Origin of the sequence: Lysinibacillus sp. NPDC093197, from assembly GCF_044754025.1 — a bacterium.
Classification (GTDB): domain Bacteria; phylum Bacillota; class Bacilli; order Bacillales_A; family Planococcaceae; genus Lysinibacillus.
Map to the genome: position 1 here is coordinate 1 of NZ_JBIVOH010000010.1, position 57671 is coordinate 57671.

The 57671-nt window shown below is 37.8% G+C and carries 57 protein-coding genes and 1 riboswitch (1 of these 58 running past the window's edge); of the genes, 17 read left to right on the top strand and 40 right to left on the bottom strand.

The features are described from left to right. Nucleotides 1-375: 375 nt before the first annotated feature. Nucleotides 376-1260: a nucleotidyltransferase-like protein gene (locus ACIP9G_RS20205; RefSeq protein ID WP_340822386.1), complete on the bottom strand. Its 885-nt coding sequence runs from the start codon at nt 1258-1260 to the stop codon at nt 376-378. Nucleotides 1261-1409: 149 nt separating this feature from the next. Here ACIP9G_RS20205 and ACIP9G_RS20210 point away from each other — a divergent pair, with 149 nt between their 5' ends. Then, nucleotides 1410-1763, top strand: a complete 354-nt coding sequence (locus tag ACIP9G_RS20210) for a YgzB family protein (protein WP_340822385.1) — start codon at nt 1410-1412, stop codon at nt 1761-1763. Nucleotides 1764-1828: 65 nt separating this feature from the next. On the opposite strand, the gene ACIP9G_RS20215 is transcribed toward ACIP9G_RS20210, so the two are convergent. The 4 genes from ACIP9G_RS20215 to bcp all read right to left on the bottom strand — a co-directional run bounded on the left by ACIP9G_RS20215 (nt 1829) and on the right by bcp (nt 4389). After that, on the bottom strand, nt 1829-2194 hold the full coding sequence (locus tag ACIP9G_RS20215; RefSeq protein ID WP_401021762.1) for a hypothetical protein: 366 nt from the start codon (nt 2192-2194) through the stop codon (nt 1829-1831). A gap of 217 nt (nt 2195-2411) precedes the next feature. Next, nucleotides 2412-2855 (bottom strand): peroxide-responsive transcriptional repressor PerR, encoded by a 444-nt coding sequence (gene perR / locus ACIP9G_RS20220; protein ID WP_173479551.1) that lies wholly within the window; start codon nt 2853-2855, stop codon nt 2412-2414. 116 nt (nt 2856-2971) lie between these two features. Next, nucleotides 2972-3916, bottom strand: coding sequence for a D-2-hydroxyacid dehydrogenase (locus ACIP9G_RS20225; RefSeq protein WP_401021765.1), 945 nt, complete (start codon nt 3914-3916; stop codon nt 2972-2974). Continuing rightward, entirely contained in the window at nt 3913-4389 is a 477-nt protein-coding gene (bcp, locus tag ACIP9G_RS20230; RefSeq protein ID WP_401021767.1) for a thioredoxin-dependent thiol peroxidase, read from the bottom strand. Before bcp ends, ACIP9G_RS20225 begins: the two co-directional genes overlap by 4 nt. Before the next feature lie 131 nt (nt 4390-4520). Between bcp and ACIP9G_RS20235 the strand changes: the two genes are divergently transcribed. Both ACIP9G_RS20235 and ACIP9G_RS20240 read left to right on the top strand, forming a co-directional pair. Then, entirely contained in the window at nt 4521-5807 is a 1287-nt protein-coding gene (locus ACIP9G_RS20235) for a glutamate-1-semialdehyde 2,1-aminomutase (RefSeq protein WP_401021769.1), read from the top strand. Between the two features lie 277 nt (nt 5808-6084). Beyond that, nucleotides 6085-7173 carry an FUSC family protein gene (locus tag ACIP9G_RS20240; RefSeq protein WP_340822379.1) on the top strand — a complete coding sequence of 363 codons (1089 nt, stop codon included), beginning with the start codon at nt 6085-6087 and terminating at the stop codon, nt 7171-7173. 447 nt (nt 7174-7620) lie between these two features. On the opposite strand, the gene ACIP9G_RS20245 is transcribed toward ACIP9G_RS20240, so the two are convergent. The 21 genes from ACIP9G_RS20245 to mutY all read right to left on the bottom strand — a co-directional run bounded on the left by ACIP9G_RS20245 (nt 7621) and on the right by mutY (nt 30923). Continuing rightward, entirely contained in the window at nt 7621-8601 is a 981-nt protein-coding gene (locus tag ACIP9G_RS20245; RefSeq protein ID WP_401021772.1) for an alpha/beta hydrolase, read from the bottom strand. Between the two features lie 187 nt (nt 8602-8788). Continuing rightward, a complete protein-coding gene (locus ACIP9G_RS20250) occupies nt 8789-10156 on the bottom strand; it encodes a sensor histidine kinase (protein ID WP_401021774.1) in 1368 nt (455 codons plus the stop codon). Continuing rightward, complete coding sequence (locus ACIP9G_RS20255) at nt 10153-10827, bottom strand: response regulator transcription factor (protein ID WP_401021776.1); 675 nt, start codon at nt 10825-10827, stop codon at nt 10153-10155. The genes ACIP9G_RS20250 and ACIP9G_RS20255 overlap by 4 nt, the downstream gene beginning before the upstream one ends. 256 nt (nt 10828-11083) lie before the next feature. Next, complete coding sequence (locus ACIP9G_RS20260) at nt 11084-12124, bottom strand: toxic anion resistance protein (RefSeq protein ID WP_401021778.1); 1041 nt, start codon at nt 12122-12124, stop codon at nt 11084-11086. A 22-nt stretch (nt 12125-12146) separates the two neighbouring features. After that, nucleotides 12147-13778, bottom strand: a complete 1632-nt coding sequence (locus ACIP9G_RS20265) for a YceG family protein (protein WP_401021780.1) — start codon at nt 13776-13778, stop codon at nt 12147-12149. A 20-nt stretch (nt 13779-13798) separates the two neighbouring features. Further along, entirely contained in the window at nt 13799-14617 is an 819-nt protein-coding gene (locus ACIP9G_RS20270) for an HAD family hydrolase (protein WP_401021783.1), read from the bottom strand. A 12-nt stretch (nt 14618-14629) separates the two neighbouring features. Further along, nucleotides 14630-15730 (bottom strand): cysteine protease StiP family protein, encoded by a 1101-nt coding sequence (locus ACIP9G_RS20275; RefSeq protein WP_401021785.1) that lies wholly within the window; start codon nt 15728-15730, stop codon nt 14630-14632. Then, nucleotides 15730-17091: a phosphoribosyltransferase family protein gene (locus ACIP9G_RS20280; RefSeq protein WP_401021787.1), complete on the bottom strand. Its 1362-nt coding sequence runs from the start codon at nt 17089-17091 to the stop codon at nt 15730-15732. Before ACIP9G_RS20280 ends, ACIP9G_RS20275 begins: the two co-directional genes overlap by 1 nt. Next, entirely contained in the window at nt 17048-18262 is a 1215-nt protein-coding gene (locus ACIP9G_RS20285) for an HpcH/HpaI aldolase/citrate lyase family protein (RefSeq protein ID WP_401021790.1), read from the bottom strand. The genes ACIP9G_RS20280 and ACIP9G_RS20285 overlap by 44 nt, the downstream gene beginning before the upstream one ends. 150 nt (nt 18263-18412) lie before the next feature. After that, nucleotides 18413-18988 (bottom strand): TerD family protein, encoded by a 576-nt coding sequence (locus ACIP9G_RS20290; RefSeq protein WP_340822364.1) that lies wholly within the window; start codon nt 18986-18988, stop codon nt 18413-18415. Nucleotides 18989-19025: 37 nt separating this feature from the next. Next, a complete protein-coding gene (locus tag ACIP9G_RS20295; RefSeq protein ID WP_340822363.1) occupies nt 19026-19607 on the bottom strand; it encodes a TerD family protein in 582 nt (193 codons plus the stop codon). Between the two features lie 24 nt (nt 19608-19631). Then, the gene (locus ACIP9G_RS20300) at nt 19632-20246 is read right to left on the bottom strand and encodes a TerD family protein (protein ID WP_340822361.1); all 615 of its coding nucleotides are present in this window, start codon (nt 20244-20246) and stop codon (nt 19632-19634) included. A gap of 292 nt (nt 20247-20538) precedes the next feature. After that, nucleotides 20539-21432 carry a nickel transporter permease gene (gene nikC / locus ACIP9G_RS20305; RefSeq protein ID WP_340822360.1) on the bottom strand — a complete coding sequence of 298 codons (894 nt, stop codon included), beginning with the start codon at nt 21430-21432 and terminating at the stop codon, nt 20539-20541. Nucleotides 21433-21447: 15 nt separating this feature from the next. Then, complete coding sequence (locus tag ACIP9G_RS20310) at nt 21448-22452, bottom strand: ABC transporter permease (protein WP_340822358.1); 1005 nt, start codon at nt 22450-22452, stop codon at nt 21448-21450. 248 nt (nt 22453-22700) lie between these two features. Further along, nucleotides 22701-24317: an ABC transporter substrate-binding protein gene (locus tag ACIP9G_RS20315; protein ID WP_401021793.1), complete on the bottom strand. Its 1617-nt coding sequence runs from the start codon at nt 24315-24317 to the stop codon at nt 22701-22703. A 31-nt stretch (nt 24318-24348) separates the two neighbouring features. Further along, a complete protein-coding gene (locus tag ACIP9G_RS20320; RefSeq protein ID WP_340822355.1) occupies nt 24349-25329 on the bottom strand; it encodes an ABC transporter ATP-binding protein in 981 nt (326 codons plus the stop codon). Continuing rightward, nucleotides 25304-26317, bottom strand: a complete 1014-nt coding sequence (locus ACIP9G_RS20325; protein WP_340822354.1) for an ABC transporter ATP-binding protein — start codon at nt 26315-26317, stop codon at nt 25304-25306. The genes ACIP9G_RS20320 and ACIP9G_RS20325 overlap by 26 nt, the downstream gene beginning before the upstream one ends. A gap of 477 nt (nt 26318-26794) precedes the next feature. Beyond that, on the bottom strand, nt 26795-28540 hold the full coding sequence (locus ACIP9G_RS20330) for an ABC transporter ATP-binding protein (protein WP_401021797.1): 1746 nt from the start codon (nt 28538-28540) through the stop codon (nt 26795-26797). A gap of 226 nt (nt 28541-28766) precedes the next feature. After that, nucleotides 28767-29318 (bottom strand): nucleoside tri-diphosphate phosphatase, encoded by a 552-nt coding sequence (gene ntdP, locus ACIP9G_RS20335; RefSeq protein ID WP_340822352.1) that lies wholly within the window; start codon nt 29316-29318, stop codon nt 28767-28769. A gap of 301 nt (nt 29319-29619) precedes the next feature. Beyond that, complete coding sequence (locus ACIP9G_RS20340) at nt 29620-29796, bottom strand: gamma-type small acid-soluble spore protein (protein ID WP_340822351.1); 177 nt, start codon at nt 29794-29796, stop codon at nt 29620-29622. A 95-nt stretch (nt 29797-29891) separates the two neighbouring features. Beyond that, entirely contained in the window at nt 29892-30923 is a 1032-nt protein-coding gene (mutY, locus tag ACIP9G_RS20345) for an A/G-specific adenine glycosylase (RefSeq protein ID WP_401021799.1), read from the bottom strand. A gap of 325 nt (nt 30924-31248) precedes the next feature. Here mutY and ACIP9G_RS20350 point away from each other — a divergent pair, with 325 nt between their 5' ends. Then, nucleotides 31249-32235, top strand: a complete 987-nt coding sequence (locus tag ACIP9G_RS20350) for a metal-dependent hydrolase (RefSeq protein WP_401021801.1) — start codon at nt 31249-31251, stop codon at nt 32233-32235. A 94-nt stretch (nt 32236-32329) separates the two neighbouring features. Here ACIP9G_RS20350 and ACIP9G_RS20355 read toward each other — a convergent pair whose 3' ends face one another. The 3 genes from ACIP9G_RS20355 to recX are packed head-to-tail and all read right to left on the bottom strand — an operon-like array spanning nt 32330 to nt 33729. Further along, complete coding sequence (locus ACIP9G_RS20355; protein ID WP_340822345.1) at nt 32330-32599, bottom strand: YfhJ family protein; 270 nt, start codon at nt 32597-32599, stop codon at nt 32330-32332. Next, on the bottom strand, nt 32600-32929 hold the full coding sequence (locus tag ACIP9G_RS20360; RefSeq protein WP_340822342.1) for a YfhH family protein: 330 nt from the start codon (nt 32927-32929) through the stop codon (nt 32600-32602). Further along, complete coding sequence (gene recX / locus ACIP9G_RS20365) at nt 32926-33729, bottom strand: recombination regulator RecX (protein WP_401021803.1); 804 nt, start codon at nt 33727-33729, stop codon at nt 32926-32928. Before recX ends, ACIP9G_RS20360 begins: the two co-directional genes overlap by 4 nt. Before the next feature lie 100 nt (nt 33730-33829). Here recX and ACIP9G_RS20370 point away from each other — a divergent pair, with 100 nt between their 5' ends. From ACIP9G_RS20370 to rlmD, 3 genes are all read left to right on the top strand, one after another. After that, on the top strand, nt 33830-34729 hold the full coding sequence (locus tag ACIP9G_RS20370) for a TIGR01777 family oxidoreductase (RefSeq protein WP_401021805.1): 900 nt from the start codon (nt 33830-33832) through the stop codon (nt 34727-34729). An 84-nt stretch (nt 34730-34813) separates the two neighbouring features. Next, the gene (locus tag ACIP9G_RS20375; protein ID WP_340822339.1) at nt 34814-35632 is read left to right on the top strand and encodes a polysaccharide deacetylase family protein; all 819 of its coding nucleotides are present in this window, start codon (nt 34814-34816) and stop codon (nt 35630-35632) included. Nucleotides 35633-35704: 72 nt separating this feature from the next. Further along, nucleotides 35705-37081, top strand: a complete 1377-nt coding sequence (rlmD, locus tag ACIP9G_RS20380; RefSeq protein WP_401021808.1) for a 23S rRNA (uracil(1939)-C(5))-methyltransferase RlmD — start codon at nt 35705-35707, stop codon at nt 37079-37081. 759 nt (nt 37082-37840) lie between these two features. Here rlmD and ACIP9G_RS20385 read toward each other — a convergent pair. Further along, a complete protein-coding gene (locus ACIP9G_RS20385; RefSeq protein WP_401021958.1) occupies nt 37841-39019 on the bottom strand; it encodes an MFS transporter in 1179 nt (392 codons plus the stop codon). A 368-nt stretch (nt 39020-39387) separates the two neighbouring features. On the opposite strand from ACIP9G_RS20385, the gene ACIP9G_RS20390 reads away from it, so the two are divergent. Next, complete coding sequence (locus ACIP9G_RS20390; RefSeq protein WP_173479575.1) at nt 39388-39573, top strand: SE1561 family protein; 186 nt, start codon at nt 39388-39390, stop codon at nt 39571-39573. Nucleotides 39574-39618: 45 nt separating this feature from the next. On the opposite strand, the gene ACIP9G_RS20395 is transcribed toward ACIP9G_RS20390, so the two are convergent. Continuing rightward, entirely contained in the window at nt 39619-40419 is an 801-nt protein-coding gene (locus ACIP9G_RS20395) for a YwqG family protein (protein WP_401021810.1), read from the bottom strand. A 226-nt stretch (nt 40420-40645) separates the two neighbouring features. On the opposite strand from ACIP9G_RS20395, the gene ACIP9G_RS20400 reads away from it, so the two are divergent. Beyond that, entirely contained in the window at nt 40646-42184 is a 1539-nt protein-coding gene (locus ACIP9G_RS20400; RefSeq protein ID WP_401021812.1) for a fumarate hydratase, read from the top strand. A 345-nt stretch (nt 42185-42529) separates the two neighbouring features. Next, on the top strand, nt 42530-44434 hold the full coding sequence (locus tag ACIP9G_RS20405; protein ID WP_401021814.1) for a heavy metal translocating P-type ATPase: 1905 nt from the start codon (nt 42530-42532) through the stop codon (nt 44432-44434). A gap of 484 nt (nt 44435-44918) precedes the next feature. Here ACIP9G_RS20405 and ACIP9G_RS20410 read toward each other — a convergent pair whose 3' ends face one another. After that, nucleotides 44919-45842: a YihY/virulence factor BrkB family protein gene (locus ACIP9G_RS20410; protein ID WP_401021816.1), complete on the bottom strand. Its 924-nt coding sequence runs from the start codon at nt 45840-45842 to the stop codon at nt 44919-44921. 24 nt (nt 45843-45866) lie between these two features. Then, nucleotides 45867-46193, bottom strand: coding sequence for a YtxH domain-containing protein (locus ACIP9G_RS20415; protein WP_340822327.1), 327 nt, complete (start codon nt 46191-46193; stop codon nt 45867-45869). Between the two features lie 182 nt (nt 46194-46375). On the opposite strand from ACIP9G_RS20415, the gene ACIP9G_RS20420 reads away from it, so the two are divergent. Then, nucleotides 46376-46597, top strand: a complete 222-nt coding sequence (locus ACIP9G_RS20420; RefSeq protein WP_340822324.1) for a DUF1128 domain-containing protein — start codon at nt 46376-46378, stop codon at nt 46595-46597. A 66-nt stretch (nt 46598-46663) separates the two neighbouring features. Here the strand turns inward: ACIP9G_RS20420 and motB are convergent, their stop codons facing one another. Together motB and motA are read right to left on the bottom strand one after the other, a co-directional pair. Beyond that, a complete protein-coding gene (motB, locus tag ACIP9G_RS20425) occupies nt 46664-47440 on the bottom strand; it encodes a flagellar motor protein MotB (RefSeq protein ID WP_340822323.1) in 777 nt (258 codons plus the stop codon). Next, nucleotides 47424-48227 carry a flagellar motor stator protein MotA gene (gene motA / locus ACIP9G_RS20430; RefSeq protein WP_340822322.1) on the bottom strand — a complete coding sequence of 268 codons (804 nt, stop codon included), beginning with the start codon at nt 48225-48227 and terminating at the stop codon, nt 47424-47426. The genes motB and motA overlap by 17 nt, the downstream gene beginning before the upstream one ends. A gap of 198 nt (nt 48228-48425) precedes the next feature. Here motA and ACIP9G_RS20435 point away from each other — a divergent pair, with 198 nt between their 5' ends. From ACIP9G_RS20435 to ACIP9G_RS20445, 3 genes are all read left to right on the top strand, one after another. Continuing rightward, a complete protein-coding gene (locus ACIP9G_RS20435; RefSeq protein WP_401021819.1) occupies nt 48426-49661 on the top strand; it encodes an aminopeptidase in 1236 nt (411 codons plus the stop codon). A gap of 142 nt (nt 49662-49803) precedes the next feature. Then, nucleotides 49804-49938, top strand: coding sequence for a hypothetical protein (locus ACIP9G_RS20440; RefSeq protein WP_340822319.1), 135 nt, complete (start codon nt 49804-49806; stop codon nt 49936-49938). Nucleotides 49939-50121: 183 nt separating this feature from the next. Next, nucleotides 50122-50682: a beta-class carbonic anhydrase gene (locus ACIP9G_RS20445; protein ID WP_340822317.1), complete on the top strand. Its 561-nt coding sequence runs from the start codon at nt 50122-50124 to the stop codon at nt 50680-50682. 117 nt (nt 50683-50799) lie between these two features. Here ACIP9G_RS20445 and ACIP9G_RS20450 read toward each other — a convergent pair whose 3' ends face one another. Next, nucleotides 50800-51876 carry a helix-turn-helix domain-containing protein gene (locus ACIP9G_RS20450; RefSeq protein WP_401021823.1) on the bottom strand — a complete coding sequence of 359 codons (1077 nt, stop codon included), beginning with the start codon at nt 51874-51876 and terminating at the stop codon, nt 50800-50802. 142 nt (nt 51877-52018) lie between these two features. Here ACIP9G_RS20450 and ACIP9G_RS20455 point away from each other — a divergent pair, with 142 nt between their 5' ends. Beyond that, nucleotides 52019-52768 carry a class I SAM-dependent methyltransferase gene (locus ACIP9G_RS20455; protein ID WP_401021826.1) on the top strand — a complete coding sequence of 250 codons (750 nt, stop codon included), beginning with the start codon at nt 52019-52021 and terminating at the stop codon, nt 52766-52768. Between the two features lie 303 nt (nt 52769-53071). Here the strand turns inward: ACIP9G_RS20455 and ACIP9G_RS20460 are convergent, their stop codons facing one another. Both ACIP9G_RS20460 and ACIP9G_RS20465 read right to left on the bottom strand, forming a co-directional pair. Then, entirely contained in the window at nt 53072-53659 is a 588-nt protein-coding gene (locus ACIP9G_RS20460) for a GNAT family N-acetyltransferase (RefSeq protein ID WP_340822312.1), read from the bottom strand. Nucleotides 53660-53768: 109 nt separating this feature from the next. Continuing rightward, on the bottom strand, nt 53769-54596 hold the full coding sequence (locus ACIP9G_RS20465) for a polyphosphate kinase 2 family protein (RefSeq protein WP_401021829.1): 828 nt from the start codon (nt 54594-54596) through the stop codon (nt 53769-53771). Nucleotides 54597-54803: 207 nt separating this feature from the next. On the opposite strand from ACIP9G_RS20465, the gene ACIP9G_RS20470 reads away from it, so the two are divergent. Beyond that, nucleotides 54804-55517 (top strand): hypothetical protein, encoded by a 714-nt coding sequence (locus tag ACIP9G_RS20470; RefSeq protein WP_401021832.1) that lies wholly within the window; start codon nt 54804-54806, stop codon nt 55515-55517. A gap of 47 nt (nt 55518-55564) precedes the next feature. Here ACIP9G_RS20470 and map read toward each other — a convergent pair whose 3' ends face one another. Together map and thiT are read right to left on the bottom strand one after the other, a co-directional pair. Then, nucleotides 55565-56320, bottom strand: a complete 756-nt coding sequence (gene map / locus ACIP9G_RS20475) for a type I methionyl aminopeptidase (RefSeq protein ID WP_401021834.1) — start codon at nt 56318-56320, stop codon at nt 55565-55567. Between the two features lie 254 nt (nt 56321-56574). After that, nucleotides 56575-57135: an energy-coupled thiamine transporter ThiT gene (gene thiT / locus ACIP9G_RS20480; RefSeq protein WP_401021836.1), complete on the bottom strand. Its 561-nt coding sequence runs from the start codon at nt 57133-57135 to the stop codon at nt 56575-56577. Between the two features lie 121 nt (nt 57136-57256). Further along, nucleotides 57257-57364: riboswitch (TPP riboswitch) on the bottom strand. A 128-nt stretch (nt 57365-57492) separates the two neighbouring features. Between thiT and ACIP9G_RS20485 the strand changes: the two genes are divergently transcribed. Further along, a protein-coding gene (locus tag ACIP9G_RS20485) for a magnetosome magnetite crystal formation protein family (protein ID WP_340822305.1) crosses the window boundary here: on the top strand, nt 57493-57671 show its 5' portion. 154 nt of this gene lie beyond the right edge of the window; the window shows 179 of its 333 coding nt (coding positions 1-179); the start codon lies at nt 57493-57495; the stop codon falls past the right edge of the window.

Sequence of the window (57671 nt, forward strand, 5' to 3'; positions counted from 1 at the left end):
CTGAGCCAGGATCAAACTCTCCATAAAAGAAATTTGATTAGCTCAAATTGTTTTGCTGGCATCAATTTTGATGTCCAAAATTTTGTTTCGTTCACCAACGAAGTTAGTTAATAGAAACTATATTGATTACGTTTTGCTTGTTCAGTTTTCAAGGTTCATGTGTTTTGTCGTTTTTCAGCGACTTCTTTATCTTAACACCTTATTCAACTTGCGTCAATAACTTTTCAAAAGTTTTTTTCACTCGTTTTTAAGTGTTCTTGGTATGTCTTAGCGACAATTAATATAATACAATATCAATATATTAAACGTCAACACTTTTTTTTGAAAAAATATCGAGGTATTTTCTATACCTCGATAACTAGCATACTATATGGCTTATTCAAATTCTATAGACTCTTTATCCACCTTATAATGCCGGTGGAATATCATTTCACTTTTTGCAACGACAGGTTCAATAAGTATGTAGCCTTTATCCACTAAATACTCTACAAATACTTCTAAGTCTACAGAATAGTTAACAAGCTCATGATGATCATGTAATTCTTGAATAGTCCATGTCTCTTTTGTTTGCATTACTTCTAATATATGTTGAGCTCCATCCTGTGTTCGTGAATGAATTAAAAACTCACTTGCTAAAAATAGAAGCTCTAATCGCTTTTCAATTGGCTCACTGCTCATAACAAGTTCTTCATATAACTTATAGATAGCAGGCTCTATCTTTTTCACTTGCGCCCATACCGTAACTTCTGGATAAAGCCCACTATCTATAATGGACAATCGCCCTAAATGATGCAATGAATCAACAACATGATTATAGGCATCCAGGTAGCTTCCCTTATCAAAATATTCTTTCCCTTCTAAATAACGTCGAATTAATTTTGAAAATTGAATACCTGTTTTAATTTTCCGACCGCTAAACGGGAACTCTTGTAGTTCAATTTTTAATTTATGAAGGAATTCATTACGATCAAACAACACTCTGCCAAAGAAAATCCAATCAACTACTTTTTTGTTAGAGCCGATTAGTAACCACTTGCGTAACAATTTCTCTGTAACAGTATGTAAGGCTACCTTATTCCCCTCATATAAATAATGCTTTGAGAAAACAGGTTGATCCGCTTCCTTCACAATAATTAGTAATATCGTATCGAATGTGTCAGTAACGTTACTTTGTTCTTCACGCTTCTCCATTAAAATGACACCTAATGTATTAGACTGACTCGCACGTTCTTGGTATATCGGGCGCAAAACTTGCTCCATGTTCAGTCCTCCTCTATTTGTTATATGACTTTATTTCGTTAAAATTTCGACATACTCTGAAAGTATTCCTTCTTTGCCTTTTAGTCAAAACTAAAATACTTTGTTCTTATATGTTATAGTAGATTTTAGATTGGGAGGCAAGATATTGTATGAAACCTTACAAAAGTAAAATTAATAAAATCCGTTCATTTGCATTAGCACTTATTTTTATCGGCTTTGTTGTTATGTATGGGGGAATATTCTTCAAAAACCATCCTATCCTTGTCTTAATCTTCATGACGCTTGGTTTACTGTGTATTATTGGTAGTACAGTTGTCTATGCTTGGATTGGCCTTCTCTCAACAAGAGCAGTTCAAGTAGAGTGCCCGAATTGCCATAAGCATACGAAGGTTTTAGGTCGTGTCGATATGTGCATGTACTGTAACGAACCATTAACACTAGATCCAACACTTGAAGGAAAAGAGTTCGATCAATCTTATAATAACAAAGCAAAAAATTCCTAGCCCTCATATAAGAGCTAGGAATTTTCTTATTATTACCGCCACTACTATTATAGAAATAACCGATATTAGATGCTCACTATATATTTAGAAATTTGTTTTTCTTTTAGACCAGCTATACCAGTTTTGAAAAATTTCTGTTGATTCTGCCTGTCATCGAATGATTGCATCATTTGCTCTACTAATTTTTGCGTAATCATATCGTTTACCTCACCAGAAGACTGTTCTTGTTCTTCTTGCTTTGAAATTTTCACTTCTCTTACAATTACTTTTTCGCCATTTTCTTTCGTTACTATATGGCGTATATAGCCATTCTCTTTTTTTATTTCATATGTTGCTTTTCTTTTTTGGTTTGCTAAAAACAAATTATCCGATAAACGTTCTTCTTTTTTTAATGTACTAAAGTAATTACTACTCCCTAATTGTACATTCATTATATCCCTCCTACTAACTGTTCAATTGTCAGAGATACTCATTTGCTATGCTCCAATCTCCAACGCTTTATTCTTAACGTACATTATTTATATCGAGAATGTTCAGTCTATTTAAAGAAAATCTTTTTCGTTCCATTATAAAAAGCAAGCGAGCTAATGCCCACTTGCTTTTTTAAACGTTTTCATTCATACGCTTTCGTAAAAACTCCAAGAAAACTTATTGTACTTTCGCTGCAACATCTTTACATGCTGGACACGTGCCGTAGATTTCTAGACGGTGTGTGTGCACATCAAAGTCTGTTACTTGTGAAGCGAAGTGTTCGATTTCATCTAAACCTGGGTAATGGAAATCGACAATTTTACCGCAGCATTCACAAATCATATGATAATGATCATTTGTAACAAAATCAAAACGGCTAGAGGCATCCCCATAAGTAAGCTCTTTCACTAATCCTACTTCACGGAATACACGTAAATTATTGTAGACAGTTGCCACACTCATATTCGGAAATTTTCCTTCAAGCGCTTTATAAATTTCATCCGCAGTCGGATGTGTCATCGATTGAATTAAATATTCTAAAATAGCATGACGCTGAGGAGTAATGCGTACACCAGTTGTTTTTAACGTGTCAAGTGCATCCTGTAAATGCGGTATAGACATCGTCATGCACCCCTTTTCATAAGTATTATTAATTTATAATTGTTACAATTAGTGTATCGAATTAAGCTAACATCTGTCAACTTCCGTCCTATACATCAGCTAAATTAAATTACTTTTTAATATCCTCTCGACAAATCCACTACATTTTCTAGAGCTGTCTCTCCATTTAACCATTTCATCAAACTAGGTTTAAAAATATCTAAACTGCGTTCCACATAGCGAGAAGAATGACTTGAAACATGTGGTGACACTATGACATTCGGACATGACCATAATGGACTATTTGCACTAAGTGGTTCTTCTTCAAATACATCTAATACTGCGTAGCCAATTTCACCTGTTTCCATAGCATGAATAAGTACCTTTTCATCTACTAAATTACCACGGCCAAAATTCATGAAAATGGCATCGTTTTTCATTGCGCTAAAATGCTCTTCCTTCAATAAATGCGTAGTTTCCGCTGTTTTTGGCAATACAGAAATGACGATATCCGCCTTTGGCAAAGCTTCTGTTAGCATCGCAAAACTAACCATTTCATCCATGTAAGGTGCTGCTTTACCTGAACGGTTACAGCCAATTGTAGTTACACCAAATGCTTGTAATAAGCGACCTACTTCCGAGCCAATCGCGCCAGGCCCTAATATAAGCGCTGTATTATCACGTAATTCAGTTTGTTTCCCTTTTTTCGACCATTCTCTTTTCTTCTGATGCTCGTATAACCACGGCAATGCACGCTTAATTGCTAAAATATGAGCAAGCATTGACTCAGCCATAGGTGATTTATGAATTCCACGCACATTTGATACTAAAATACCTCGATCAATAATTGCTTGAGCTGGCATTTTTTCTACACCTGCCGAAGCAACGAATATCCATTTTAGTTTCGTTGCGTGTTGCATATTGTCATCATTTAAATCTTCGCCATATGTAACTAGTACATCTGCTTTTTGAAGTTCATCCGTAGATAACCCATTTTTAAATACAAAGTCACATTGTGAAAATTCCTCTACTAACGGTTCACGTAAATCGGGTCTTGGCTCAAACGTAAAATAAATTCTCATTTATGTTCCTCCTGATTTGCTAAATATGTGTATACTTCTTCAATATGATTTTTTACGCGTACTTTACGCCAAGCCTTTATAAGATTACCATCTGTATCAATTAAAAAGGTAGAACGTTCAATCCCCATATATTCGCGTCCATACATTTTCTTTAACACCCATACGCCATAAGCCTCCGCTACTGCATGATCCTCGTCCACTAATAGTGTAAAAGGTAGCCCATGCTTATCAATAAATTTTGTATGCTTTTGGACATTATCAGGGCTCACACCTAATATAACAGCGTTTAACTGACTGAAGTCTTCATGCTTATCACGGAAATCACATGCCTCTGTTGTACAACCTGGTGTCATATCTTTCGGATAAAAGTACAAAATTACATTTTTGCCCCTGAAATCTGCTAATTGTACGTACTCCCCTTTGTCATTAACAAGTGAAAAATCGGGTACTTTCTGTCCTTCTACTAATGTCATAACAAACTCCTCCTTTTGCATTTCTTATTTTACTCTAAGTAACAAATCAAGTCATATCCCTTATTTTCTTTGGATTTCTTACACTGATAGGTCTACAATAGATTAAGTATAATTACTTAGGAGGCATATTTATGAATCACTCAAAATCCGAAGCAGTACACGCAGAAGCGCTTTTACATATCGTTGGTGGTGTGAATAGCCCTTCTCGTTCATATAAAGCAGTTGGTGGGGGATCTCCCGTTGCAATGGCTCGAGGAAAAGGAGCTTATTTTTGGGATGTTGACGGCAACCGTTACATCGATTATTTAGCGGCATATGGCCCACTTGTTACAGGTCATGGCCATCCACATATCGCTAAGGCAATTTCAAATGCCGCTGAAAACGGGACTTTATTTGGAACTCCAACTGAATACGAAGTAACTTTTGCAAAAATGCTTAAAGAAGCCATTCCTTCAATGGATAAAGTACGCTTTAACAACTCTGGTACAGAAGCAGTAATGACAACGATCCGTGTTGCTCGTGCCTATACTGGCCGTACAAAAATTATGAAGTTTGCTGGCTGCTACCACGGTCACTTTGACTTAGTATTAGTAGCTGCAGGCTCTGGACCAGCTACATTAGGCACACCAGACTCAGCGGGTGTAACGACTGCTACGGCAGAAGAAGTAATTACGGTACCATTTAACAATCCAGAAGCATTTACTGAAGCGATGAATACATGGGGCGATCAAATTGCTGCTATTTTAATTGAGCCAATTGTAGGCAACTTTGGAATTGTTGAACCAAAACCTGGATTTTTAGAATTAGTGCATGCTACAGCGAAAGAAAAAGGTGCACTTACAATTTACGATGAAGTGATTACGGCATTCCGCTTCCATTACGGTGGCGCACAAACATTACTTGGTTTAACACCTGACCTTACTGCGCTAGGAAAAGTCATTGGTGGTGGTTTACCAATCGGTGCTTACGGTGGTCGCAAAGAAATTATGGATACAGTTGCTCCACTTGGACCAGCATACCAAGCAGGTACAATGGCAGGAAACCCTGCATCAATGCAAGCCGGTATAGCTTGCTTAGAAGTATTAGCTACTCCAGGTATTTACGATGAAATGGATCGACTTGGTGCGATTTTAGAAGACGGTATTTTAGCGGCTGCAACAAAACATGGTGTAACAATTACTTTAAATCGTCTAAAAGGTGCGCTTACAATTTACTTTACAGATGTGAAGGTAGAAAATTATGAGCAAGCAGAGAACACTGACGGAGAAATTTTCGGGCGCTTCTTTAAACTAATGCTTCACCGAGGCATTAACCTCGCTCCATCTAAATATGAAGCATGGTTTTTAACAACTGAGCATACAGAAGCAGATATTCGTGAAACAATCGAAGCTGTCGATTATGCATTTTCTCAACTATAATAGGGCGAAAAAAGGCGACTTTCATATGAGAGTCGCCTTTTTTATATTACGATATACAAATCTATGTATTTTCTAAGAACTTCCTTCTATAATGTAAAGAAGCATTAATTACGACTCGGCGTAATTGTATCCAGATTTTTTTGAGCCTGCTTGAGCTCCTCTTAAAATCTGAGACATCCGCTGAGGCCTTTAACTTGATTCACTCCCACTTATAGCAGTGGAGCACTTCTGCTGAAGCAAGTTAAAAATATTAGACAGAAAGGACATCGATTTTATTATGAAATTAGGTGCCCGTGTATTTAAAACTGGCGTAGCTATTGTCTTTGCTCTATTTGTTGCTGAGCTCCTGCAATTACCATCCCCAGTTTTTGCTGGAATTGCAGCAATCTTTGCGATTCAGCCGTCCATATATCGCTCATATCAAACGATAGTTGAACAAGTACAAGCAAATATAATAGGAGCCTCCATTGCCGTAATCTTTGGCTTACTTTTCGGTCACCACGTCGTGGCTGTTGGTATTGCAGTAATTATCGCAATAGGATTAATGTTAAAATTCAAGCTTGAAAAGTCACTGTCTCTTGCACTTGTTTCCGTTGTAGCCATTATGGAAATACAGGGTGATGACTTTCTTACGTTTGGTTTAATTCGCTTTCTTACAATTTTAGTTGGGGTTTTAGCAGCATTTGTTGTAAATCTTGTGTTTTTACCGCCAAAATACGAAGTAAAGCTTTTCCGTAAAATTTACTTTTTACAGGATGATATTATTCGCTGGACGAGACTAGCTGTTCGTCAAGCTTCTGAGCATACTTCTACTAAAACGGCTTTAAACAAATTTAGAGAACGTATGCTTAGAGTCGACACACTTTATGAGTTTTTCAAGGAAGAACGAAATTACTTTAAAAATAAAAAATACGTCAAAGCACGGAAATTAGTTGTGTACCGTCAAATGATTACTACTTCAAAAAAGAGTCTAGAATTGTTACAACGTCTGCATAATCATGAAAACGAATTAGCACATTTACCGACACAATTCCATTTAATGATTCAAGAGCGTCTAGACTTTCTGCTTACCTACCATGAGCAGCTGTTACTGAAATATACGGGGAAATTAAAGCCTGAGCATTCCGAATGGAGCAACCATATCGACTACATCCAACGCAATCAGTTAATGGAGATTTTTATCCATCAAGTGACCTTTGCGCACGAAGAAGGCGATACAGAATTTTCAAGCTATCACCTTCTGTATATTTTATCGCGTATTTTAGATTACGAAGAAAATTTAGAGCACTTAGATACATTAATTGTGTCCTATCAAAACTATCACGGTGAAGAAATCAACTTGGAAATTGAGGAAGAGTTTATTTAATAGGCCAATTAACAAAGCTATTTGGGCAATCCCTACCACTACTTTTCGTGTTTGGGGCTTGCCTTGTAAACTTCTATGTACATGTTGACGGTACGGATTGCTCGCTTTCCGCGGGTGTTACTTAAGCCTCCTTCTCCGCTTCGCTTCGAAAGCCGTTTTCTCCTACGCTAAGGGAAAACGGCTTCTTTTTATTTTGTTTGTCTTATTCTAAAAGTCGATTCATTTTCGTACAGACCGTCATCCCCCTCCCCTCATCCTGATTAAATGCTTTATTCAACTCATTTTTCTGCATGGATCATTACAACCTTTTGAATGAGACTGAACTGGGCTATTGTATATGTCGACACCAATCAATCCCTGTTTGGATGTAAAAAAGACCATCTAAACGATGGTCTTGCAGACTGTAGACAAATTCATAAATTAACGGATGAACCTTTCTTTGAACACTTACTTTACTTCTTTCATAAATAGTCTAACGTTTTCAGCGATTTCTTTAAATTTGGTATGGTGTAAATAATGTGATCCATCCATGGTTACTAGTTTTCCATGTACCGAGTCTTTGATCTGCTCTTCATGCAGAGGTAACCATCCTGCTACATCTTCGTTATTCGCTTGTACAAAGAGAAGAAGTGGAAGATATTTAGGGAAGGTTAAACCTTGAGCCCCTTTAAAATTAGACGAAATATGGTCCATCTCATTCAAGGTTGTGTCATTATACATGTTTTTATTTGAAATCATTTTCATTTGCTCTACGGTTTTTTCATTAAATGCCAGTCCAGCATAGGGGTCAGCACTGATTTTCATAGCCAATCTTAAGAGACCTGATTTTTTGAGATATGCAAACGTTTTTAATGGGAAATTCATATCCATACCCGGTTGTGTTGCAACACTGCTATCGATTCCGACAAATGCAGTCACCTCGTTTGGATATTTGTTCACATAATCAATTCCATAAATGCCTGTAATGGAGTGGCCCATGAGCATATATCTGTTAATATGAAGCTGCTGTAGAGCTTCATGAACTTCACTTACAATGTTCTCCGTGGTCCGCTCTTTTACAGTTTCATCACTTAATCCATAACCGAAAGGCTCTATCGCAACAACTTTGTAAAATGGAGATAATTCATCGATAAGAAGCTTAAAATCAAGCCCTGGAGTAGCTGTTCCATAACCAGGCAGGAGCACGATTGTTTCCTTGCCCTCGCCTTGAATTAACACATTCATGTTTTTCCCGTCTACAGATACATGCTGCCCGTAAGGCACGATTCGTTTTTGCTCCGAATGACTACTCATCACATTTACGGTATAAACAATACCTAAAAAAAGTACAATGGCTAGAACGATTGCTCCTATGATTTTAAGTAAGATGTTTCGCACTTTCTTTATTTTCGTTCCACTCAGCGTTTTCTTTTCCTCTTGTTGTATCACTGTCATCTTCTCCTGTCCTGATCTGGTTGATTGTCTTCCTTCATGTGCCTGTAATGAAACCTTAACAAATGAAGATGTACTCCTCATGACGACAATATGAACTGAATATGAACTGTCAAAAAAAAAATGCTACGACTCATATGCAAATAAGCTTGCATATGAGTCGTAGCATAGAGAATGAATCTAACTAATCTATTGGTGTAGTGATTGGCAAGGTGACAATGAAGGTCGTTCCTTGACCAAGTTCACTTTTCACTCGGATGTCACCTTGATGAAGCGACACAATCTGTTTAACGATAGCGAGTCCCATACCACTTCCGTCATACTTACGACTGTGGGAACGATCGGCCTTAAAAAAACGCTCGAATATACGCTTTTGGTCGTCAAGGTGAATACCAATACCAGTGTCGGATATTAGGATTGTCACGTTTTTGATATCTTGTTTAATGCTTACGTTAATTACGCTGGCATCCTCGGAAAATTTGATGCTATTTCTAAGGATATTCGTCCATACCTGATTTAACAGGTCATGGTCAGCCGTTACTTTAACTGTCTGTAAATCAAGCTCGAAATGTATATCGCGAGCAGACCATTGTGGCTGGAGCGCCACGATTATCCGTCTGATTTGTTCATCGAGGCTGAACGTGACGAGCTGCAGTTGCTTTGACTGCGATTCAAGCAAACTCAGCTTTAGCAGGCTATCACTCATTTTGGACATCCTTTTCGCTTCAGCGATGATAATATCAAGATAACGGCTTCGTTCGTATTCTGAAAGATCAACTTGCTTAAGCACTAGAGCATAACCGGATATCGAAGTGAGTGGAGACTGAACCTCGTGCGACACGTTCGTTACGAATTCCCTGCGCATCTGCTCAAGTTGCTGCAGATCGTGCATCATTTCTTCGAAGCTGCGAGCCAAAGTACCCAGCTCACTCGTTTGCTTAATATTCAACTTGACGTTGAAATCTCCAGATGCTATCCGCTTGGTCGCTTTTGTCAGCTTTTTGATTGGTTTTACCAGGTATACAGAGGCAACTAGAATCAATAAGCTTCCTGCAATCAACGAACATGTTGCAAAGACCAATGCCCACTTTGTGACATAAGAGGCCGAAGGAGGGGCGAGCGCTTCCAGAAATATCGCTTTCGTTCCCATTTCCGTTTTCAACGGCAACCCTAAGAGGACCGTGGCAATACCATTAGGAGTTTCTTGAACAACACCTCCATCTAATGCTTTCTTTAGTTGCTCTCTCGTCACAGGCGCAGGTTTGTGTCCGTGAAGTTTACCGTAAGACTTGAACTGACCCGTTGTTTCGTAAATTCGAATATAATAAGAATCGAGTTGCTTCATTTCACTTACGAACATGTCCGCTTCATGTAACGGAAGGGTGTTGTAAATCTGGACGATGTCTTGACCAAAGTTACGTAAGTTGGTTTGAGCATTTTCGTTCAATTTATCTTCGAATATCCAAGTTGACACAAAAAAAGAAATGATCGTGCCCCCGATGATGGAGACTAAAAATGTCAGGATAACACGTATATATAAGGATCTGATCATTCATAAACCTCAAGCCGATACCCAAGCCCGCGCACCGTTTCGATCCGAAAATCGGGTGTAGTCGCGAACCGTTCACGCAGCCGTTTAATATGTACGTCTACCGTTCGATCATCTCCAGCGTAATTGATACCCCAAATCTGATCGATCAACTGCACGCGCGTATAGACTTGTCCTGGTGTTCCAGCGAGCTTATACAGCAATTCAAACTCCTTTAGTGGCAACGTAAGCGTCTCCGTCCCCTTCGTCACCTTATAGGTCTGTCGATCAAGAATGACGTTCCCGAAATGGATCGTCTGCGTGGAGCCAATCTTGTATCGTTTGAGTAGTGCCCTAACACGAACCGTCAACTCTAACGGATCGAATGGTTTCGTTAAATAATCGTCCGTCCCAAGTTCGAAACCTTTCACTTTCTCCCATGTTTCTCCTCTCGCAGTCAGCATAAGTAAAGGTAGATCAGGATTGGCTCTTCGGAGCTCCTTGCTTAACGTCCAACCATCCATAATCGGCATCATAATGTCAAGTATGACAAGATCGACATTCGTTGAGTTGTAGACGGCCAGTGCTTCCTTGCCGTCCGCTGCTTCAACTGTTTCGAATCCGTCGTTGCGTAGAAATAAACAGACGAGTTCGCGAATGTTCGCATCGTCGTCAGCAACTAGTATAGTAGACATCTGTTCCCTCTTTTCCCTGTTTTCCACCGCATTATTTCAAGTAATCATTATACTATAAGCTAACATGTATGATGATTAACCAAAGTAATACAGTTTTTTGATTTATCGACCTGTAGATTTCATGTGTTTCTTTCCAACTAATTTGCCACTCAATTGACAAGGCTTCGCAAAGAAACAGGCGTGGTAAACCTGCAAATGAAGGCCAATAGACAAAACAAACGTTTGAAGCTGACACCTTAATATGGTGTCAGCTTTTTTAGGCTTCACTATTTAATGCCATTAGTTGTTGTTCTATTTGTTGACGCTTAGTTGCTTGTTCAGCTCGTATTTGACGATAACTTGCAATACCAGTAACGATTGTCTCCCACATTTCTTCGAGCGTCATAGTCGTCTCACTTTGTTGCGCATATTCTAAGCTTTGCAAAACAGCACGATTATTTTCTTCACCAAATTGCTTCATGCGCTTTTCAAAAGCAGCTACGGATTCCTGATGTAGCTGTTGCCGCTTTTCATTCACCGCATTCATAATACCTAATTTAAAAACGGGAATTGTCGTAATAAACGCTCCGTTTATTTGCTCCATTAACTCACTATTGCCATTGCGTAGCATATCCATTTGTGTTGCCCCTAAAATTGCTACCAAACGCGATTTTTCAAGCTCATCAATTTTTTGTGCAAGTGTTTCGGCAATTGCTTGTAAAGTTGTAAGCTCCATTTTAGCAATTTGATTACCTGCATCACTTTGTTTTTCATACATCGGAATTAGCGTTGTCTTTATCTCGTCTAGTTTCATTTCTGCTGCTATGATATATTTTTCAAGCTCCAAATAATACGACAAATTTTCGTTATACAAGCGAGCAAGCATTCGATTATCATTTGCCAATGCTTCTTCCATTAGCACAAATTGATAATGGACTTTTTCAATATCTCTACCAAGAGTATTATATTTAGCATACAAATCTTCCTTATTTTTTGGAGCTCGTTTAAACAGTCTCCCAAAAAAGCCTTGTTGCGCAATGACTTCTTTTTTATCAAACTTAGACATTAGCGCTTCAAGCTGTTTTAACAATTCATTGGATTCATTTACTTTTGAATGGGCTATCGTTTTTAAAATTTGGTCTGAGAAACGAGAAAGCTTAACTGCTGGTTCCTTCCCGAGCTCCGTTAATTCAAGTTTATTTTTTATATTGATATGATTTGCAATATGCTGTACTTCTGGATTTTGACATAGCTGTTGTTTTGTTTGATCTGCCGTTTCAGCTGTCAATCGTTCAAGGACAATAGCTCTATTTGACATCGTGTTCCTCCTTTCCAAGCCGTCAGAAGAAACGGTTAAATAATTTTTTAATCATTTTATCAGGCTTTGCCTTTTGTTGCTTTGGCTCTTCAAATTGTAAGTCAAACACCATATGCTCTAGACGATGTCCATCAAACGTATCCTCTAGCAAATGTTTTTCTATATCAAGCTTTCCTGTTGGATTGTAAAAAATAATATCCACGCCAAAACGATTTAAAAATGCTAAAAGAGCAATATCTTCTCGTGATAATGACGGCTGCTGCGGAGCTTGATAGAGCACCACTTTGGGAACTTCCTGAGCATAATCAAAACTTTGTAATAGGCGCAATATATCTTTTGGAATCATCGTCATTTGTTTAAATATAAATAATTGCAATTCGTACTGTGACTCATTTGGCTGCAGTTTCAGCATGGGCTGTTCACAGGACGTTTTAATTGTATGAGCAATTGCTGATTGTAGCTCCAATGTCAAATCATCATATTGCCACCAATCACTTTGCATAATCCGCTCCGTAGATAGTTCACCATTCACTAAACAATGCTTATAGTGAAAATGAAAATTAGCTCTACTCGTTTTTGCATATGGAAATTCATGCACAAATACAGCTTGTGGGCTAGCAAGCAGTTGATGCATATACCCCCAATATTCTTCACGGCTACTAGATACACCACTAATTTTCGCGAAAATTACAGGAATGATTACTTCATCCCTAAGCACCTCAAATTTCGGGCGAACCATCGCCTTTTCATTGGCATAAATAAAAATATCATCATATGTCATACGTAGTGTTAATGAACGCGGCAAATGATCTTTAAATTGCCATGGTCGATAAACACCAGAATGCTGGTCATGCATTAAGTGTTCAAAATGTTGGCTAGAACTATAGCCAACTGTAGCTTGGCGATCACGTAATTTATCTGGGAATGGCTGTAACGCTGTTTGACTTACATAGGAGTGCGTAACAGAAAATGCATCTGTCGGATCCACAGTAGCAAATTCATCAATCGCCGCAGGATGGAAGATTAACACATCGCAGCCAAGCTCCATTAATAATAGGAGAAAATAGCGCTGACTAATTGTTGTTTCACCATACCAAACGACCTTCGGAAAATCATCTGTCGGTTTCATCGCTTTTGTCCACTGAATCCAATGGTTTTTGAGCCACTTCACCATATCAATTAAAAAGCGTCGAAAGTCATTCGCTAGTAATCCAAGTGATTGCTGATCTCTGAAGCGCTCCACTACTCGCATCGTCACTAGCTGTAAATGACGATTCATCGAAGGATCATCATGCTTAGGAATAAGTTGATGACCATACATCATGGCAATCAGTCGATTAATCGACAAGCCTTTAGGGGATTGCTGATGTTGTTCTAAAATCGTTTGCAATGCCTGAAAATCCTTTTGCTCAATATGTTTGTTTAATTCTTCGCTTAAAATATGGACATTTGGATTTTGTGACATTGTATATAAGGAATTAAAATAATCATCTTCTTCTATCGGGACACCTAATATACGTACAGCAATACGACTAAAACGTACGTGTTGTGCTGTTACCTCGTAAACTGTTCGCGCGTTAGCTGTATCTTGGAAGGCTTGTAGCCAATCATAAGAATCTCTTTCTAATATCGATTCAATTGTGACTGTTTGCATACAAGCATCACCTCCTTACATCATACTTCCACAATCGGTTGCTTGGCAGCCAATTGTAATACATCTTCTAATAAATATTTTGTAAATGCTTCACCGCTATGAGCCGAATATACTGTGTTCTTTAGTATTTGAGGTTGTTTGTCTTTTAAGTCACCGTGGTATGGCGTATAACCTCTATCAGCCAAAGCGAGCATTCCATAATCCATTATGGAATCACCCGCTGCCAAGTGCATATTATATGTACAATGCTCCTTCAAATACGAAATTGCGGCTTCTTTCGTAAGCGCTTTTGGCATAAAGTACAATTTTCGTCCTTGCAGCAGTACATGCCAACCATGTACTGCAAAGTCTTGAATTATTGCCTGCACTTCGTCCTGCTGTAAAATATTACAATCCACATAATGAACATAAAATAGCTCATCAACATAGAACGATTGTTGAAGCCATTCATCTGATTTTATGCTATTAAATTGGCGTACCAAATCTGCTTGAGGAATTGAGGAATCTTCAATTCTTTTGCGTAAAATTTTGGACCATTCCATATTAGGGCGTCCTTGTTCTATTATTGTACCCCCATTACTCGTAATTGCAAAAGTAGGACGCAGCTCTTTTATTACATGTATTCGTTCATACTGATGTATTGCACGTGTTGTAACAGGAACGAATAATGTTTGTTGGTGGACCTGTTGCAATAATGACATCGTTACTTCAGTCATCATACTAAGTGCTTCCCCATCTTTTCGTTCAGCTGTAATTGGAGCTGTATTTGGTGGATACTTATCCATCATGCGCTGGGAGTAAATAAGCGTACGATCTAAATCAGATGTAAATAGTAGCATGTCTTCTCTCCTCTACACTTCTTTTATTAAGCCACAGCATGCATAGGACATTTGTGGATATTCTTCAATTTCCACATTTTTTTCCTTAGCTAATAGTAAAATGTGCGCTAATTCATGCACATATTTAGGGTTAATTAAAATTTTCCAAGGGACTCTGCGAAGTAATACCCGTGTTGTTTCCCCCACTCCTGGCTTCACAAAGTTACTATTTGTTATGCCATAATGTTGTTGAATAGCAACAACGGTTTCCAACCCTTGCCATGTAATTGTAGATGGTATTCGTTCACGAAGCTGTTGCTCCACATCATTCTCTACTTGTAAAAAATACGCGCTAATACGGTTAATATATACATTGGATACATCAGCCACTTGTAGTTCTTTATAAAATTTTGCCCCGTGAAAATCATTTACATCCATGAACTGTGCATTCCATACTGTTCGGCTAACTAAGCCCGAAACAGTTGAATTTAAACATGCGGATGGTATTAAAAAATCAGTACGTGTACCATAGATTGCTGCACAATGTCCTGGATCAGCAAGTACTGCTAATGTCGCATCCAACTGTTTATTGTTTTGCTCATTAAAGCTTTCACACGCTTGTTGTAATTCTCTCGTAATCGCGCCTTTCCCTGTCCAACCATCAATAAATTGAATTTGTGCAAGTGGGTGCTGAGTAAATATGTATTTGATAGCGTAGTCATCAATACCCCGACCTCGGAGAATCGAAATAGTATAGTGAGGAACGTCCACGTTATAATGCATTTTTATATAACGCTTAATTAAAATACCAATAGGCGTTCCTGCTCTCGCTAAACTAACAAGCACTAAATGTTCTAAACCACGGCGCTCTACAATTTGTTGAGCCACCAATCCTACAGCAACCGCAATACGTTGTGCATAATCATCTAACGTTCGATAAAACAGGTTCATATATGCTTCAGAAGGAAGATACTCTACTGGCAACATTTCTGAATAGTGGGTACCCGATTGAATAAGTCGTTCACGCTGTTCATTATCTATTTCTAAGTTAACGTTACTAATATCTCGTAGTAAAAAGACAACATCTTCAGGTGAATAGCTTCCCATTTTATCTGGTTGCTTCATTTCATGCATTATTCAGTCCCCCATTCGTGCATACAAATCACATAAATATTTGCGTTACTTACAGATTTCAATGCATGTACTGCCCTTGCCACTACCTCTTCATTGGCTATACGTTCTACGACTAAAAAAAGTTCCGAATATGAATGGCTATGTAAGTTGTATAAGTAATTTTCAACACCATTATTTTCTGGACTTTCGAAAGCAATTTTTTCTGTTATTGTATAGGATGGATTATTTGCACAATAAATTGGGCTACGTGTCGTTGATTGGAAATAAACATCCTCTCCTAAACAAGTCGCTATCTGCATTGGCACATACATAAACTCCCCTGTACCGATGACAAGTGCTGGTCCATCTGTACGAAGCCCTCGTAACTGATCCGCGATAGTTTGATACAGCTTCTTTTGGGCAGCATGTTGCTCAGTCGTTAACATTAATCGACCTGTTGCTAACATATAAGGCGCTCTATTTTCCACACCATTTTCAGCGATAGAATAGTAATGTTTCTGTTCAACTACCTCGTTCACTGAAAGCAACTTCATTTCTGTTGTTGCTTGAGAGGTACTTTGCACCTGATAATTTGTTAAAAGTGGTGTGCCATCACAAATAAATTGCCCACTCATAATCGATACAAAATCAATCGTTACTCCCCACCTAGCCTCTAGCTCCGCAAACATCGCTTGTTGCTGTGGCGAACGCCAATCTAAAATCGATAAAACAGAATAATGCTGAACAGTAGGGAACTTTTGGTGTAGTGTTTCAATAATGTTTACCACTGTATTTCCTGTTGTAATTTCATCGTCAATGAGCACAATTCGTTTTGCCTGCAGCAGTTTTTCAGGTTGCTCGCAGTACACGCGATGACTCGTCGCGTGCGAATGTTCTTCTTCGAAAGTGACAAACGGTTCGAGCTCTGGTAGTAGTTCTCGCGTCGTATGGACATAAGTTGCATTGGACTTAAAAGCATTGAAAACAGCATGACCAAGAGCTGTTGCCGTTTCAGCAAAGCCGATAAATAAAACTTCCTCTGCTAGTTCCAGTCTTTGCTCCTCTACTTGCTGTAAAATCCCTTGCATATTTTGCTGATTTTTTATCGCCTGTACAACTGGCTGTAATAACAAACAATCATGACCAACCAGTTTTTCATGATACATCATTGCTAATAATGCGCCTGTCAAAATCGGCACCTGTGGACGAACTGCTAAATGCTTACCAAGGACGGTACTCACAAATAAAAACTGTCTCTTTTTATTAATACGTGTCGCCATTTTGAATAAATCCGTCATCGCAAAATCATAAGGATTTTGGGTAATCTCGATATCAATTTTATAATCTTGAATAATGTTCATCTTGTTGTTGAACTTCGTCATCCGTACTTCCTCCTACACTTGCATTCAATAAGAGAGAGGCAAAATCTGCAGATTCATTGTATACACCATATATATGTGCTTGGCGTAAAACTTTCTGTGCCCATCTCATATGTGGCTTCATTTCATTCATTTTATTGGCATAATGGCTTTTTAAAACACCCTTTTGCCCTTCATTATCAATAATACTAGTAGCATCTACATATTCCTCATAAGAAACAACATAAAGTGCATGTACAATTCGAATATGACTTGGATGTATAATTGTTTTACCTAAAATGCCATTTTGTCTGTCTAAAATTACTTCCTTCATCAAGCCATCCAAATAATCATCAAGTAGTGCCTTACGTGCATATAAAGCTCCCTTTTCACTGAATGGTGTAGCTCTTAGCGTTGGTTTTAATACCCGTTCATTACTGAAATACTCCCATACTGGTCCCGAAATAACAAAGTCATCTTCCTCACGACCTAGTACATTGACGATATCTGCAATACAATCTCGAATAACGGCTATATCATAAATTGTTGAGTCTACTCGACGACGAATTCCATAAATTCCACAAAAATCAGTAGCACCGATACGTACGTTAAGTACACGTTTTCTATATTGACGCAGCACATCTCGTATCGCAAATAAAGCTTCCATTCGAGACTCCTTATATAAAATGTCTCGGCTTTCTAAAATAGGCATTCCATATAGCGTTAGCTGATGCTGTTCAATCGTTTGCTCAAGTATTTCAAAATAGGCAGCTCCTTGTCTAGCTGTGAACTTAGGAAATACATAGCCCGTAAGCACTTCCTGTTGCTTTCCTAATACAGACGTCAAAAGTCTAAATTGCTCTATACTCCGCACACGAATAAATAGGAGTGGCAAATCTTCAAGCAAAATTTCGTTATGGACATAAAGTGTATAGAGTGCGCTTATATCCTCTATTATTTTTTCTTCACAGCTCGTTAACTCTGCATCTCCAACTGCATCCTCTAAATCTATAACAAACGACTTTAAATCTTGATATTTTTGTGATTGTACCATTTCAATAATGTTAGGCATAGATGCAGGCATATATAGCGTTGCACCTAATGCGTACGATAAAATATCTGGTGAATCTAGTTTAGTAAATGTGCGTGGTTGTTGATAAAAAATCGTCTCCGCTTCAGTTGCAAAATATTGCATCCAATTCTCTCCCTCATCAAAGAATGACCTTTGTAAAAAAGACACTGCATCAACCTGTTTATACAGACTAATACAGTGCCTTCCGTTAAGTTCATCATGATTTAAATTAATGCCTACTAGTGGACATTGCAGATATACATCGTACTTTAATTACTCTAGACCATAAGCATTGATTAATGAAGCGAGCCCACCTTGATAGCCAGAGCCAACAGCGGCAAATTTCCATTCGCCATTATGACGGTACAGCTCACAAAATACGACCGCGGTTTCAATACTGAAATCTTCTGCTAAATCATAGCGAAGAACTTCTGAACCAGATTCTTCGTTCGATAAACGAACATATGCATTTAATACTTGTCCGAAATTTTGACGGCGACCTTCAGCATCGTAAATTGTCACTGTTACAACAATCTTTTCAATTTGAGGGGATACTTGCTTTAAATTCACAAGAATTTTTTCATCGTCTCCATCACCTAAACCAGTACGGTTATCACCCATATGCTGGACCGATTTATCGGGACTTGTTAGATTATTATAGAAAATAAAGTCTTGTTCATTACGGCATTTTCCCGATGCATCCAATAAAAACACTGATGCATCTAAGTCAAAGTCACTTCCTCCATCGAATTGTTTAACATCCCAGCCTAAACCAATCCCTACATTATTTAAGCCTGGATCCTGTTTCATTAAATCAATGCGTTGTCCTTTACTTAACTGAATACCCATTAGAAAAAAACTCCCTTTCTCGTGTAAAGTTAAACCGTTAGTTTACGCTTAAGCCATAATCATTACAAAGTGCAGCTAAACCGCCTTGGTATCCAGCACCAATTGCGTTAAATTTCCATTCACCGCCGTGACGGTATAATTCGCCTACAACGACAGCCGTTTCAATACTAAAGTCTTCACCTAAGTCATAACGAACGATTTCTTCATTCGTAGCGGCATTTACAATGCGGATAAATGCGTTAGACACCATACCAAAGTTTTGGCTACGTGCTTCTGCCTCGTGGATTGTAACAGTGAAAGCTAAGCGTTGCACATGTGCAGGTACTTCTTTTAACGAAACTTTAACGATTTCGTCATCCCCTTCGCCAACTCCTGTTAAGTTATCGCCAGAGTGTTCAACAGAACCATTACCACCAATAGTATTGTTGTAGAAGATGAAATCATTTTGATCTGCTACTTTACCTGTATCAGCAAGTAAGAAAATCGACGAATCTAAATCAAAATCATGTCCACCATCGTATTTATTTGTGTCCCATCCTAAACCTACAATTACATTTGATAAGCCTGGGTTTGTTTTTGTTAAATCTACTTTTTGTCCTTTTTGTAATGAAATACCCATTTGTATTCCTCCTCAAATTTATATTTATTGATATCTTCGAACTACATCACCAAGTTTTACATCATTTGTACCGTTACCAACAGCTGCAAACTTCCATTCGTTACCGTGACGATAAATTTCACCACACACTAGCGTCGTTAAATTCGAATAATTATCAGTTAAATTATAACGAATTAGTTCATTACCTGTCTTGTCATCGTACACGCGAATATACGCATTTTGAATCATACCGAAATGTTGATTACGTCCAGCTGCATCATAAATGTTAACGACGAATACTAATTTATTGTATTGAGCAGGTACTGCCCCTAGCTCAACTGTAATTACTTCATCATCACCATCACCAGCACCAGTTAAATTATCACCAGAATGTACAACAGATCCACATTTACTCGATAATTTTCCGAAGTAAACTACGTCATCTCCTGCAACTATACGATCATCCTGTAACATTAAAACTGAGGAATCACAGTCAACATCTCTGCCTGCTGTTCTACCACTCGAAAATAAGCCTCCTAAAAAGCCACCGCTTTTTGTTTGACTTACAGGGTCCCACCCTAAGCCTACTTTAATTTTATTTAAACCAGCATTGCCTTTTGTTAAATCTACACGCTGTCCCTTTTGTAAATTAATCCCCATTTTTAATGCCCTCCTTATTTGAATGCGCCTCTGCTAAAAAGTTGCTAACAGTATAAGCATCGATATACTTCTTCTTATAATAAGTCTTGTACGCTTCCTCAAAACCTTCATTAGTGAGCAGTAGCTGCGTCAATAAAGTATGTATGTCAGCATAAATTAAGTCTAAAATAATATTACATAAAATTCAAATAATGGCTCCAGGATGAAATTGTAAATTTATAGTTAGTTCATTTATTCGTCTTAACAAGTAAAAAAACCTTCTAGCTTTTTCAGTAGAAGGCTATTTTACATATTAGCTTTTCATTTTCGGATCTAGTGCATCTCGCAAACCATCACCCATTAAATTAAAACCTAGTACCGTTAGCATAATCGCTAAGCCTGGGAAAATCATTGTCCATGGCGCCTTTAATAAGTAGATACGGGCATCAGCTAGCATTTTACCCCATTCTGGTGCTGGTGCTTGAGCCCCTAATCCTAAGAAGCCTAGTGCAGCTGCTTCAATAATCGCTGTCGCAATTGCTAATGTTCCCTGTACAATAATTGGCGTCATTGAGTTTGGTAAAATGTGAGAAAACAAAATACGCGAATCTCGCATCCCTATCGCTTTTGCTGCTACGATATATTCCTCTTCTTTTACACTTAACACTTTTGATCGAATTAACCGCCCAAAGTTAGGGACGTTAATAATCGCAATCGCAATTAAAGCATTTTGTAATGACGGCCCAAGTACAGCCACTACAGCGATTGCTAATAAAATGCTAGGAAACGCCAACATAATGTCAAAAATTCGAGAGATAATTGTATCTATCCATTTTCCATAATAGCCTGCAAGAATTCCAAGTGTACTTCCTACAACTACCGAAAGAATAACGGCAAAAAATCCAATCCTTAACGAAATACGCGCACCATATATAATTCGTGAAAGAATATCCCGACCAAAGTCATCTGTTCCAAACCAATGTGCACTTGAAGGTGCCAATAACCGTTTTGATAAATCTTGTTCATTAATCCCCTGAGGAGCAATCATTGGACCAAATACAGCAAGTAGTATAAAAAATATTACTATCCCAGCACCAACTAGGGAGATTTTGCTTTTTTTAAAGCTTCGCCAGCCTTCTCTCCAAGGACCTGCCGCACGCTCTCGACTTGCTATTGCTTCTTTTTTAATTTCTATCGCACCAGTCATTATCGCATCTCCCTCCTATTTGTATTTAATGCGTGGATCTATCACTGTATAAAGTAGATCGACAATTAAATTGATCATGATGAAAATAAACGCAACGATTAAAATACCCGATTGGATAACTGGATAATCACGGAAGCCAATTGCATCATAAATATAACGACCAATGCCTGGCCAACTGAAAATCGTTTCTGTTAAAATGGCGCCGCCAAGTAACAACCCTGTTTGTAAACCAATTACTGTTAATACCGGGATTACGGCATTTTTCAATGCATGTTTATAAACGACGATAAACATTTTTTGTCCTTTTGCTCTAGCTGTACGAACATAATCGGAGCGCATTACCTCAAGCATAGACGAGCGGGTAATCCTGGCAATAATCGCCATCGGAATCGTAGCAAGTGCCACCCCTGGTAACACTAATCGCTTTATAACTTCCGTAAACTGATCAAATCTCCCTTGAATGAGCGTATCGAGCAAATAAAAATGCGTAATGGCGGTTATTGGGTCACGGACATTATCACGTCCAGATGTTGGGAACCAGCCAAGGTTAATGCTAAACGCCCATTGTTCCATCAATCCTAGCCAAAAGACTGGCACAGATACACCAATTAAAGCAATGACCATTGCTAAATAATCAAACCATGAATTTTGGAACCAAGCTGAAATAATACCTGCATTGACACCAACAATAATTGCGATAATCATCGCAAAGATAGCTAATTCTGCTGTTGCCGCTAAATATGGAAAAATTTCTTGTGAAACAGGTAACTTCGTACGCAATGAAACGCCTAAATCGCCCTGAAAAATACCACCTAAATAGCCGAAATATTGTGTGTACCATGGCTTGTCTAATCCTAAACTTGCGTTTAATGCCTCAACCGCCTCTTTCGTCGCCTGCTGACCTAAAATCACTTGCGCGGGGTTACCAGGAATTAAACGAATTAACATAAAGACGATAAAAGTCATTCCAAGCAAAACTGGGATTAATTGAAATAAACGTCTTCCCATATAGTGAAGCATCTTCTTCACCTCTCTGTAATTTTCTAATTATACTTTTGCTACGAAAAGCATTGAAGTCAATACACATACTGTAGAAAGGGACAGCCTTCAACAAACGATAGACGTTTAGATGGTTTGTCTTTCATACAGAAAAACGGGTTGCGACCAACATAGTCACAACCCGTTTTTACAACGCTAGACAAAGTCCAAAGCTGTAAAAATCTTGTTACGTCACTATGAGTAAGCGACAATTTTCATTTCTCTATTGTCTAATTCATATCTACTGCTTCTAAACGGTCAGAACCCGTTGGATGTGCATGGTAATTTGTAACTTTTGTACTTGCAGCTAAAATAGGAATTGAGTGTGCAAGTGGAACCCATGGAGCATCCTCAGAAATAATTGTTTGCGCTTGTTTGTAAAGTTCAATACGTTTGTCTTCGTTCACTTCTGTTTGTGCAGCCACAAATAATTTGTGTAACTCTTGGTTGTCATAGAACGTGTAGTTGTTTGAGCCGATATTATCAGCGTCTAATAATGTGTAAAGGAAGTTATCAGCATCGCCGTTATCACCAGTCCATCCAAGTAAGAACGCATCCGCCTCACCATTTTGAGCTTTTTCTAAATACGTAGCCCATTCGAATGAAACGATTTTAGATGGAATACCTACATCAGCTAAATTCTTTTGAATTGCTTCTGCAATTTTTTGACCATCTGGCATATATGGACGTGGTACTGGCATTGCCCATAGCTCAATTTCTTTACCGTCATAGCCTGCTTCTTTCAGTAAAGCTTTTGCTTTTTCAGGATCATACGCATAACCTGTAATATCATCGTTGTAGCCAGCAATAACTGGTGGCATTGGGTTTTTCGCAGGTTGCGCTAACCCTTCATAGAAAGCATCTACTAATGCTTGCTTATCAATTGCATAGTTTACTGCTTGACGAACTTTTACATTATCAAATGGAGGGCGTGTTACTGTTAAACCAAGATAACCAACGTTCATAGAAGGACGTTCGATTAATTGTAAATCGCCATTTGTTTCGATTGATCCTTTATCAGATGGACTTAAACCATCGACAACATCTACCTCGCCATTATTTAATGCATTTAAGCGCGCTGAGTTATCAGGAATCGAACGGAAAATTACTTTATCTAATTTCGGGAACCCTGCAATACGATAGTCAGGATTTTTCTCAATTGTAATAGAATCATTTCGTGTCCATTTTACAAATTTGAATGGACCTGTTCCAACTGGATTATCGATAAGTGCATCGTCATTCGCTTCGAATGCAGTTGGAGAAGCAATTGCGAATGGTGACATTGCTAAGTTTTTCAAGAATGGTGCTTGCGGTTGCTTCAGTTTAAATACAACTGTGTAATCGCCTTCTGCTGTAATTGCTTCAATTACTTGCTCACCGCCCATTGTAAATTGGGACATGAAGTACGGGAACTTATCAGCGCCAGCTTTCCAGCGCTCGAAATTTTTCACGACTGCTTCTGCATTAAAATCAGACCCATCGTGGAACTTTACGCCTTCTTCAAGTTGGAATGTATAAGTTAATCCATCATCTGAAGCTTCCCATGATTTTGCTAAACCTGGATGCAATGTAACATCTTCATCTCCAAAGTTAATAAGTGTTTCATAGAGATTCACTGTAACTTTAAAAGATTCACCTTCTGTTACTGTCGCTGGATCAAGTGCAGTAGAGTCCCCACCTCGACCATATACTAAAGTTTTTTCACTGCCGTTAGCTGAATCGCCGCCAGTAGACGTATCTTTTGAACCTGTATCCTTGCCATCAGAGCTACCACCACACGCAGCTAAGATTGTCGAGAGAACAAGGATTAGCATTACGCCTAATGACCAAAGCTTCTTTTTCTTCATTTATTTTCCCCCTAAAACTTTTTTATATCATTTAATGTTGAAGCGCATCATAAAGATGACAAGCAACATAATGACCCTGTTTCACTTCTTGCAGTTTCGGAACAACGCTTGAGCATTGTTCTTTCTTAAAAGGACATCTCGTATGGAATGCACAGCCGCTTGGCGGATTGGATGCACTCGGAATATCTCCAGATATAATAAGCTGCTCACGTTCAAAAGTTGGATCAGGCACAGGAACAGAAGATAATAATGCCTGCGTATATGGGTGGAGCGGCTCTGCATATAAATTCTCACTATCTGTCAACTCTACTAACTTGCCTAAATACATAACCCCGACACGATTACTAATATGTCGCACAACCCCTAAGTCATGTGAAATAAATATATAAGTAAGCTTTAATTCCTTTTGCAATGTTTGCATTAGATTTAAAACTTGGGCTTGAATTGATACATCCAGCGCTGAAACGGGCTCGTCTGCAATAATTAGACGAGGATTGGTCATTAGCGCACGAGCAATTCCAATACGTTGTCTTTGCCCTCCACTAAATTGATGTGGATAACGTTTTGCGTGATATTCATTTAAGCCAACGATTTCGAGAAGCTCTATTACTTTCTTTTTGCGTTCTTTCGAATTGCCCATACCATGAACAATAAGCGGTTCCTCTAAAATCTTGCCAATCGTATGGCGTGGATTTAACGAAGCATAAGGATCTTGGAAAATCATTTGGATATCCCTTCGCGCTTTCCGCATTTCATTGTTTGATAATGTGGAAATCATTTTGCCTCCAAATTCAATGTTACCTGCTGTCGGTTCAAGTAAGCGCATTAATAGGCGACCTGTCGTTGACTTCCCACACCCCGATTCACCAACTATGCCTAATGTTTCCCCTTCAAAAACTTCAAAGGAAACATCGTCCACAGCTTTCACATCCCCAACCTGCGTATTAAGGAATCCTTTCCGAATAGGAAAATACTTTTTTAAACCATCAACCTTCAACAACACTTTCGACATAATGAACCACCTCCTGTTCTTCCATTAAAAAGCACCTTGCTTTATGTTGCTCTGTCGCTTCATATAAAGGTGGTGTTTCCTGTAGGCAACGCTCCATCGCAAATTCACAGCGTGCTGCAAATCGACAGCCGTCTTTAATCGTGCCCGGCTTTGGAACACTACCAGGTATCGAATAAAGACTGTCTTTTTTATAACGCATATCTGGTACCGATTTAATAAGTCCTTGTGTGTAAGGGTGCTTTGGCGTTTTAAAAATTTCCTGAATAGATGCTTCTTCAACAATTTGTCCAGCGTACATAACGATAACGCGTTCACAAGTTTCTGCTACAACACCTAAATCATGCGTAATTAATAAAACAGCAGTATTCATCCGCTTGTTCAAATCTTTCATTAGTTGCAATATTTGAGCTTGAATCGTCACATCTAGCGCTGTTGTAGGCTCATCGGCAATCAGTACCTTCGGGTCACAGACAAGTGCCATGGCAATCATTACACGTTGGCGCATCCCACCTGATAATTGATGAGGATAATCCTTTAATAGTTCCTCCGCACGTGGTAACCCTACTAGCTTCATAATTTCTACTGCGCGTGCAAAAGCCTTCTTTTTAGACCACTTAGGATTATGAATTAAAATAGCCTCTTTCAATTGATCCCCAATCGTAAATAAAGGATTTAATGAAGTCATCGGCTCTTGAAAGATCATCGCCACATCTTTCCCACGCACTTTTTGCATTTGCTTATCAGTTAATTTAGCTAAATTTTTGCCATCTAACAGTACTTGTCCGCCTGTGATTTTTCCAGGTGGCGATGGTATCAATCCCATAATGGACAAAGATGTTACGCTTTTGCCACTGCCCGATTCCCCAACAATCCCCAAAATTTCCCCTTCATGGACCGAAAAATCAATATCGTCAACGGCAGGAATCTGTCCATCATCTGTGAAAAAGGTTGTTTGTAAACCTTTAATCTCTAACAGCTTTTTTCGCATGTTCAACCGCCCCATCCTACCAATTTTTTTAAAAATTACAAATTTATAGTTTATTATATACTAACTATCAATAAATTCTCTATTTTCAGATAATTCTAACTAAATTTCTCCTCTCTTTCAATCATTATTTTTCTACCATTAGCATATATTTTCTACATTTTTCCCCTCACTTATAAATATTTCGTATTTTAACGATGTTTTTCTACAAAAATAGCTTCCATTTAACTTGGAAGAATAGAAGAAGCCGTTGCTTGCTGAAATATGCCACTGCATACAAAAAAGCCTTTCATTCAACTAGAAATGAAAGGCTCACAATATACAAGTGCCAGGCACTCAAACAATTTCTTGCAAAGAAAAAAACGTAAGACGCAACAAACCGCGTGTTTGCGAGAGTTGCGGCTTACTCTGTGCCTGCGACAGTGTCAGGCACTCAAACAATTCGCTCGAAAATTAATGACATTCGTCATCTTTCAATACTCAATCTAAGTGTTGCACTTGGAATAAATTAAAGTATGTGCCTTGCTCCTTCATTAGTTGCTCATGATTCCCTTTTTCAATTAATTGTCCATGATCAATAACAAAAATATTATCGGCATGTGTAATAGTAGAAAGTCGGTGCGCAATAATAATGGTTGTTCGGTCATGCACTAAGGCATCGAGCGATTCTTGAATAAGCGCTTCACTTTCTAAATCTAGTGCTGATGTTGCTTCATCTAAAATTAAAATCGGTGGGTTTTTTAAAAAGACGCGGGCAATGGCAACACGTTGCTTTTGTCCACCCGATAATTTTACACCTCGCTCGCCAACCTTCGTGTTATAGCCATTTGGCAAGCCCATAATAAAGTCATGCGCATTAGCCGCTTTTGCAGCAGCAATTACTTCTTCCTCAGACGCTTCAGGTTTACCCATCAATATATTTTCTTTAACTGAATCACTGAACAAAATATTATCCTGTAGCACGATTCCAATTTGAGAGCGTAATGAATGGATTGTGACATCCTTCACATCATGACCATCTACATATACCGCTCCATCTGACGTATCATAAAAGCGTGGAATTAAGCTGATAATGGTAGATTTCCCACCGCCGCTCATCCCTACAAATGCGACCGTCTCCCCTGGATTTATGGTAAAATTCATATTTTTTAAAATTTGCGAACCATCTGCTTCATATTGAAAAGCGACATTCTCAAATCGCACCTCACCTGTTGCAGGCGATAATGGTAGTGCATTTTTTTTATTTTTTACTTCATAAGGCTCGTCTATTAGTTCAAACATACGATCCATCGAGGCAATCGACTGTGTTAACGTTGTGGATGCACTTACTAAACGGCGAAGTGGTCCGTAAAGGCGTTCAATATACGCGATAAAAGCAACCATTGTGCCGACCGATAAAGGTCCATTAATCACTTGATATCCTGCATAAGCAATAACAAGTAATGGTGCTACATCTGTAATCGTATTGACGACCGCAAAAGATTTAGCATTCCATTTTGTTTGATCTAATGCTTTTTCTAAAAACTCGCCATTCGCTTCATTGAATAATTTTTGCTCATGCTTTTCGAGCGTAAAGCTTTTAATAATACTCATGCCAGCTACTCGTTCATGAAGATAACTTTGAACACCTGCAAGTGCTTGTGAACGGTTGCGTGTTAATGTTCGAAGTTTACCAAAGAAGAACCTAACACTAATTGCATAGAACGGGAATGCAATGAGCGCAACAAGTGTAAGTTTGACATCCAATGCTAGCATAATACAAACGGCAATAACAATCGTTGCTAAGTCCAGCCAAACATTCATCAAACCTGTCATAACAAAGTTCTTCGTTTGCTCCACATCATTAATTACACGTGAAATAACCTCACCCGCTCTTGTATTGGCGTAATACTTTAAGCTTAGGCGCTGTAAATGCGAGTAAATCTCTTTGCGGATATCAAAAAGGACCTTATTACTCACATGCTGTGCAAAATATTGACGGTAGTATTCTATTGGTGGTCGTATAACAAAGAACACAATAATTGTACCGCCTAGCCAGTAAAACAATTCTTTTGTTTTTTCTGTATCCGTCAAATCCTCCGCACCAATAATATCATCAAGTACTATTTTTATGAGCAGTGGAATGAATAACGGGATTGCAAATTTCACTATACCAATTAAAACCGTTAAAATAATTTCCCATGTGTATGGTTTTACATAACGCATATAACGCTTTATACTACTCATTTTTCATCACTTCCTTATTAGAAAACCTCATCCCTATGTGGCTTTCTATACATTAAAAAAAGAAACAGACATTCTATTACGAATGCCCTTACGTATTATAGCAATATTTAGCATGAAGTACAGTTAGTTGACCTTTAATGCTAACTATTTTCGATTTACATCGATAGTTCTATTTATAAAATACCCCTTAAATGCAAAAAAAACCCATTAGTTGAACTAATAGGTGTTACTGACAATCATCTGCTTGCATATCGAGCTGAAACTTATAACGACTTGTCCAAGCATCGATAAAATCAGGTGCAAAGGGTCCTCTTTTTTGTTGTATCCAGCTAATTAATTTTTCGACATTACGCTTTAAAATTTTATCGATGACATCTGGGTAAGACATTTCCTGGCGATGCTGTTCATATTCATCTTCATCTAAAAGGGTATACGACATATCTGGAAAAACCTTAATATCTAAATCGTAGTCAATGTATTTAATGGCATTATTATCGAAAACAAATGGTGAGCTTAGATTACAATAATAATACACACCGTCTTCACGCAGCATGCAGATGATGTTAAACCAGTGCTCCGCATGGAAATAACAAATAGAAGGCTCTCTCGTTAGCCACGTACGACCATCGGATTCTGTCACAAGTGTTCGTTCATTCGCACCGATTATAATGTTTTTAGTTCCTTTTAAAACCATTGTTTCTTGCCAAACACGGTGGATGCGGCCATTGTGCTTATAACTATGTATTTGTATCGTTTCTCCTTCTACCGGTATTGCCATTTTTGAAGCCCACCTTTTCGTCTATGCTACCTAAATCTAGCAGTCTCTAGTATATTATAGCAATCTGTACGCGAAAGGTGTAGTTGAAAACTACAAATTTCACTGTGTCATGTTATTTATGTACAAATTTTCGAAAATTAATAGCAATTTCCATCATAACAGCAACTTTAATGGAATTTTTTAACTTATGTTATAAACTTATGCGTATCGGAGGAAAAATAGAAAAGGGCTGTCCTTTTCATCTTTTCGATTTTTAGACAGCCCCTTAGAAGGTAAATGCAATTATGCAGTTACAAAGTGCTTACTCGCTCGCGTTTTGGTTATTCTTAGCATATTTGCCTGAAGCTTGAGCTTTATTCTGCTCAGCTTTAGCATTTTGCTTTTGCACTTCATTGAAGTCCGTTTCGTAACCAAACTCTTCACTTTGGCGTTGCATGTTTTTATTTGCTTGTTGGTTTGTGTTTTGATTTTTCTTCATCAGTCATTCACCTCCACGCTAATTATTGTGTACAGAGGTGATTACTTTTATGCTCATTAATTTTTTTATTTTCGTTGCTTCGTTATAGTGTCTCCCTATTTTATCGCTTGCCATATTTTTAACATTGGCACTGGCATTGGTAACAATTCTATTTGCTCCTGTGTTAGCCAATCACCCTTTTCACATGATTTACACTTCATATAATAAGCATTCACATGCCAAGTTAAATGTGAGAAAACATGTTTAAATGTTAAAATTTCTCGTTGTGCTTGTGCCTCTACTTCATAGTGCTGAGCAAATTTTAATAATGAGTCTTCTGCTTGCTCAACCATCGGGAACTGCCACATATTCGCAAGTAAGCCACTTGCCGGACGTTGCTCCATTAAAATTCGACCGTCCTCATCCTCACAAACAAAAACGTCGTATGAAATATGCTTCATCTTAACTTTTTTTGATTTAACAGGCAGTTTTTCAGGTTCTCCTTCATTAAAAGCGGTGCAATATTCACGGACAGGACATAACAAACATTTCGGTGATGTTGGGGAACAAATAAGCGCTCCAAGTTCCATTAACCCTTGATTAAAAGATGATGCATTTTGTGGATCAATTAATTCTTCAACAGCTGCTTCGAAAATTTTCTTTGTCTTCGGCAGTGCAATATCATCATGTATATTGAGTACACGACTTAAAACCCGCATGACATTACCATCAACTGCATGTTCGGGCTTATTATAGGCAATACTTAAAATAGCACCTGCAGTATAGGGTCCAACCCCTTTTAACTTAGAAATTTCATAGCGATTATCAGGTACGATTCCGCCATAGTTTTCTAGCACCTCACGAACCCCCGCTTGCAGATTTCTCGCTCGTGAGTAATAGCCAAGGCCCTCCCAATGTTTCAATAAATATTCCTGTGGTGCCTCAGCTAATAATTCTAAAGTTGGAAAGCTTTCCATAAAGCGATTGTAATAAGGAATAACTGTATCAACTCGTGTTTGCTGTAGCATTACCTCAGATACCCAAATTTTATAAGGGTCTTTAGTATGCCGCCAAGGTAAATCTCGTTTCTCTTCTTCAAACCATTCGACTAAAGATTGTCGAAATTCTGCTACATATGGATAATTCACAGTGACCTCCCGTGTCTTTACGATTTAATTTATGATTAAAAGGGTATACAATTAAGAAAAGCTATTCGCATAATATGGCAAAAACGTATAAATTTATTACAGTTAAACGTGACATCCGCCGCTGCGTTTCCTGCTACAACCAAGGTTTTAACGCACTAATATAAGTCGCGGACATTTGCTGAAACAAAAAACTCCATTATTTACCTCTTGTGCGAGTGAATACTTAGCGATTGAAAAGCAAATTTTATAAGCAATACCATTATTGAAATGAAATATACATGTATGCATTGTACGACTTTTTCACGCATACAAGGAGTGGATAATTTTGGATTCAGGTACACATTTCGTTATGGGAATAGCACTCGGTGGTCTTGCTTTAGTTGACCCTGTAGTTGCCAATCATTCAATGACTTTTACTGCCGTTATGGCTGGTACCATTATTGGCTCACAAGCACCTGATGTTGATACAGTATTAAAACTTCGCAATAATGCGATTTATATTCGGCATCATCGCGGTATAACACATTCAATACCAGCAGTAGCCTTATGGCCAATTTTAATTACAATCGTGTTATCACTAATTATTCAGGACGCAAATGTATTACATTTATGGCTTTGGACATTTCTTGCAGTAGCTATTCATGTTTTCGTTGATATTTTTAATGCATACGGAACACAAGCTATTCGCCCATTCTCTAGAAAATGGGTAGCACTTGGTGTGATCAATACATTCGATCCCATTATTTTTTCCCTTCATTGCCTTGGAATATTACTATGGGCATTTGGGGCAAATCCAGTCTGGACATTTAGCGTCATGTATGGCGTTATTGTCGTCTATTATATTTTTCGCTTTGCTGTTCAAAAAGCAGTTAAAAAAGCTGTGCATAGCACAATTCAAGATGAAGATTATGTTATTGTAGCACCTACGATGCGATTTTTTCACTGGCGCATCGCCGCAAAATCAAAAACACATTACTATGTTGGCCGCGCTTATGGGCGAACTGTTAATATTTACGATAAATTCGAAATCAAATCACTACCAAAAACACCTGCTGTTGAAGCTGCTATGAAAGACCCTAATCTCGCTGCCTTTGTGTCTTTCTCACCATTGTACCGTTGGGAAATTTCCGAGCTTGAAAATGGCTTAACAGAAGTGAGGTTAATCGATTTACGTTATCGTAGTGACAATCGCTATCCTTTCGTTGCAGTTGCTCATTTAAATGACGACAACGACATTATTACCTCTTACACTGGTTGGATTTTTACCGAGGATAAGCTTCAAAAAAAATTACAAATTGGCGCAAGCAATTAACGAATAAAGCCGGAGTATCCTATTTGAAGGGAACACCGGCTTTGTTATGCTTATAGCTTAAAATTGATTTTTGCATTGCAATGCAATCTATATGTTATTGTACCATATCATCACTAGCATCTAGTAAATGAGCGTATTTTGGATTACGTCCTGCAAATTGATGGAGCTTATCGCCATAGCTTACAATTAATTGGCGTACTAAGTTTTCAGTGTAATCAGCCCCACGATAATCATAGCCCGCTTTTGCAGATGTTGATTCAAAATCGCTCCATAACAGTTCAATCCAAACACGCGCACGCCCTGCTGACATTTGGGGATTTTTCTCAAGTAACTCTGCTGTTAGTTTGTCGATTTTTTCTTGCATTTATTTCCCCACCTTTATAGGTGATAAAATAGAAACGGGCAAGGCTTCCTGATATTTATCGCCGCCTAGGCGATGACCCCATGCAAAACGTCCTTTTAAATAATCAACTTGGAAATAGTTGTTGTCTGAGCCATCGATTCTGTACATTTCCCCAGGTACAATCGTATCTAAATCAACTAAATATGCAGCTGCCATTAAAGCTTTACGCTCATACACTGCAAATTCATTAAGTATGCCTAGCTGTTCTGCCTTACGAGCCTTCTCTTTTAGCTTTCCTACTTCTTCACGTAGTTCATGCTCTGTCATTGCAGCATAGTTTTTTTCATTCATTCCCCATTCTCCTTCTCTTCAATAAAACGATCTATAACTTCTACAGGAAATCCCTTTTGATAAAGCGCCTGCTTCGTTTTCATTTTTAATTCATAACCAGTATACTTCGACGCATACTTTTTCCAAACTTTTTCGCCTTGCACATCGAGTAAGGACTGCCATTCATCTTCTGCTTGCTCAATTTCAACTTGTCCAAGTACTTCATCGACAATAGTAAAAGAATACCCTTTTCGCATTAAAAAATCTTGTATCTTAGTTTTTATTTGCGTTGGTGTTTTCTTCTTCTCAGAACGAATTACTTTTTCTGCAAGCTGTGTTGCAAGCTTCACTTGTTCTTCATGGCTAAATGTTTCAAGCACTTCATCTTGTAAACTTTTATCGATTCCTTTTTTAATGAGATCTTGTCGAATTGCTCGAGGCCCTTTTTTCATCGTAGCTTTTTTTGTATCGAGCAATGCTTTCGAATAAGATTCATCATTTAAAAAGCCATATGATTTTAACTTTTGAATCGCTTCTAATATTACCGCTTCCCCAAACTCTAATGAGCTTAACTTTTTCTTCACCTCATGCTCACTACGCATTTGATAGGATAAAAAGTTTAGCCCTTTATTAAATGCTTTGCGAATTTCATCTTCATAGGCAATTTCCTGAATATCAAATTCTTCAAGCACCTTTCCTTTTGTAAGACCAAATTGTATTAAAATCGCCTCGTCTACAGGAAAAGCGTATTCCTCATTTAAATATATATTATAGCGTTCTGGATTGTTTTTTTGACGCGCAATTTTTGTAATAACACGCATAGCGAAATCACCTCTTTGCCTAATCATTATAACATCTTTTTCTTTTTTTCTATCTTTGTGTATAGTTGAGTTACATCAATTGGTAAAAGGAGGGGTTCTTATGAAAATTGTCATTGCTGGTGGTACTGGTTTTGTTGGGAAGGCGTTAACAAAACTGTTGCAAGAACAAGGACATGAGTTATTCGTTTTATCCCGTAGCAATTCGAAATATGAAAATGGCATTCATTATGTACAATGGCTAAAAGATGGTGCTCGACCAGAAAAGGAATTGGACGAGAATATCGATGCAGTCGTCAATTTAGCAGGAGTGTCATTGAATGATGGACGTTGGACAAAGAAGCAAAAGAAAGCTATTTATACAAGTCGCATGGAAGCTACACTAGAAATTGTACGTATTATAGAACAATTTAAGGAAAAACCGAACGTACTTGTCAATGCCAGTGCAGTTGGAATTTACCCACCTTCCACAGTGGCCACCTATAGTGAAAACGCTAGCGACTACGCAAAAGATTTCTTAGGATGGACAGTTCATGATTGGGAACGCCATGCAAAGCGAGCAGAAAAACTCGGTGTTCGTGTAGCACTTGCTCGTTTTGGTGTTATTTTAGGTCGTGACAACGGTGCACTTCCTTCCATGCTATTGCCCTATAAACTACATATCGGTGGCACGATTGGTACAGGCGAGCAATGGTTATCATGGATTCATGTAGAAGATGTAGCGCGGGCTATTTATTTTGCCATTACCAATTCATCTATTAACGGACCATTTAATGTGACTGCTCCACATCCAACACGCATGAAAGAATTTGGTCAAACAATTGCACAAGTAATGGGACGTCGTCATTGGATGCCAGTCCCGAGTTTTGCCATGCGTTTAGCTCTCGGAGAACAAAGTATGCTCGTTTTAGAAGGACAACATGTAATACCGACTGTTTTAGAAACGCAAAATTTTGAATTTAAATATCCTTATTTAAAAGAAGCACTTGAAAATTTATTATAAAATCCGTGTGCAAAGTGAAACGACAAGCCGGATAAATTTTTGAAAAGAACGCATCCTAAAAGAAAAGGAAAGGATGCGTTTTTTATGTGGAAACAACATATAGTAGGTGCAGTAATCGCTACTTTTATTATTGCCGCAGCAATAAGCATTAATCCATACTTTGCATCTGGCTCAGATGAATATCATTGGGGCATTAAACGAGCAAAGAATGGCGAACCAGCACAGGCAGGAGCACAACTTGATAAACTACTCGACCAATATGGAGCAATTTATAAAGGAAAACCCGATAAAAAAGTGGTCTATTTAACCTTTGATAACGGATACGAAAATGGCTATACAGAAAGTATATTGGATACGTTAGAAAAAGAAAAAGCACCAGCAACCTTCTTTTTAACTGGTCATTATTTAGATAGTGCTGGTGACCTTGTTAAGCGTATGGTGCAAGACGGTCATACAATCGGTAACCATTCCTACGGTCATCCGAATATGGCAAAGTTAACAAGAGATGGTATGCGTGCAGAATGGCGTAAGTTTGATGCGAAACTGCGTGAATTAACAGGCATAGACCGTACAACTTATGCTCGACCACCAGAAGGAATTTTCAATGCTAAGTTGTTAGAAGTCGGCAATGCAGAAGGTTACCGTCATATTTTCTGGTCTATCGCTTTTAAAGATTGGCTAAAGGATGAACGACGTGGAGCAGATTATGCTTATAATGCTTTAATGGAGCAACTTCACCCTGGCGCTGTCATTTTAATGCATACAGTAGCTCAAGATAATGCGGAGGCTCTACCTTTATTCATCGCTGAAGCAAAGAAACAAGGCTATACTTTTTTATCGCTTGACGATTTAGTATTGGAGTATGAAGATTTCCCTGTCACTATGCAATCGTCCACTCCTTAGTTATAATGGGGAGATGACATCAGCATGTTATCAATACCTACGTGCTGAACAAAGTTAAAGGACGTGGATCGCTTGACGCAACAAACTACGATGGAAGTGGGACAAAAATTCCCATTAACTATAAAAAGACTTGGCATTAATGGCGAGGGCGTTGGCTTTTATAAACGCAACGTCGTCTTCGTAAAAGGCGCTATTCCTGGAGAAGAAATTACTGCCCAAGTTACGAAAACACAACACAATTTCGCTGAGGCAGATATACTTGCCATACGAAAAGCGTCACAATTTCGTCAGGAAGCACCCTGCCCAGTTTACAATGAATGCGGTGGGTGCCAGCTTCAACATATGACATACGAAAAACAGCTTATAGAAAAACGGGGTATCGTTATTCAAGCGTTAGAACGCTATGCTAAGCAATTAGTTGAAACCGTAGAAGTTCGCAATACACTTGGTATGGACAACCCTTGGAATTATCGAAATAAAAGCCAGTTCCAAGTACGCAAAGAAGGCAAACGTGTCTATGCTGGGCTTTTTACAGAAGGCAGCAACAAGCTACTGAATATTAATGATTGCCTTGTACAGCATCCAATTACATCGAAAATTACTGTAGCGACACGTAAAATCTTACAAAAGCTAAATATTACGATTTACGATGGTCGTACGCTCGATGGTTTAGTGCGTACGATTGTTGTACGTACAGGGATTCGCACTGGTGAAACGCAAGTGGTGCTTGTTACGACTCGTAAAGAAATCCCTCACCTTACTGAGCTTTTAACGCGCATTAAAAAAATCGATCCAAGTATCGTATCGATTGCACAAAACATTAATCGTGAAAAAACCTCACTTATTTTTGGTGATGAAACAATTGTTCTTGATGGCAAGGAAACAATACATGAAGAACTAGGAGAATTAGCATTTGATTTATCTGCTCGCGCATTCTTCCAATTGAATCCAACACAAACTGTACATTTATACAATGAAATCAAAAAAGCAGCGGCATTAACGGGCAAAGAAACCGTTGTTGATGCCTATTGCGGAGTTGGTACTATCGGTTTATGGCTAGCAGATAAAGCGAAAGAAGTTCGTGGTATGGACGTAATTCCAGAAAGCATTCAAGATGCACGAACAAACGCGCGTAACCATGGCTTTAAACATACAAAATATGCAGTCGGCACAGCTGAAAGTGTTTTAGCAAAATGGCGTAAAGAAGGCTTCACGCCTGATGTTATTACAGTAGATCCGCCACGCACAGGCCTTGCACCAGAATTTATCCGCACTGTCCTTAAGCTAAAACCGAAACGTTTTGTCTATACGTCTTGTAACCCATCAACATTGGCTAAAGATTTACAGGAATTATCAAAGCTTTATGATGTAGAATATATCCAACCAGTAGATATGTTCGCACAAACTGCACAAGTCGAATGTGTTGCTAAGCTTGTGTTAAAAAAATAAATAAATTGGAGCATCTCAATTAATTTTGAGATGCTTTTCTATTTTAATAAGGTAACAAAACCGTTGCTTCCGCGGGATTAACTCCTGCTTTCGCGGAATTCTTCCCTCCTTTCGCGGAATCCCTACCCTCTTCCGCGGAATTCTCACCCGCTTTCGCGGAATCCACACCTCCTTTCGCGGAATTCTCACCTTCTTTCGCGGAATTCTCACCCTCTTCTGCTGGATTCTTCCCTCCTTTCGCGGAATCCCCGCCCACTTTCGCGGAATTCCCACCTCCTTTCGAGGAATCCACACCTTCTTCCCGGAATTCCCGCCCACTTTCGTGGAATTCCCTCCCGCTTCTGCGGGATTCTTCCCTCCTTTCGCGGGATTAACTCCTGCTTTCGCGGAATCCCCACCTCCTTTCGCGGAATCCCCACCCTCTTCCGCGGAATCCCCACCTCCTTTCGCGGAATTCTCACCCTCTTCCGCGGAATCCTCACCTTCTTCCGCGGAATCCCCACCCGCTTTCGCGGAATCCTCACCTCCTTCCGCGGAATCCCCGCCCACTCCCGCAAGCATGGAACTAATATCTAATTGCTTTTATAGAAGCTTGTCTGTATAATGTATTTCTAGGTGCCAAACCTACGTGGCATGGACGGAACATCCGTGTCACACCGAAAAACGCCATTACAGCACGGATTTGCTGGGCGTTTTTTGTTTTATGAGCGGGAGATGAGCCCCGCTCTTTTATTTTGCATTTAAAAAGCGACCGTGACATTAAACAGTCACTGATCGCTTATTTTTATTCCCAAATACAAGTAGAACTATCGCTACAGCTAGTAATAGAAGTGCTACAAGTAACAGGAAGCTATAATTTTTTACAAATTCTAAATAAACGCCACCTAAAAATGGTCCTGTTAAACTACCGATACTTAATGCAATACCACAAAGAAGGTTTCCGGTTGGTAATAGCTCTTTAGGCGTTAAATCAGCCATAAACGTAATACCGAGAGAAAACATCGAACCGACCAATGTACCTGCGAAGAAAAACGCGATCGCTACAGCCATTTGTGAGTGCTCTAAAAAACTAGCAATACTAAATAAAATTGCGCCTCCAAATGATCCAAACATCAGTATATTCCGTCGCCCAATTTTATCGCCAAGTGCACCAAGTGGCACTTGCGTTAAAATGCCCCCAAATGTAAAGACGGATAAAATAATCGGAATCATGTCTACCTCAAAACCTATACGTAAAGCGTAAACTGGAAATAAGGCATTTAATGAAGATTCTAAAAAACCGTAAACAAACGGACCTAAAAATGCTATCCATCCAAATACAATTGCCACCTTATAGCGATTCCATCCTCTTGCATTCATATCACCCGTTAAACGCTCTGGCTTTTCATTGCGTAAAAAGAATACAAATGACCAAGCAAATAAGCACATAATCGATGACACAATAAACGGCAATGCCTCTGCAATTTGTATAAGCTGTACCATTAATGGCCCTACCGCAAAGCCCATGCTAAAGGACAAACCATAAATAGCCATACCTTTACCTAAGCTTTTATGATCAGCTGTGCTCGTAATCCATGTTTGCGTAGCATAATGTAGCGCATGATCTCCAACACCTATTAGCAAACGTAGCACAAACCAAAATGTGACACTTTTCCATAAAGGGAATATGATAAGTGATACAAAGACAAATGCCCCGCCAATTAAAATAATTGGCTTATAGCCCCATTTTCGTAAAGGCTGTTCGATAAACGGTGAGATTAATAAAGTTCCTATGTATAGTCCCGTCGCATTTAAACCATTTAAAGCGGAAGATACACCATCACGCTCAAAAATTATGGAAATAAGCGGCAGTAGCATTCCTTGTGAAAATCCCGATATAGATACAATTAACACTAAAATAGTAAATCTTTTTTTGCTGTAATCTGAGAAGTAATTCATTTTTTCCTCCAACATCAAGTCTTCTTCCACATTACAGCATACCAAAAAGCCTTAGCGCTCACCACATGTGATTTTACGCTAAGGCCTAACTAACACTTATCTTCATTCAACTTGTATAAACACGAATTTCGGCTTTTTTATTTGACCGATTACTTGTTTAAACTCCCTCCTTTTCGAGTTAGAGTTCACCGTTTTGTACAATCAGCTCCTTTACTATTTCTTAAAATAACTTTAACACACAACATCAATATTGTAAATATTCTGTCTATTTATTTTTAAAAATAATCGCTAAGTCCTAGGCGTTGACCTAGGCATTGAAATTTAGTCCCAAATCAGCTACTATGTAAGGGACGAAATGAGGTGTATGCATGTCAAAGCCAATCACGGATAAAGAACAACAAGTGACTTACTTAAAAGAACGTCTTGAAATGTTTTTAGAAGTTTTAGATGCCATCGACCCAGAAAAAACTGAATTACAAGATATTGATCGTTTAATTCAAATGATGGATGATTTAGAAGATAAAATGGAGCAATTCAACGCTCGTGAACAATAGTAACGATAAAAAGCAAGCGAGCATATAAATTGCTCGCTTGCTTATTTAATGACAATCCCAATTGTAAACAACTTTGCTAAAATCTTTATTTTTAAGTTCATCCTCTGTAATGAAGAAATTGCAAACACCACAATCCCCCCACATAATATGATCTCCTTCACTATCTATTTGAAGTAACATTGTTGTTGAATCCGTATAATTGCCGTATGCTCTAGGATCCTCCTGTGTAAAGAAAGGATACCCTCCAATTTTATGACCATCACCCGTTAATACATCATATAATACATCTGTCAGCTCTTCGTCTTCTTCAGCGGCTGTTTCGATGCTTGCGTATATTTCATTGCTTCTAAAGTCATCCATAGATAAAGGTTCAAATTTTGCTTTAAAGGACAAGGCCATTTCCTTATCTACTGGAAAGTACAATTCTTCTTCTTTATTTTCTACAAATGAGAAATCTTGAATAAGCTGTGATTCATCCTTGACGATTGTATCGTGGAAAATAACTCGAAAACCATTTTGATTTTTCCCATTATCGAAATCCATTCCAAGTACATCATCATAGCCATCAATATAAAATTGCAGTATCCCCTCGTTAGGGAAATGAGGTAAGTGCTTAGGTACATCTGCAAAATTAATTTGGGCTAAAAGCTTTAATGGTTGTTGTTCCTCGTTTTTTGGATATTCCATAGAAAGTGGAAAATACGGATTACCTGCAAACTTACTTTCAAATAATGTCGTTTCCTTTTCATGCGTTTCAATTACAACAACAGGCTTCATAGTTCCTTCTATTATATTTCGAAATTGCTCAACTTCCTTTGGTAACTTCAACGATATTGTTTCAGACATGAAATATCCTCCTTAAAGTAAAGTTAATTCTATTTTAGAACAAACGTTCCTAATAATCAAATACTATTTTCTTTGAACATTTAATGGTTAATGATTAAACATTACAAAATCTATAAAAATAATCGCTAATTCCTACCACAATTAGATGGACTCTTTTTTTCATTAGTGGAAAAGAGTATAATGTATCGTGGAAATAATCAATTTTTCATTGGGGGGCAATATCAAAATGAATCTTCAAACTTTGGAGAAAAGTCTTTACAATTTAATTACTGAAACGTCAACAAACTTACCAAAAGATGTACGTCGTGCCATTAAAAAAGCTAAAGAAGCTGAAAATGCGGGTACTCGCGCAGCAATGAGTTTAGAAACAATCTCAAATAATATTATTATGGCAGAAGACAACGTATCACCAATCTGTCAAGATACTGGTCTACCAACATTTAAAATTTACACTCCTGTAGGTGTAAACCAATTAGAAATTAAAGAAGCGATTAAAAAAGCAATTAACGATACAACAGCTGATGCAAAATTACGTCCAAATGCCGTTGATTCTTTAACTGGTGCAAACAGTGGAAATAACCTTGGTGATGGTCTGCCAGTTATGAAATTCGAGCAATGGGAAAAAGATTATATTACGATTAAATTAATTCTTAAAGGTGGCGGCTGTGAAAACAAAAACATCCAGTACAGCCTACCATGTGAGTTAGAAGGTCTTGGCCGTGCTGGTCGTGATTTAGATGGTATCCGTAAATGTATCTTACACTCTGTTTATCAAGCACAAGGACAAGGCTGTTCTGCAGGCTTTATCGGTGTAGGTATCGGTGGCGATCGCTCTTCTGGATATGATTTAGCAAAAGAGCAATTATTCCGTCATGTTGAAGATACAAATTCAAATCCTGACCTTGCTAAATTAGAAGACTATGTTGTGAAAACTGCAAACACTTTCGGTATCGGTACAATGGGCTTCGGTGGTGAAGCAACTTTACTTGGCTGTAAAATTGGTGTAATGCACCGTATTCCTGCTTCATTCTACGTATCTGTAGCATATAACTGCTGGGCATACCGTCGTATGGCAGTTGATATTAATCCTGAAACAGGCGAAATCATCAACTGGCACTATCAAGAAGGTGAAAAAATTACATTTAAAGAAGATGAAGTCGCTGCAACAACAGATGAAACTTTAACAAATGTAGTAGAACTTACTGCTCCAATTACAGAAGAACAAATTCGTTCACTTAAAGTTGGTGACGTTGTATCTATTACTGGCCGTATGTACACTGGCCGTGATGCAATTCACCATCATTTAATGAGTCACGATGCACCAGTCGATCTTAACGGACAAGTTATTTATCACTGTGGTCCTGTAATGGCAAAAGACGAAGAAGGCAACTGGACTGTGAAAGCTGCTGGTCCAACTACTTCTATTCGTGAGGAGCCATATCAAGGCGACATTATGAAAAAATTCGGTATCCGCGCAGTAATTGGTAAAGGTGGTATGGGTCCTAAAACGCTTGCTGCTTTAGGCGAACACGGCGGTGTTTACTTGAATGCAATTGGTGGTGCTGCTCAATACTACGCAGACTGCATTAAAGGTGTAGATGGTGTAGACTTAATGGAATTCGGTATTCCTGAAGCTATGTGGCACTTAAATGTTGAAGGGTTCACAGCTGTAGTAACAATGGACTCTCACGGTAAATCGCTTCACGCTGATGTGGACAAATCTTCTCTAGAAAAACTTGCTCAACATGCAGAAAGAGTTTTCTAATCTAGAAGAACATTTTTAACTAAAGAGATTTATTTGTTACGCACACAAAATGTAAAGGCACAGAATATTCCTAGTGAATATACTGTGTCTTTTTCTGTTCTCAATGCAATGTTCAGAATAGAAAAATCAACAATCAGTTTCTTGAACACATTATTATATTTAATTGATTACTTTCCTAGACCATTTCCTCTAAAAGTTATTGCTTTCATTTTCCAAAAACCTTTGTTATAATAATTCTAAATTAGAAAAGATGTAAATGAAAGTGATTATCAACTACAAGAATGTTTATAATTCCTTATTATATAAGGGTTTTGATATTGATTTTCATTATCAGGGGGGATATTGATGGAATATACTAATCGAGAAAATGTAAGTCTAATTGAGAATGTTAAGGTACATGCTGAACTGATTGCTGCTGTTATGGCTGGATTATTTATTTTACTTGCATGGCGTTTAGATACAAATGATCAAACAACAGCTTCTATTCTCTTATATGTTGTTGCTTTTTGTGTCGGAGGATTTGCCAAAGCAAAAGAAGGTATTGAAGAAACACTAGAAGAAAAAAAATTGAATGTAGAATTACTTATGATATTAGCTGCAGTCGGCTCAGCTGCCATTGGCTATTGGACAGAAGGCGCAATTCTTATTTTTATCTTCGCTGTCAGTGGTGCTCTTGAAACATATGCTATGAACAAAAGTCATCGCGAAATTTCTGCTCTTATGAATTTACAACCTGAAGAGGCTTGGCTAGTACGTGGTGGATTTGAACCGATGAAGGTGGCTGTCTCCACATTAAAAATTGGCGATCATTTACTTATTAAACCAGGTGAACGTGTTCCAGCAGACGGTATTATCTTTAAAGGACAGTCGTCTATTGATGAATCAGCGATTAGTGGTGAGCCGCTACCTATTGCTAAATTTGAAGGTGACGAAGTATTTGCAGGAACGGTTAATTTAAATGGTGCAATTACGATGGAAATGACGAAACCAAATTCCGAAACACTATTCCAAAAAATTATTATGCTTGTACAAAGTGCTCAAAGCGAAAAATCGCCTTCTCAACAATTCATCGAAAAATTCGAAGGCACATATGTAAAGTTTGTATTATTATCTGTAGCGCTTATGATGTTCCTTCCCCACTTTTTACTCGGTTGGGATTGGACGACTACATTTTATCGAGCAATGGTGCTCCTAGTTGTTGCCTCCCCTTGTGCACTCGTTGCATCCATAATGCCTGCAACATTAGCAACAATTTCAAATGGCGCTAAAAACGGGGTGTTATTTAAAGGTGGCTTGCATTTAGAGCATCTAAGTGTATTACGTGCATTAGCTGTCGATAAAACAGGTACTCTTACACAAGGGAAACCAGTCGTTACAGAGTTTATCGTACGCGAAGGCTTAGATCAACAAGAAGCATTAGCGCTTCTTGCAGGCATTGAAGCACAGTCAAATCACCCATTAGCCCAAGCAATTACAAGCTACGCAAAAGCACAACATATTTCACAGTTTGCTCAAGCAACAATAGAAGATATCCCTGGTTGGGGCATGAAGGGCTACGTTAATGAAACAGAGTACCTTATCGGTAAACCCGATTTTGTAGGAGAGGATGAAGCCAATGCTTTTGCGAATAACGCATTAGCGAAGCTTACCTCAGAAGGTAAAACAGTGATTTTCATGCGAGACAATGAAGGCATTGTTGCACTTGCTGCGTTAAAAGATACAGTTCGTGATGAGGCAAAGAAAGCCGTCACATTATTAAAAGAATTAGGTATAGATGTCGTCATGCTTACTGGTGATAATGATAAAACAGCAAAAGTTATTGCGAAAGAAGCTGGCGTTACTGAATACGTGGCAGAGTGTCTTCCTGAAACAAAAGTTACGGAAATGAAACGCCTACTTAATCAACATAACTTTGTAGGGATGGTTGGCGATGGCATTAATGACGCACCTGCATTAGCGACAGCTACTACTGGGATTGCAATGGGCGAAGGTACTGATGTCGCTTTGGAAACAGCAGACGTTGTGTTAATGAAAAATGACTTATCTAAAATTGCTTATGCAGTACGTCTATCTCGCAAAATGCAACGAATCGTCAAACAAAACATCTTCTTCTCTATCGGTATCATTGTTTTGCTAATTGCCTCTAACTTTTTACAAGCTGTAGATTTACCACTAGGTGTCATCGGGCATGAAGGTAGTACAATTCTTGTAATATTAAACGGCTTACGAATGCTTAATAAAAATGTATAAAAAAAGGGTGGTCTCAAACTGGTATTTATGAGAAGTGCCAGGCACTCAAACAATTCTGAATTTTTAACAAAGCAAAAATCCACGTAGACTCCTGCGGGAACAGCACCAGTTGTAAGACGCAACAAACCGCGCGACTGCGAGGGTTGCGGCTTACACTGTGCCCGCGGAAAGCGTAGTGGATTTTTTCGTTTTAAGAGCCAGTATTATGCCAGGAATCTAAGAGAAGTGCCAGGTACTCAGACAATTTACCATGCATTTTATAATTTACTAAGAAAAAATCCACGTAGACTCCTGCGGGAACAGCTCCAGTTGTAAGACGCAACAAACCACGTGACAGCGAGGGTTGCGGCTTACACTGTGCCCGCGGAAAGCGTAGTGGATTTTTTCGTTTTAAAAGTCGATATTATGCCCGCAAAAATCAACGGCATTTAACTGGAAAAAGAATGAAGGGTGGTCTCTAATTGAGACCACCCTTTTTCTAAAGTTATTTAATAGCACCTTCAGCTTTTTGCAAGGCTCTTTTTTGCATTGTGGCATTTAACACACCACCAAAAATTATTATCATCCCTGTAAAATACAGCCATAGCATTAAAATAATAACGCCACCAATACTACCGTATGTAGCAGAATAATTTCCAAAGTTACTTATATAAAAAGAAAAACCATATGTCACAACGAGCCATGCAAGCGTAGAAAATATTGCCCCTGGCCATACACCCATTATTTTCAATCGTGGGCTTGTATTCGGTACTAACCAATAAATTGCCATCAACAGTAAAAAGATAAGTAATGGCGGCATTGACCAACGAATATTACGCCAAAGAGACTCAAACTCATCTTCAATGCTAACAATTGAAAACAAAAAATGCCCAATTTGCTGTCCAAAGACAGGTAATAGAAGAGCTACTGCAATTACAATAACTAAAGCTATAGTAAATACAAGTGAGAGCCCTCTGTCTACAAAACCTACTCTACCTTCCGTATCGTACGCTTTATTTAGAGCTCTTATTAACGCATTTATTCCTTTTGAAGCAGACCATATTGTCCCTAGTACCCCGATGGATAATAAACTACTATTGCGATTTGTTAATACTTCATTTAATGTACTTTCAATAAGCCTATATACTTCATCTGGCATTAGATTGACTAAAAACGAGTACACTTGCGTTGTCTCTAAGTTTAAATATGGCAATAGGGTAACAAGGAAAATTAATAGGGGGAAGAAAGAAAGTAAAAAGAAATAAGCAAGTTGTGCCCCAAGAGCTGATATTTCAACGCGTTGTATGCGAAGCATTAAATCTTGGATAAAGCCTTTCGATGTCATCACATCTACCGCATCTTCATTTGGTGAGAAAAACGACTTAACCTCACCAATCGTTGAATGTATGGATGCTTTTCTCTTTTCCATTTAATCCCCTCCTTTTACTACAGCTTATTCTTTATCTGGCGAAGAGAAGGCTGATTTAGTATCGCTAATCATCCCTTGAATTGTAGAAGGCAATTCTTTAAACTCATCAACTTTCTCGGCTAGCGTGTTTACATTTTCTGACACACTATCGCAAAGTACTTTTGCTGCTAACACCTTCTCTTCAATTAGGTCTTGCAGTTCACTTCGGTTTGATGCGTAATAAGATACCGCTTCTTTCATTCTTTTTGTTGTAGCGACTGTTTTTTCTCGTGTAGTACGATCAAACATGCTTATTGCAGCCCCTACAGCTGCGCCTACGACGATAGATGCTAATAATTTACTTTGTCCCATATTTTATTTACCCCCTGCTTGTTTAATGTGTATTCCCATTTTTAAAAATAACTAAACAGCTTACTGCCCTTATTCTACCCAATAACAGTGCATTTTTAAAGCAACGCCCAATTACAGTATTGACATTTTTTTTATTCAATGAAATGATATTGGCTAGGATTATGAAAGGTAGGTTTAATTGAATGGATTTATCAGTACCGTCAAAAGAAAACGTTATTTATATGGTCGACCAAATGAAAGATAAGCTCCGCATGGTAAATGTAGATGCTATGAAATCTGAGAATTTTGATGAAGCAAATTATGAAGATTTAGTCTATCTGTACGAAATGGTTATGAAACGTGATACATTTAGCCCGAGTGAAATGCAGGCTATCGTTGCCGAATTAGGATCTTTACGTAAATAAATGTTCAGCGCACTAAAAAAGCTATTAGCAAGGACGACGAGTCTATTGCTAATAGCATTTCTTTTATTACTGAGTGTTTTTCGCTACAGAACCGTCTTCGGCAACAAGTGGTTGAATTAACACTTCCACACGACGATTTTTTGCGCGACCTTCAGCCGTATTATTTGGTGCAATGGCTTTATACTCACCATATCCTTTTGCACTAAAATAAACCGGATCAAGATTTGAGTTACTATCCACTAAAATTTTCAAGAAGTTCACTGCACGCATAACCGATAATTCCCAGTTTGAAGCAAATTCAGGACCTGTTTGAGGCACGTTATCTGTATGACCAGTAATGACAATACTACGAGCAGGATCGGATACTAATACGCCTGCAAGTTCCTTAGCTATTGCATTATACTCAGGCTTAATAGTTGCTCTCCCTGGGTCAAACAAGATGCTATCTCGAATTGTTACTAGCAATCCCTCATCAGTCATTTCAGTTGCGAACTGACCTTCCATCTCATTTACTGCGATAAAATTATCTACACTATCTTTAATTTCAGCTAACTCCTGTTGATCCTTTAAATACGCTGAGTTTTGCTGTGGCTGTTGCGGTGTTTGGTCATTATTTGCATCAGGCGTTGGCATTGGCGATGGCTGTTCTAAAAAGCTCGTACCACCATCAAAAACCTGATTAAATACTGCTGACATACGATCTAACTTTTCTTGGTCAACTGAACTGGATGCAAAAAGTACGATAAATAACGCTAGTAATAACGTTAAAATATCTGCATACGGTACTAACCAAGACTCATCAACATGCTCTTCATGCTTCTTTTTCTTAGCTTTCTTTGCCAAGGCCGCCCGCCCCGCTTTCACCCGAAATTTGACGACGCTCTTCCATCGTTAAATAAGAAGATAATTTTTGTTCAATTACACGTGGAGCTTCTCCTTCTAATACAGAAAGGATTCCTTCAATCATCATACGTTTTTGCTTCACTTCAACTGCTGATTTACGTTTTAACTTGTTAGCAAATGGATGCCATAATACGTAACCTGTAAAGATACCTAATAATGTTGCCATGAAAGCAGCTGAAATGGCATGTCCTAACTTATCAATATCGTTCATATCTGCTAACGCTGCGATTAAGCCTACTACCGCACCGAGTACCCCTAATGTCGGGGCATATGTACCTGCTTGTGTAAAAATGGCTGCGCCACTTGTATGTCGGTCTTCCATCGCCTCTACTTCTTCCGTTAATACGTCACGAATATAATCTGCGTTTTGACCATCAATTGCTAATGTAAGACCGTTTTTCAAAAATGGATCTTCAATTTCTGAAGCCTTACTTTCTAACGCTAACAAACCTTCACGTCGAGCTAAATCGGCCCATTGTGAAAACATCTTAATGATTTCAATATCATCCGCTAGTTTTGTTTCTTTAAAAAGAATTTTAAACAGCTTTGGTACCCGCTTTAATTCCTTCATTGGGAAGGCAATTGTTACAGCAGATATTGTACCGAAGATGATAATTAAAATAGCCGCTGGGTTATAAAAGGCACTTAAATTTACACCTTTTAACACCATCCCTGTTAACAGGGCGATAAACGCTAAAATTACCCCTACTACTGACGATAAATCCATTCTCGAACCTCCAAATCTTCTATCTTACTTATTTTCGTCCAATTTTCCATATTTTAAATAAAGATATTATATAGTATAAATGTATTTCACTAATTTTTCGATGAAATAAATGCTTTTTATTCACATTTCGACCATATTTGATTATATTGAATTAAGAATAATACACTAAATTGTCTTTAATGGAGAGGGGTTAAGAATTTGTTATTATCATTTAACACAAAATTACTAAGATATGCCGAATTAGCTGTGAAAATAGGTGTAAATATCCAGAAAAATCAATACCTTTATATGAGTTGTTCGACGGATAACTTAAAATTAGCAGAAATAATTACTAAAATTGCCTATGAAAATGGTGCAAAACAGGTTTTTGTCGATTTATCGGATGATAGACTTGTTCGTACACGCTATGAAAAAGCTCCAAAAGACTCATTTGATTTCTTCCCACCATGGAAAATTCAAGAACGTGAATGGCTAGTTGAGCAAGGTGCTGCCTTTTTAAGTATCGTTTCACAAAATCCTGACCTTTTAAAGGATATAGATCACGAAAAAATTATGACTTTCCAAAAAGCCTCAGGTAAAGCACTTGTAAATTATTATAATATGATGCAGGCAGACAAATTTAGCTGGACAGTTATCGCTGCTCCTTCTAAACCTTGGGCAGCTAAAGTATTTCCACATCTACCAGAAGAACAACAAGTTGATGCATTATGGGAAGCAATTTTTGCAGCAACACGCACAGATCAAGAATATCCTGTAAGTGCATGGGAAGCACACGATTTACAGCTACATAACAAAGCTGACTACTTAAATGGGAAACAATATAAATCCCTTCGCTATACAGCTCCAGGAACAGACTTAACAATTGAATTACCAGAAAAACATGTATGGACAGGTGGTAGTAGTGTCAATACACAAGGACAGACATTTATGGCGAATATGCCAACTGAGGAAGTTTTCACAGCACCGCTAAAGACTGGTGCTAATGGCTATGTATCAAGTACGAAGCCTTTAAGCTATGGCGGAAATATAATTGATAACTTTAAATTAACTTTTAAAGATGGCCGTATTGTCGATATACAGGCTGAACAGGGGCAAGAAATTTTAGCGTCGCTTGTAGCGACAGACGAAGGTGCTCATTACCTTGGGGAAATAGCACTTGTTCCACATCAATCACCTATCTCGCAATCAGGGTTATTATTTTACAATACATTATTCGATGAAAATGCTTCTAACCATTTAGCAATAGGTAATGCCTATGCATTTTGTATTGATGGCGGCAAAGAAATGTCTTCAGAGGAACTACTAAAACATGGTCTGAATCAAAGTTTAACGCATGTTGACTTTATGATTGGCTCAGCAAATATGGATATTGATGGCATTGCAGCTGATGGTCAAATTGAACCGATTTTCCGCAATGGTAACTGGGCCTTCTAAGAAAATAGTCAGTCTTATTAATATTATTCTAGGCTAGGTATCTTATGGATGTCATAAATTATCCTTACATTTTCCTAGCAACCTATTGTATAATTAGTATAGTTCTTATAGTAGATTATTTAAGTAGAGAGGAGCTTTTATTATGTTCATCACAACTGTACTTGGCTTTTCAGCCGTATTATTAATTTCTACAGGATTCTTCATCCACTACCTACAAGTTGGTTTAGATACTAAATCTTCAGTAACTATAGACCCACAACCAAAAGAAAAATTTTAATCATATTAAAAACAGCTACTTTACGTAGCTGTTTTTTTGCATATATAAAATCGCCTTATAGTTCGCTAATTAACTATGCAAACTTCTTTTTTTTTTCATAAAATTGCATGAATATTGTTATTATTATTTGCATATTTACTTTTTTGCTCTAAAATATTTCTGTAGGGAAGGGAGCAAAATTTCATGACAATGTTAAATGATATTTTAAAGTTTAATGAAGATTTCGTTCAAGAAAAAAAATATGAGCCTTTTATTACAACTAAGTATCCAGACAAGCGTATCGTTGTTTTATCTTGTATGGACACTCGCCTTGTAGAACTATTACCAAAAGCGATGAACTTAAGAAACGGCGACGTAAAAATTGTAAAAAGTGCTGGTGCTTTAGTAAGTCACCCATTTGGTGCAGTAATGCGTAGTTTACTTGTTGCTGTTTATGAACTACAAGCTGATGAGGTGTATGTAGTTGGACATTATGACTGTGGTATGAGCGCAGTTGATCCAGATGCAATGCTTAGCAAAATGGTTAACCGAGGTATTAAACCAGAAACTATTAAGATGATGGAATACTCGGGTATTGATTTAAAAGACTTTTTACGTGGTTTCGGCGACGTAGCGACTAGCGTTAAGAAAAGCGTTGATACGATTCGTAATCACCCCCTAATGGTACAAACTGTACCTGTTCATGGTTTAGTAATTGATCCGAATACTGGTCGACTTGATTTAATCGATGATGGTAGCAAATAATATACAAAATTAACTGAGCTTTTTGTAGCTCACTATTCTATTGGCAAACAATCATTCAATAAAAAAATGTGTCTATCGTATCGAAAGATCGAATGATAGACACATTTTTTTGTTGACCTATTTAATTTTATTTATAAGCTCTACGTATTGTGTATCACCATAGCCTACTGTCGGAAATAGAGCAAATAATTGCTTCAATAATTCTGTTGTTGGCATGTCTTTATTTTTAGCAATAAATTTTACTACTGCATTATCTTCGTTTAGCATATCTAAGTATATGTTGATTGCCTGATACATTACGGGTAGTACTTCGTTAGTCGGCTTATTGTGGTTGACCAATACTTCGTTGTATACAGCATCATAATGTCCTAATGAAAGTTCAGTTTGATTAACTTTAAACTCATCCTCCCTGAAACTATTTAAGAACACTTTTCCCTCATAGCCTGACTGTTCAAGATAAGACAGTATAGTAAGGAGGTTCATTTGACAAAACATGTCTTCACCAAACCATAAAACGATACATTTATACTCTTTGTGAAAAAGACTCTCTAATGGTGCAATTACCTTCTGCATATAATTCTCTACAGAATCACGATGTTCGTCAGCTCGTTTGTTTATAAACGCTTTATTAAAAACTTGTTTAGTAGTGGCGTTTACACACATAGCTTCATTAAATGGAGCGTAATCGGAATCCCCCATTAGTCTATTATGCTTAAATTCCTCATACATTATTTGTCCGTTCAAAATGTTAAGTACGTCCCTCTCAAATAATTCGCTTTTCGTATTTTGTAACCGCTCTACCTCAACTTTTTGATTGATATTCATTCCATACCATTCCCTGTCTTTATTCATAGTGAGTTTAACAATTGACTGAACAGGCGACTTGCTAAGTTGATATTCTTTCGGACTAATACCAAAAACAGTTTTAAAAGCTCTGCTATATGCTTCCTGCGAGGAATAATCGTACTCAAAGGCGATGTCAATTATCTTTCTGTTTCTCGCCAAATCTTCTGTAGATAAATACAACCTTCTAAGATGAATATACCGTCGAATACTAATACCTGTTACTTGGTGGAATTTAAAAGAGCAATAGTACGGGGAGTATCCCATGAAATTAGAAAGCTCATTTAATGAAAATTGATTTTTTAATTTACCTTCAATCCACTCAATCATAAATTGTATCTGTTCATCCATTTATTTCACCCCCCAAATAAAAATTATAAGTAGCATCCATATCTTTTATATGATATTTCTTGTGTTTTTTAAAAAATAATTAACTAAATTATGTATAATAATACTATAAATAGAAAAAATAATAATTTAGTTGGAGGAACATATGCAAACTTATCATTCTATTTCAGCAGAAGTTTATAATCTTGATAAACCAATTGGCAGTTCGTTTGGAGATGTTGAATACTATAGCCAAAGACTTTCACATGTGAAAGGAAAAATATTAGAGCCAGCTGTTGGAACGGGTCGTATATTAATTCCATTACTTGAGCAAGGATTGGCAATTGAAGGTTTCGATCTTTCCGAAGAAATGTTAGCGTACTGCCGAGACAATTTAAAGATGGCAAATAAAGAAGCAAACATCTTTCTAGCCAATATGGAGACCTTTCAGTCAGAACAACAATATGAAGCAATTATTATCCCAGCAGGAACATTTTTATTAATTGAAGACGATGACAAGGCTTTTCAAATACTAACTAATTTTCACCATCATCTAGAATCAAATGGGCGATTACTAGTAGATTTATTTTTGCAACCTGATTTTAGTGAAGGGAGCTCACACTATCGAACGTTTACAAACAATCAAGGCGAATTAATTACATTACAAGTAACACAATCTGAAGTAAATTATATTAATCAAACAACTACTTCGCATCATCGCTACGATAAATGGAAAGATGGTAAATGTATCGAAAGCGAATTTGAAATTTTTACTTTGAAATGGTATGGAATCAATGAATTTAAAAGGCTTTTAATGCAAATTGGATTTAGAGATATCGTCATTTCAGCAGACTATTGCTATCAGCAAGACCCAACAAATCGAAATCAAGTCATAACGTTTGAAGCTGTTAAATGACTGTTCGATGCGAAATGAACATCTAAAAAATGTGGGTGGGACAATACTTTAAAATTTTATAAAGAGTGAGCACTAGTTGTTGGTAGCGGAGGTGGCGACTCCTGCGGGAACGCACAAAACGTAAGACGCAACGATCCGCGCGTAGCGAGGGTTGCGGCTTACGGTGTGCCCGCGGAAAGCGCCCGCCGTAGCGGACAACAACGGCATTGCAAAAAAAGTGTTAAATTGATTGTAGTCAATCTAACACTTTATCTCTTTTACCATTGCCACATTTGCACTTTTTAATAGCTTATAGCCTATTCATCATGATGGCTCTAAGCGGGCATACATATAGTGATCTACCCATTGGCCATTGATGTACAATAATTTTCTTAACAAGCCTTCTCGTTGAAAACCTGATTTTTCTAAGACGCGGATAGATGCGTTATTTTCAGTTGATACATAAGCCTCCACACGATGTAATCCTATTTGTTCAAAGGCAAATTGGACAACTAATTCTACAGCTTCTGAAACAATCCCTTTTCCAACATAGATTTCATCCATTGCGTAGCCAACAAATGCACTTGAATACGGTAAACGTTTGATAGCGTACAACGAAATGTGTCCTATTAAATTATTTGTACCTAGCTCATATATACCAAATGTATATTCCCTCTTCGAGTTCATTAAATATAAACTTTCTTGAATTTTTTTATATTGAGCATCAACTGTATAGTATTCAGGACGCTGTAACGGCTCATATGTAGACCAAAAATATTTATTTCGACTTACAAGACCCATTAAGCTTTGTGCATCTTTTTCTTGGAATGTGCGAACGTAGCATTTTCCCCCCTGAATCGAGACCACATTTCCACCCTTTTTCCTTAATAAATTCCAAATTTTAAGCACCATTTCTCCCCCACAAGCCTTCCGATAAATGTAAATACATATTCATTGTATGTAAAAAAAGATGCTGCTACAACTAAAACAGTCTTGTCTTGTTATCACAGCATCGGTCTATTTATTTACTTGTTTTTACTTGTTTTTTAGAATGTATTTGTAATTCAATACTTGACGATTCAGCGTCTTCTATATGGGACTTATCTAAAACATTCGATAGATGTAGACCTCTTTTTTGTGCCTCGCGTTCAATATGTGCAAGTGTTTCTTGTAACACTTGTACTCGTGCATGTTTTTTATCGTCTCCTGCCACCAAAATCCAAGGAGCATTTTTCTTATCTGTTTTTGCAAACATTTCATTTGCCGCTTCTATATACTCAGGTGTTTTCTCACGATTTCTCCAGTCTTCATCCGTTAACTTCCATGATTTATACGGATCCTGCGCTCGCTCATTAAAACGCTTTAACTGCTCTTCATCTGACACATGTAACCAAAATTTTATAATAATGTAGTCTCCAGCAGTTAATATCTTTTCAAAGTTGTTAATCTCTTCATAAGCACGAGACCATTCATCTTTTTTTGCAAATCCTTCAATACGCTCTACTAGCACTCTTCCATACCAAGAACGATCGAATATAGCGATTTGTCCATGTTGCGGTAACTTTCTCCAAAAGCGTTGCAAATAGTTATAGCGTAGTTCGTGAGGCTGTGGAGCTGAAATTGGATGGACTATGTAACCTCGTGGGTCTACACGTTCAATTAGACGTTTAACGGCGCCACCCTTACCTGCTGCATCCATTCCTTCAAATACTAGAATAAGTCCGATTTTATTGTTTAGTAAAAATTGCTGTGCATTTAACATTTCGTATTGAAGTACTTTTAATTTCTTTTTATATAATTTTTTATCTAGTTCAATCGATAGGTCAAGATTTTTAAGATTTTGAGCCATAAAAATTCCACTCCTTCAAATTGGTTATTTCTATTGTACTAAAGAAATATTTGGATGCATATTCAAATGGTAAAATGTAGATTTTTTAATGCAAATTCATATGATACATTGTAAGGGTTTTCCGCTATAATAAAATAGATATTATGTGACAGTCATATACTTATTTGTCTTTTCCCTATACAATTTAACACGAAGGGAGAGGAATCCTTGCCTAAGTTTATTTTAATGACAATAACCTTTATTGTCTCACTCATCCTAACCTTTTCATCCTATTTCATAAAAATAAATGGTCAATCTTCGTTAGAAATCTCAAATCGTTTTCCCGTAATGTTTGCACCTATTAATATTAGTTATATGATATGGATATTAATTTACATTTTACTCGCATATTGGTTAGTTATGAATTTTCAAAAGACATCTATTAAACAGACTGTTCTCTTTAGCAATGTATGCATTTTACAGGCGCTCTCTATTTTATTTTGGCATTATGAATTATTCATAGTATTTTTCTGTTGTTCTGTAATTTTAGTATTGTACTTGTTTATCCTTTACAATACTTATCCGCATACAAATAATGCTTTAACTGGCCGTCTGCCCATTTCAATTTATTTTGCCTGGTCTACATTTATCATGATGACAAATGCAAGTTTTACGCTAACATCTTATGAATGGCATGGTTTTGGACTTAGCAACCCACTTTGGGCAGTTATTTTACTGTCAATCGGTGTAGCCATCGCCTTACATATTCGCTACTATCATTTCGATATTGTTTATCCTAGCGTGTTTATATGGGCTTATATTGGCATTGCATTCCATAATCAACTTGATGAATTACTTGTGACGACAGCGGCTCTATTTTTATGTGGCGTCCTAATCGTTGGTATCCGATTTGTCAAAAAAAAACCTGCTCACCGAAAATAAATCGGTAAGCAGGTTTTTCATTTAGCCTTGTTTATCACTTGGCTATTTTATGCTTCATCTAATGAAGTTAAAATGATTGGTTTATCTTTTGTAACAATAATTGAATGCTCAATTTGGGCAACTAATGATTTGTCAGGTGTAATAAATGTCCAGCCATCACCAGCTTCAACGATATGTTCTGCTTTCGCAGAAATAAACGGCTCAACTGCTAGCACCATACCTTCTTTCATAATTGTTGAATCCCAAGCATCGTAATAATTTAAAATATGGTTTGGCTCATCATGTAATGAACGACCTAATCCATGACCTGTTAAATTCATAATAACAGTTAAATCATTTGCATAAGCTTCACGCTCTACAGCTTTCCCAATTTGGTTTAATTTAGAACCTGCTTTTACTTTTGTCATAGCGCGATCAAAGGCACTTTTTGCTACGTGACAAAGTTTTTCTTTATCCTCGTAACCTTCCCCTACAACAAATGAAATACCTGTATCTGCAAAATAGCCATTTAGTGAACCGGATACGTCAATATTTACAATATCCCCTTCTTGTATAACACGTTGTCCTGGAATACCATGGGCAACTTCCTCATTGACACTAATACAAGTGTATCCTGGGAAATCATATTCTCCTTTAGGACCAGAAATAGCTCCTGCTTCAGCAAACATGCGGCCTGCAATTTCATCTAATTCAAGTGTTGTCACACCCGGTTTTGTAGCTACCTTCATTGCCTCACGAATTTCTGCACAAATGCGACCAATTTTTTTAAAGGCTTCAATTTCTTCTTGCGTTTTTACAATCATTTTTAACGTCCCTTTCATCTAATATCTATTCATTAATATAACATAACTTTATATGTCCATAACGCCAAACGCTTTAATTATTCTATGCTAACATTATTTCATAAGTACCATGCAAATAATAATCAGGCCTTTTTTGAAGTTCTTCGACTAAAAAATATTGACCAAATAACATGGAAACCTTGGATGATAAAAAAAATAGCATACTAAGTAACACTTAGCATACTATTTTCTCTTTTAGGACAGTCTTATAGTGTTTAAGATTTTCGCTGCATTAATTGTGGCGCAGCTGTAAATAATAGCACAGCAACAACTGCTGTTAAAATTGTTGCTGGAAGCATGTATGTTCCATTGTAAATGATTGAATAAATCCATGCGTTTTGCTCGCCTGCATACTCTGCAAAGAATACTGCACCTGCAAATGTGTGCGCAAGATAACGTAGGAATCCAGCTAACAACGTACCAATGACAATATAAACGGCCATTTTCTTTTTATTTAAAGCTGTTGCCGCTTTTAATACAGGTTCACGAACGATTGCCGCTAAACCTACTACGGTAAAGGCTACCCCGTAATCTAGTAATCCTTGAAGCCAGTGCACAATATAAGCACCAAACATTGTTTGCATAACACCAATCAATAGCCCGGTTGTGAGCCCTGATAAGAGGCCCCAACGAAATGCTATTAAGATGATTGGTACCATTACTAAGCTTACCGAGCCACCTTGTGCCCATACTTTAAAGGAAATTTGATCGAGTACAAGTCCTACCGCTGCGAAAATTGCAATTTCCACCAGCATGAGTAATCTTTTTTTGTCCATATTATTATTCTCTCCTTTGTTCCGATGTAGGATACAAGAGCAGGAATAGAAATCATTTTGATATGCATGTCAATCCGGCATAAAAAAACGATGCCAGGACAGAGCCTCACATCGTAAAAGTGTCGGTTTCTATCCACATCCCTACGCAAGCGTTAACTTACAGGTTCGAAGAGTAAAGGCATTACGTGCCCAGTCTCAGCTGACATCATCAGCTCCCCTTGTGGTCGTTACATCTAATTTTTTTGTTGAACACCCTCATTGTACGCAAACACTTTTGCAATTACAACCTTTTCAACATTAATTTTTTTGAAACTTTCGAGTTTTCTATGCGTAAATAATTAAAAAGGAGGGACTACTATGGAGAATCCAAAAATTTTATCTGCCTTTAGTTATCTCAGTATTTTTTTTGCACCATTTATCGTTCCGTTAATCGTTTATTTCGTGTCAAAAGATAGCGATGTCAAGAGACACTCCATCAAAGCACTTATTTCTCATTTAATACCGTTTGTCTTTGGTATCATTTTCTTTATCGTCTT

What these genes read in the sequence shown, in the direction of transcription:
- ACIP9G_RS20340 (WP_340822351.1), bottom strand. Translation starts at nt 29,796, where the DNA reads ATGAAGAAAAATCAAAACACAAACCAACAAGCAAATAAAAACATGCAA.
- ACIP9G_RS20205 (WP_340822386.1), bottom strand. Translation starts at nt 1,260, where the DNA reads ATGGAGCAAGTTTTGCGCCCGATATACCAAGAACGTGCGAGTCAGTCT.
- ACIP9G_RS20250 (WP_401021774.1), bottom strand. Translation starts at nt 10,156, where the DNA reads ATGATCAGATCCTTATATATACGTGTTATCCTGACATTTTTAGTCTCC.
- ACIP9G_RS20280 (WP_401021787.1), bottom strand. Translation starts at nt 17,091, where the DNA reads ATGACGAAGTTCAACAACAAGATGAACATTATTCAAGATTATAAAATT.
- ntdP (WP_340822352.1), bottom strand. Translation starts at nt 29,318, where the DNA reads ATGGCAATACCGGTAGAAGGAGAAACGATACAAATACATAGTTATAAG.
- ACIP9G_RS20460 (WP_340822312.1), bottom strand. Translation starts at nt 53,659, where the DNA reads ATGGTGCTTAAAATTTGGAATTTATTAAGGAAAAAGGGTGGAAATGTG.
- ACIP9G_RS20225 (WP_401021765.1), bottom strand. Translation starts at nt 3,916, where the DNA reads ATGAGAATTTATTTTACGTTTGAGCCAAGACCCGATTTACGTGAACCG.
- ACIP9G_RS20465 (WP_401021829.1), bottom strand. Translation starts at nt 54,596, where the DNA reads ATGGCTCAAAATCTTAAAAATCTTGACCTATCGATTGAACTAGATAAA.
- thiT (WP_401021836.1), bottom strand. Translation starts at nt 57,135, where the DNA reads ATGGACAAAAAAAGATTACTCATGCTGGTGGAAATTGCAATTTTCGCA.
- ACIP9G_RS20410 (WP_401021816.1), bottom strand. Translation starts at nt 45,842, where the DNA reads ATGGAAAAGAGAAAAGCATCCATACATTCAACGATTGGTGAGGTTAAG.
- motA (WP_340822322.1), bottom strand. Translation starts at nt 48,227, where the DNA reads ATGGATTTATCGTCAGTAGTAGGGGTAATTTTAGCGTTTATCGCCCTG.
- ACIP9G_RS20385 (WP_401021958.1), bottom strand. Translation starts at nt 39,019, where the DNA reads ATGAATTACTTCTCAGATTACAGCAAAAAAAGATTTACTATTTTAGTG.
- ACIP9G_RS20275 (WP_401021785.1), bottom strand. Translation starts at nt 15,730, where the DNA reads ATGCATGAAATGAAGCAACCAGATAAAATGGGAAGCTATTCACCTGAA.
- ACIP9G_RS20320 (WP_340822355.1), bottom strand. Translation starts at nt 25,329, where the DNA reads ATGTCGAAAGTGTTGTTGAAGGTTGATGGTTTAAAAAAGTATTTTCCT.
- ACIP9G_RS20235 (WP_401021769.1), top strand. Translation starts at nt 4,521, where the DNA reads ATGAATCACTCAAAATCCGAAGCAGTACACGCAGAAGCGCTTTTACAT.
- ACIP9G_RS20270 (WP_401021783.1), bottom strand. Translation starts at nt 14,617, where the DNA reads ATGCTACTATTTACATCTGATTTAGATCGTACGCTTATTTACTCCCAG.
- map (WP_401021834.1), bottom strand. Translation starts at nt 56,320, where the DNA reads ATGATTGTAAAAACGCAAGAAGAAATTGAAGCCTTTAAAAAAATTGGT.
- ACIP9G_RS20445 (WP_340822317.1), top strand. Translation starts at nt 50,122, where the DNA reads ATGACAATGTTAAATGATATTTTAAAGTTTAATGAAGATTTCGTTCAA.
- ACIP9G_RS20455 (WP_401021826.1), top strand. Translation starts at nt 52,019, where the DNA reads ATGCAAACTTATCATTCTATTTCAGCAGAAGTTTATAATCTTGATAAA.
- ACIP9G_RS20315 (WP_401021793.1), bottom strand. Translation starts at nt 24,317, where the DNA reads ATGAAGAAAAAGAAGCTTTGGTCATTAGGCGTAATGCTAATCCTTGTT.
- ACIP9G_RS20375 (WP_340822339.1), top strand. Translation starts at nt 34,814, where the DNA reads ATGTGGAAACAACATATAGTAGGTGCAGTAATCGCTACTTTTATTATT.
- ACIP9G_RS20290 (WP_340822364.1), bottom strand. Translation starts at nt 18,988, where the DNA reads ATGGGTATTCAGTTAAGTAAAGGACAACGCATTGATTTAATGAAACAG.
- ACIP9G_RS20285 (WP_401021790.1), bottom strand. Translation starts at nt 18,262, where the DNA reads ATGCAATATTTTGCAACTGAAGCGGAGACGATTTTTTATCAACAACCA.
- bcp (WP_401021767.1), bottom strand. Translation starts at nt 4,389, where the DNA reads ATGACATTAGTAGAAGGACAGAAAGTACCCGATTTTTCACTTGTTAAT.
- ACIP9G_RS20210 (WP_340822385.1), top strand. Translation starts at nt 1,410, where the DNA reads ATGAAACCTTACAAAAGTAAAATTAATAAAATCCGTTCATTTGCATTA.
- ACIP9G_RS20300 (WP_340822361.1), bottom strand. Translation starts at nt 20,246, where the DNA reads ATGGGGATTAATTTACAAAAGGGACAGCGTGTAGATTTAACAAAAGGC.
- ACIP9G_RS20255 (WP_401021776.1), bottom strand. Translation starts at nt 10,827, where the DNA reads ATGTCTACTATACTAGTTGCTGACGACGATGCGAACATTCGCGAACTC.
- ACIP9G_RS20295 (WP_340822363.1), bottom strand. Translation starts at nt 19,607, where the DNA reads ATGGGTATTTCATTACAAAAAGGACAAAAAGTAGATTTAACAAAAACA.
- recX (WP_401021803.1), bottom strand. Translation starts at nt 33,729, where the DNA reads ATGCGTGTTATTACAAAAATTGCGCGTCAAAAAAACAATCCAGAACGC.
- ACIP9G_RS20450 (WP_401021823.1), bottom strand. Translation starts at nt 51,876, where the DNA reads ATGGATGAACAGATACAATTTATGATTGAGTGGATTGAAGGTAAATTA.
- ACIP9G_RS20360 (WP_340822342.1), bottom strand. Translation starts at nt 32,929, where the DNA reads ATGAATGAAAAAAACTATGCTGCAATGACAGAGCATGAACTACGTGAA.
- ACIP9G_RS20405 (WP_401021814.1), top strand. Translation starts at nt 42,530, where the DNA reads ATGGAATATACTAATCGAGAAAATGTAAGTCTAATTGAGAATGTTAAG.
- perR (WP_173479551.1), bottom strand. Translation starts at nt 2,855, where the DNA reads ATGTCTATACCGCATTTACAGGATGCACTTGACACGTTAAAAACAACT.
- ACIP9G_RS20215 (WP_401021762.1), bottom strand. Translation starts at nt 2,194, where the DNA reads ATGAATGTACAATTAGGGAGTAGTAATTACTTTAGTACATTAAAAAAA.
- ACIP9G_RS20390 (WP_173479575.1), top strand. Translation starts at nt 39,388, where the DNA reads ATGTCAAAGCCAATCACGGATAAAGAACAACAAGTGACTTACTTAAAA.
- ACIP9G_RS20325 (WP_340822354.1), bottom strand. Translation starts at nt 26,317, where the DNA reads ATGCGAAAAAAGCTGTTAGAGATTAAAGGTTTACAAACAACCTTTTTC.
- ACIP9G_RS20415 (WP_340822327.1), bottom strand. Translation starts at nt 46,193, where the DNA reads ATGGGACAAAGTAAATTATTAGCATCTATCGTCGTAGGCGCAGCTGTA.
- ACIP9G_RS20440 (WP_340822319.1), top strand. Translation starts at nt 49,804, where the DNA reads ATGTTCATCACAACTGTACTTGGCTTTTCAGCCGTATTATTAATTTCT.
- ACIP9G_RS20240 (WP_340822379.1), top strand. Translation starts at nt 6,085, where the DNA reads ATGAAATTAGGTGCCCGTGTATTTAAAACTGGCGTAGCTATTGTCTTT.
- ACIP9G_RS20355 (WP_340822345.1), bottom strand. Translation starts at nt 32,599, where the DNA reads ATGCAAGAAAAAATCGACAAACTAACAGCAGAGTTACTTGAGAAAAAT.
- ACIP9G_RS20370 (WP_401021805.1), top strand. Translation starts at nt 33,830, where the DNA reads ATGAAAATTGTCATTGCTGGTGGTACTGGTTTTGTTGGGAAGGCGTTA.
- ACIP9G_RS20330 (WP_401021797.1), bottom strand. Translation starts at nt 28,540, where the DNA reads ATGAGTAGTATAAAGCGTTATATGCGTTATGTAAAACCATACACATGG.
- nikC (WP_340822360.1), bottom strand. Translation starts at nt 21,432, where the DNA reads ATGACTGGTGCGATAGAAATTAAAAAAGAAGCAATAGCAAGTCGAGAG.
- ACIP9G_RS20265 (WP_401021780.1), bottom strand. Translation starts at nt 13,778, where the DNA reads ATGCAAACAGTCACAATTGAATCGATATTAGAAAGAGATTCTTATGAT.
- ACIP9G_RS20310 (WP_340822358.1), bottom strand. Translation starts at nt 22,452, where the DNA reads ATGCTTCACTATATGGGAAGACGTTTATTTCAATTAATCCCAGTTTTG.
- ACIP9G_RS20260 (WP_401021778.1), bottom strand. Translation starts at nt 12,124, where the DNA reads ATGTCAAATAGAGCTATTGTCCTTGAACGATTGACAGCTGAAACGGCA.
- ACIP9G_RS20400 (WP_401021812.1), top strand. Translation starts at nt 40,646, where the DNA reads ATGAATCTTCAAACTTTGGAGAAAAGTCTTTACAATTTAATTACTGAA.
- ACIP9G_RS20420 (WP_340822324.1), top strand. Translation starts at nt 46,376, where the DNA reads ATGGATTTATCAGTACCGTCAAAAGAAAACGTTATTTATATGGTCGAC.
- ACIP9G_RS20395 (WP_401021810.1), bottom strand. Translation starts at nt 40,419, where the DNA reads ATGTCTGAAACAATATCGTTGAAGTTACCAAAGGAAGTTGAGCAATTT.